At 63.2% G+C, this 43,041-nt stretch carries 36 protein-coding genes and 1 pseudogene; 11 read left to right on the top strand and 26 right to left on the bottom strand.

Features of this window, described 5'->3' with window-relative positions; all coding sequences use genetic code 11:
• Nucleotides 1–93: 93 nt before the first annotated feature.
• The 9 genes from sucD to sdhC all read right to left on the bottom strand — a co-directional run bounded on the left by sucD (nucleotide 94) and on the right by sdhC (nucleotide 11,427).
• A complete protein-coding gene (gene sucD, locus ACLCGK_RS30185; protein ID WP_004376004.1) occupies nucleotides 94–978 on the bottom strand; it encodes a succinate--CoA ligase subunit alpha in 885 nt (294 codons plus the stop codon).
• Entirely contained in the window at nucleotides 978–2,144 is a 1,167-nt protein-coding gene (gene sucC, locus ACLCGK_RS30180) for an ADP-forming succinate--CoA ligase subunit beta (protein ID WP_003254205.1), read from the bottom strand. The genes sucD and sucC overlap by 1 nt, the downstream gene beginning before the upstream one ends.
• Nucleotides 2,145–2,316: 172 nt before the next feature.
• On the bottom strand, nucleotides 2,317–3,753 hold the full coding sequence (gene lpdA, locus ACLCGK_RS30175) for a dihydrolipoyl dehydrogenase (RefSeq protein WP_013973439.1): 1,437 nt from the start codon (nucleotides 3,751–3,753) through the stop codon (nucleotides 2,317–2,319).
• 93 nt (nucleotides 3,754–3,846) lie between these two features.
• Nucleotides 3,847–5,067: a 2-oxoglutarate dehydrogenase complex dihydrolipoyllysine-residue succinyltransferase gene (gene odhB / locus ACLCGK_RS30170; RefSeq protein ID WP_013973440.1), complete on the bottom strand. Its 1,221-nt coding sequence runs from the start codon at nucleotides 5,065–5,067 to the stop codon at nucleotides 3,847–3,849.
• Between the two features lie 42 nt (nucleotides 5,068–5,109).
• A complete protein-coding gene (locus ACLCGK_RS30165) occupies nucleotides 5,110–7,941 on the bottom strand; it encodes a 2-oxoglutarate dehydrogenase E1 component (protein WP_013973441.1) in 2,832 nt (943 codons plus the stop codon).
• Nucleotides 7,942–8,186: 245 nt separating this feature from the next.
• Nucleotides 8,187–8,891, bottom strand: a complete 705-nt coding sequence (locus tag ACLCGK_RS30160) for a succinate dehydrogenase iron-sulfur subunit (protein WP_011534752.1) — start codon at nucleotides 8,889–8,891, stop codon at nucleotides 8,187–8,189.
• Nucleotides 8,892–8,902: 11 nt separating this feature from the next.
• Nucleotides 8,903–10,675: a succinate dehydrogenase flavoprotein subunit gene (gene sdhA / locus ACLCGK_RS30155; protein ID WP_013973442.1), complete on the bottom strand. Its 1,773-nt coding sequence runs from the start codon at nucleotides 10,673–10,675 to the stop codon at nucleotides 8,903–8,905.
• A gap of 3 nt (nucleotides 10,676–10,678) precedes the next feature.
• Nucleotides 10,679–11,047: a succinate dehydrogenase, hydrophobic membrane anchor protein gene (gene sdhD, locus ACLCGK_RS30150; protein ID WP_003254214.1), complete on the bottom strand. Its 369-nt coding sequence runs from the start codon at nucleotides 11,045–11,047 to the stop codon at nucleotides 10,679–10,681.
• Nucleotides 11,041–11,427 carry a succinate dehydrogenase, cytochrome b556 subunit gene (gene sdhC, locus ACLCGK_RS30145; protein ID WP_012315350.1) on the bottom strand — a complete coding sequence of 129 codons (387 nt, stop codon included), beginning with the start codon at nucleotides 11,425–11,427 and terminating at the stop codon, nucleotides 11,041–11,043. Before sdhC ends, sdhD begins: the two co-directional genes overlap by 7 nt.
• Before the next feature lie 352 nt (nucleotides 11,428–11,779).
• Here sdhC and gltA point away from each other — a divergent pair, with 352 nt between their 5' ends.
• Nucleotides 11,780–13,069, top strand: coding sequence for a citrate synthase (gene gltA, locus ACLCGK_RS30140; RefSeq protein ID WP_013973445.1), 1,290 nt, complete (start codon nucleotides 11,780–11,782; stop codon nucleotides 13,067–13,069).
• Nucleotides 13,070–13,183: 114 nt separating this feature from the next.
• Here gltA and ACLCGK_RS30135 read toward each other — a convergent pair whose 3' ends face one another.
• From ACLCGK_RS30135 to ACLCGK_RS30095, 9 genes are all read right to left on the bottom strand, one after another.
• Nucleotides 13,184–13,789, bottom strand: a complete 606-nt coding sequence (locus tag ACLCGK_RS30135; RefSeq protein ID WP_123085867.1) for an START domain-containing protein — start codon at nucleotides 13,787–13,789, stop codon at nucleotides 13,184–13,186.
• A gap of 33 nt (nucleotides 13,790–13,822) precedes the next feature.
• Entirely contained in the window at nucleotides 13,823–14,077 is a 255-nt protein-coding gene (locus tag ACLCGK_RS30130; RefSeq protein WP_025339973.1) for a YkgJ family cysteine cluster protein, read from the bottom strand.
• A gap of 130 nt (nucleotides 14,078–14,207) precedes the next feature.
• Nucleotides 14,208–14,681 (bottom strand): hypothetical protein, encoded by a 474-nt coding sequence (locus ACLCGK_RS30125; protein WP_410953500.1) that lies wholly within the window; start codon nucleotides 14,679–14,681, stop codon nucleotides 14,208–14,210.
• Nucleotides 14,682–14,744: 63 nt separating this feature from the next.
• Nucleotides 14,745–16,187: a PLP-dependent aminotransferase family protein gene (locus tag ACLCGK_RS30120; protein WP_013973449.1), complete on the bottom strand. Its 1,443-nt coding sequence runs from the start codon at nucleotides 16,185–16,187 to the stop codon at nucleotides 14,745–14,747.
• Nucleotides 16,188–16,476: 289 nt separating this feature from the next.
• Nucleotides 16,477–17,289, bottom strand: coding sequence for an OmpA family protein (locus ACLCGK_RS30115; protein ID WP_015271099.1), 813 nt, complete (start codon nucleotides 17,287–17,289; stop codon nucleotides 16,477–16,479).
• The gene (locus tag ACLCGK_RS30110) at nucleotides 17,286–17,639 is read right to left on the bottom strand and encodes a DUF4398 domain-containing protein (protein WP_023661849.1); all 354 of its coding nucleotides are present in this window, start codon (nucleotides 17,637–17,639) and stop codon (nucleotides 17,286–17,288) included. Before ACLCGK_RS30110 ends, ACLCGK_RS30115 begins: the two co-directional genes overlap by 4 nt.
• A 9-nt stretch (nucleotides 17,640–17,648) precedes the next feature.
• On the bottom strand, nucleotides 17,649–18,470 hold the full coding sequence (locus ACLCGK_RS30105; RefSeq protein ID WP_123085871.1) for a substrate-binding periplasmic protein: 822 nt from the start codon (nucleotides 18,468–18,470) through the stop codon (nucleotides 17,649–17,651).
• Between the two features lie 77 nt (nucleotides 18,471–18,547).
• Nucleotides 18,548–19,477, bottom strand: a complete 930-nt coding sequence (locus tag ACLCGK_RS30100; protein WP_013973453.1) for an electron transfer flavoprotein subunit alpha/FixB family protein — start codon at nucleotides 19,475–19,477, stop codon at nucleotides 18,548–18,550.
• On the bottom strand, nucleotides 19,478–20,227 hold the full coding sequence (locus ACLCGK_RS30095) for an electron transfer flavoprotein subunit beta/FixA family protein (RefSeq protein WP_025339979.1): 750 nt from the start codon (nucleotides 20,225–20,227) through the stop codon (nucleotides 19,478–19,480).
• Nucleotides 20,228–20,764: 537 nt separating this feature from the next.
• Between ACLCGK_RS30095 and ACLCGK_RS30090 the strand changes: the two genes are divergently transcribed.
• Nucleotides 20,765–22,447 carry an electron transfer flavoprotein-ubiquinone oxidoreductase gene (locus ACLCGK_RS30090; RefSeq protein WP_075045849.1) on the top strand — a complete coding sequence of 561 codons (1,683 nt, stop codon included), beginning with the start codon at nucleotides 20,765–20,767 and terminating at the stop codon, nucleotides 22,445–22,447.
• Between the two features lie 230 nt (nucleotides 22,448–22,677).
• Here ACLCGK_RS30090 and ACLCGK_RS30085 read toward each other — a convergent pair whose 3' ends face one another.
• The 3 genes from ACLCGK_RS30085 to ACLCGK_RS30075 all read right to left on the bottom strand — a co-directional run bounded on the left by ACLCGK_RS30085 (nucleotide 22,678) and on the right by ACLCGK_RS30075 (nucleotide 25,200).
• Entirely contained in the window at nucleotides 22,678–24,003 is a 1,326-nt protein-coding gene (locus ACLCGK_RS30085) for an MFS transporter (RefSeq protein ID WP_039615139.1), read from the bottom strand.
• A gap of 72 nt (nucleotides 24,004–24,075) precedes the next feature.
• Nucleotides 24,076–24,555, bottom strand: a complete 480-nt coding sequence (locus tag ACLCGK_RS30080) for a histidine kinase (protein WP_410953499.1) — start codon at nucleotides 24,553–24,555, stop codon at nucleotides 24,076–24,078.
• 168 nt (nucleotides 24,556–24,723) lie between these two features.
• Nucleotides 24,724–25,200 carry a sigma-70 family RNA polymerase sigma factor gene (locus ACLCGK_RS30075; RefSeq protein WP_169775065.1) on the bottom strand — a complete coding sequence of 159 codons (477 nt, stop codon included), beginning with the start codon at nucleotides 25,198–25,200 and terminating at the stop codon, nucleotides 24,724–24,726.
• A 234-nt stretch (nucleotides 25,201–25,434) separates the two neighbouring features.
• Between ACLCGK_RS30075 and ACLCGK_RS30070 the strand changes: the two genes are divergently transcribed.
• From ACLCGK_RS30070 to ACLCGK_RS30060, 3 genes are read left to right on the top strand one after another with little or no spacing between them, the layout of a single operon-like run.
• Nucleotides 25,435–26,607 (top strand): efflux RND transporter periplasmic adaptor subunit, encoded by a 1,173-nt coding sequence (locus ACLCGK_RS30070; protein ID WP_410953498.1) that lies wholly within the window; start codon nucleotides 25,435–25,437, stop codon nucleotides 26,605–26,607.
• Nucleotides 26,608–28,572: a MacB family efflux pump subunit gene (locus tag ACLCGK_RS30065; protein ID WP_410953497.1), complete on the top strand. Its 1,965-nt coding sequence runs from the start codon at nucleotides 26,608–26,610 to the stop codon at nucleotides 28,570–28,572.
• Between the two features lie 3 nt (nucleotides 28,573–28,575).
• Nucleotides 28,576–29,979, top strand: coding sequence for an efflux transporter outer membrane subunit (locus tag ACLCGK_RS30060; protein WP_410953496.1), 1,404 nt, complete (start codon nucleotides 28,576–28,578; stop codon nucleotides 29,977–29,979).
• Nucleotides 29,980–30,088: 109 nt separating this feature from the next.
• Here the strand turns inward: ACLCGK_RS30060 and ACLCGK_RS30055 are convergent, their stop codons facing one another.
• Nucleotides 30,089–31,699, bottom strand: a complete 1,611-nt coding sequence (locus tag ACLCGK_RS30055; RefSeq protein WP_410953495.1) for a PvdJ/PvdD/PvdP-like protein — start codon at nucleotides 31,697–31,699, stop codon at nucleotides 30,089–30,091.
• A gap of 312 nt (nucleotides 31,700–32,011) precedes the next feature.
• Here ACLCGK_RS30055 and pvdM point away from each other — a divergent pair, with 312 nt between their 5' ends.
• Nucleotides 32,012–33,358 carry a pyoverdine-tailoring dipeptidase-like protein PvdM gene (gene pvdM / locus ACLCGK_RS30050; protein ID WP_410953494.1) on the top strand — a complete coding sequence of 449 codons (1,347 nt, stop codon included), beginning with the start codon at nucleotides 32,012–32,014 and terminating at the stop codon, nucleotides 33,356–33,358.
• A 17-nt stretch (nucleotides 33,359–33,375) separates the two neighbouring features.
• Nucleotides 33,376–34,662: an aminotransferase class V-fold PLP-dependent enzyme gene (locus ACLCGK_RS30045; protein WP_410953493.1), complete on the top strand. Its 1,287-nt coding sequence runs from the start codon at nucleotides 33,376–33,378 to the stop codon at nucleotides 34,660–34,662.
• A gap of 133 nt (nucleotides 34,663–34,795) precedes the next feature.
• Here ACLCGK_RS30045 and ACLCGK_RS30040 read toward each other — a convergent pair whose 3' ends face one another.
• Entirely contained in the window at nucleotides 34,796–35,764 is a 969-nt protein-coding gene (locus ACLCGK_RS30040) for an alpha/beta hydrolase (RefSeq protein ID WP_410953492.1), read from the bottom strand.
• 142 nt (nucleotides 35,765–35,906) lie between these two features.
• Between ACLCGK_RS30040 and ACLCGK_RS30035 the strand changes: the two genes are divergently transcribed.
• Entirely contained in the window at nucleotides 35,907–37,028 is a 1,122-nt protein-coding gene (locus ACLCGK_RS30035) for a cupin-like domain-containing protein (protein ID WP_410953491.1), read from the top strand.
• Between the two features lie 142 nt (nucleotides 37,029–37,170).
• Here the strand turns inward: ACLCGK_RS30035 and ACLCGK_RS30030 are convergent, their stop codons facing one another.
• The 3 genes from ACLCGK_RS30030 to ACLCGK_RS30020 all read right to left on the bottom strand — a co-directional run bounded on the left by ACLCGK_RS30030 (nucleotide 37,171) and on the right by ACLCGK_RS30020 (nucleotide 40,783).
• Nucleotides 37,171–38,562, bottom strand: coding sequence for an aspartate aminotransferase family protein (locus ACLCGK_RS30030; protein ID WP_410953490.1), 1,392 nt, complete (start codon nucleotides 38,560–38,562; stop codon nucleotides 37,171–37,173).
• Between the two features lie 218 nt (nucleotides 38,563–38,780).
• Entirely contained in the window at nucleotides 38,781–40,103 is a 1,323-nt protein-coding gene (locus ACLCGK_RS30025; RefSeq protein ID WP_085691602.1) for an ATP-binding protein, read from the bottom strand.
• On the bottom strand, nucleotides 40,100–40,783 hold the full coding sequence (locus tag ACLCGK_RS30020) for a response regulator transcription factor (protein ID WP_013973469.1): 684 nt from the start codon (nucleotides 40,781–40,783) through the stop codon (nucleotides 40,100–40,102). The genes ACLCGK_RS30025 and ACLCGK_RS30020 overlap by 4 nt, the downstream gene beginning before the upstream one ends.
• 335 nt (nucleotides 40,784–41,118) lie before the next feature.
• On the opposite strand from ACLCGK_RS30020, the pseudogene ACLCGK_RS30015 reads away from it, so the two are divergent.
• From ACLCGK_RS30015 to ACLCGK_RS30005, 3 genes and pseudogenes are all read left to right on the top strand, one after another.
• Nucleotides 41,119–41,382, top strand: a pseudogene (locus ACLCGK_RS30015) (polymorphic toxin type 15 domain-containing protein); the annotation flags it as partial.
• 15 nt (nucleotides 41,383–41,397) lie between these two features.
• On the top strand, nucleotides 41,398–42,021 hold the full coding sequence (locus ACLCGK_RS30010; RefSeq protein ID WP_367245277.1) for a GAD-like domain-containing protein: 624 nt from the start codon (nucleotides 41,398–41,400) through the stop codon (nucleotides 42,019–42,021).
• Between the two features lie 349 nt (nucleotides 42,022–42,370).
• A partial coding sequence (locus tag ACLCGK_RS30005; protein ID WP_410952014.1) for a DUF6861 domain-containing protein occupies nucleotides 42,371–43,041 on the top strand: 671 nt, incomplete at its 3' end.

The following is a 43,041-nucleotide window of genomic DNA, read 5'->3' as shown; positions in this document are numbered from 1 at the left end:
CAACCCCGCGAAGAGGCCGGCACAGGAATTCCCCCCAGAAACGACAAAGGCCACCCGAAGGTGGCCTCTGTGCGCGTGGGGGGTGTAGCAGTATTACTTCTTGACTTCCCAGCCAGTCAGCTCGGCCAAGGCCTTGCCGATGTCAGCCAGGGAACGCACGGTCTTCACACCAGCGTCCTGCAGGGCCGCGAACTTCTCGTCCGCAGTGCCCTTGCCGCCGGAGATGATGGCGCCAGCGTGGCCCATGCGCTTGCCCGCAGGTGCGGTAACACCAGCGATGTAGGAAACGACAGGCTTGGTGACGTTGGCCTTGATGTAGGCCGCAGCTTCTTCTTCAGCCGAACCGCCGATCTCACCGATCATGACGATCGCTTCGGTCTTCGGGTCTTCCTGGAACAGCTTCAGGATATCGATGAAGTTGGAGCCCGGGATCGGGTCACCGCCGATGCCGACGCAGGTCGACTGGCCGAAGCCGGCGTCGGTGGTCTGCTTCACAGCTTCGTAGGTCAGGGTGCCGGAACGCGAAACGATACCGACCTTGCCTGGCAGGTGGATGTGGCCTGGCATGATGCCGATCTTGCACTCGCCCGGGGTGATGACACCTGGGCAGTTAGGGCCGATCAGGGTCACGCCCAGCTCGTCGCACTTGACCTTGGCATCCAGCATGTCCAGGGTAGGAATGCCTTCGGTGATGCACACGATCAGCTTGATGCCGCCGAAGGCAGCTTCCAGGATCGAGTCCTTGCAGAAAGGAGCCGGAACGTAGATGACCGAAGCGTCAGCGCCGGTAGCTTCCACAGCTTCTTTCACAGTGTTGAACACTGGCAGGCCCAGGTGGGTGGTGCCACCCTTGCCTGGGGTTACGCCGCCGACCATCTTGGTGCCATAGGCGATGGCCTGTTCGGAGTGGAAAGTACCCTGCGAGCCGGTGAAGCCCTGGCAGATGACTTTGGTGTCTTTATTGATCAGGACGCTCATTACTTGCCCTCCGCAGCTTTGACAACTTGTTGAGCAGCGTCGGTCAGGCTGGTTGCCGCAATGATGTTCAAACCGCTTTCTGCCAGTACTTTAGCGCCCAGTTCGGCGTTGTTGCCTTCAAGGCGAACGACGACCGGAACTTTCACGCCGACTTCTTTCACTGCACCGATGATGCCTTCGGCAATCATGTCGCAGCGAACGATGCCGCCGAAGATGTTGACCAGTACAGCCGCGACATTGCTGTCGGACAGAATGATCTTGAACGCTTCGGTAACGCGCTCTTTGGTAGCACCACCGCCAACGTCGAGGAAGTTGGCCGGCTTGCCGCCGTGCAGGTTGACGATGTCCATGGTACCCATGGCCAGGCCGGCACCGTTGACCATGCAGCCGATGTTGCCTTCGAGGGCAACGTAGTTCAGTTCGAACTTGGCAGCGTGGGCTTCACGGGCGTCGTCCTGCGACGGGTCGTGGAAGGTTTTCAGCTTCGGCTGACGGTACATGGCGTTGGCGTCGATGTTGATCTTGGCATCGAGGCAGTGCAGGTCGCCGTCGGCCTTGATCACCAGCGGGTTCACTTCCAGCAGGGCCAGGTCGTGATCCTTGAACAGCTTGGCCAGACCAACGAAGATCTTGGCGAACTGTTGAACTTGCTTGCCTTCCAGGCCCAGCTGGAATGCCAGCTCGCGACCCTGGAACGGCTGAGCGCCGACCAGCGGGTCGATGGTGGCCTTGAGGATCTTCTCAGGCGTTTCGTGAGCGACTTTCTCGATGTCCACGCCACCTTCGGTGGAAGCCATGAACACGATACGGCGGCTCGAGCGATCGACTACAGCGCCCAGGTACAGCTCTTTGGCGATGTCAGTGCAGGATTCGACCAGAATCTTGGAGACGGGTTGACCGTTGGCATCGGTCTGGTAGGTAACCAGATTCTTGCCCAACCACTGTGCAGCGAACGCCTTGGCGTCTTCTTTGCTGCGAACCAGCTTGACGCCGCCCGCCTTACCGCGACCACCCGCGTGAACCTGGGCTTTTACCACCCACTCGTTCCCGCCGATCTTGTCGCAGGCTTCTGCAGCTTGCTCAGGGGTATCGACAGCGAAACCCTTGGAAACTGGCAGGCCGTACTCAGCGAACAGCTGCTTACCCTGATACTCGTGAAGATTCATGCTTTTTACCGTCTTCGTTAGGTACTGCGCTTCGGCGCTGCGCCATCACTGGCGCCGCACCACCTGTGACCGTTGACCCCGGGTTTTCCCGTGTGATCCGGTCCGGCGGACTTTCCGCGGTGAGTCATGCACGCAAGACTCACGACGGGCAGCCCGCCGTGGTTTCTTATAATTAACGCTTCTTACGGTTGGCCACGTGAATGGCGCCGCCATTCACTGCCAGCGCTGCTTCATGCAACGCTTCGGACAGGGTCGGATGGCTGAAGACCATCATGCCCAGATCCTCGGCACTGGTGCCGAATTCCATTGCGATTGCGCCCTGCTGCACCAGTTCGGCAGCCGATGGGCCAATCACGTGCACACCCAGGACGCGGTCGGTCTTGGCATCGGCGATGACCTTGACGAAACCACCGGTGTCGTTGGCAGCCATCGCACGGCCGCTGGCCGCGAACGGGAAGGTGCCCACGTTAACCTCAACGCCCTCGGCCTTCAAGGCCTGTTCGGTCTTGCCGACCCACGCGATTTCCGGGTGGGTGTAGATGACCGACGGAATCAGGTCGTAGTTCATCTGGGCCTTGTGGCCCTTGATGCGCTCGACCACCATGATGCCCTCTTCCGAGGCCTTGTGGGCCAGCATCATGCCGCGCACCACGTCACCGATGGCGTACACGCCAGGCACGCTGGTAGCGCAGTAGTCGTCGACGAAGATGTAGCCACGCTCATCGATGGTCACACCGCTGTCGGCAGCCAGCAGGTCGGTGGTCACCGGGCGACGGCCGACCGCGACGATCAGCTTGTCGAAGGTGATCTTCTGCTCGCCGTTGGCGTCGGTGTAGGTCACTTCGACTTCGTTGCCGTTGACTTTCGAGCCGGTGACGCGCGCACCCAGCTTGATGTCCAGGCCTTGCTTGGTCAGGGTCTTCTGGGCTTCTTTCGACACGGCGGTGTCGGCAGCCATCAGGAAGGTGTCCAGGGCTTCCAGGACGGTGACTTCAGCACCCAGGCGAGCCCATACCGAGCCCAGCTCCAGGCCGATCACGCCAGCACCGATAACGCCCAGGCGCTTCGGCACGGCCTGGAATTCCAGGGCGCCGGTGGAGTCGACGATGACGTTCTGGTCGACCGGAGCCGGTGGAATGTCGATCGGGCGCGAGCCGGAAGCCAGGATCACGTTCTCGGCTTCGATGACTTCGGTGGTGCCGTCAGCCTTGGTGACTTCGACTTTCTTGCCGGCCAGCAGCTTGCCGTGGCCCTGGATCGAAGTAACGCCGTTGGCCTTGAACAGGGTGGCAACGCCACCGGTCAGGTTCTTGACGATGCCAGCCTTGCGGCCAACCATCGCGGCGACGTCCATCTTCACTTCACCAGTGGAGATACCGTGGACGTTGAAGCTCTCTTTGGCTTCCTTGTACTTCCAGGAGCTGTCCAGCAGCGCCTTGGAAGGAATGCAACCTACGTTCAGGCAGGTGCCGCCCAGGGCCAGCTTGCCCTCGGCGTCGGTGTACTTCTCGATACAGGCAGTCTTCAGACCAAGTTGTGCGGCCTTGATGGCAGCAACATAGCCGCCAGGACCTGCACCAATCACCACTACGTCGAATTTCTGGGTCATAAAAGATTCCTTATCAGCTACAAGCTACAAGCCGCGGACCGCGCGGCATGGCTTCCTGCGAAGCCAGGGCCGGCACGGTACGCAGCCAGAGGGTTAGATGTCCAGCAGCAGGCGAGACGGATCTTCCAGCAGGTTCTTGATGGTGACCAGGAAGGTTACCGCTTCCTTGCCGTCGATCAGGCGGTGATCGTACGACAGCGCCAGGTACATCATCGGGCGAATCACAACCTGACCATTGATGGCCATCGGGCGCTGGATGATGTTGTGCATGCCGAGAATGGCAGCCTGCGGCGGGTTGACGATCGGGGTCGACATCATCGAACCGAAGGTACCACCGTTGGTGATGGTGAAGGTGCCGCCAGTCATCTCTTCGATGGCCAGCTTGCCATCACGAGCCTTCTTGCCGAAGGTGGCGATGCCGTTCTCGATTTCCGCCAGGCTCATCGACTCGGCGTTACGCAGTACCGGTACCACCAGGCCACGGTCGCTGGACACGGCTACGCCGACGTCGGCGTAGCCGTGGTAGACGATGTCGTTGCCATCGATCGAGGCGTTGACAGCCGGGAAGCGCTTCAGGGCTTCGGTGGCAGCCTTGACGAAGAACGACATGAAGCCCAGGCGCACGCCGTTGTGGGTCTTCTCGAACAGGTCCTTGTACTTCGAACGCAGGGCCATGACTTCGGTCATGTCGACTTCGTTGAAGGTGGTCAGCATGGCCATGCTCGACTGGGCTTCGACCAGACGCTCGGCGATCTTGGCGCGCAGGCGGGTCATTGGCACGCGCTTCTCGGTGCGGTCGCCAGCGGCAACGACAACCGGGGCAGCAGCGGCAGCGGCGGCAGGCTTGGCAGCTGCAGCAGGCGCCGACTTCTTGTTGGCGACGGCAGCGACGACGTCTTCCTTGGTGATGCGACCACCTTTGCCGGTGCCGGCAACGGCAGCCAGGTCGATGCCGTTCTCTTCAGCCAGCTTGCGCGCGGCCGGGGCGGCAACCGGGTCTTCTTCGCCAGCGTCGGCAGCAGCGGCAGCCGGGGCAGCAGCGGCCGGGGCGGCAGCTGGTGCAGCGGCGGCAGCACCGCCTTCAACGATCGAACCCAGTACTTCGTCGGACAGGACGGTGTCGCCCTCGCCCTTGACGATGGCGCCCAGCACGCCGTCGGCGGTGGCCAGTACTTCCAGGACGACCTTGTCGGTCTCGATGTCGACGATCAGCTCGTCACGCTTGACGGCATCGCCCGGCTGCTTGTGCCAGGTGGCAACGGTGCCATCGGCAACCGATTCCGGGAAGGTTGGGGCTTTGATCTCGATAGCCATTATCTGTGTTTCCTTAAATTCGGTTTCAGGTGCGCGAAGGCATTAAACAGTGAAGGCGTCTTGCAGCAGTTTTTCCTGCTGTTCGGCGTGCTTCGATGCGTAACCACAGGCTGGCGCGGCGGAAGCGTCGCGGCCGGCGTATTCCAGGACCAGTGCCTTGTTGTGGCGGCCCAGGATACGGCGCATGTGGTGCTGGCTGCTGTACCAGGCGCCCTGGTTCATCGGCTCTTCCTGACACCAGACCGCATGCTTGAGGTTGGTGTAAGGCGCCAGGATTTCGACCAGGTCGTCCTCAGGGAACGGATACAGCTGCTCGATACGCACGATGGCGATGTCTTCGCGGCCTTCGGCACGGCGTTTTTCCAGCAGGTCGTAGTAAACCTTGCCGCCGCACAGGACAAGGCGTTCGACCTTGGCCGGATCGAGGCTGTCGATTTCCGGGATCACGGTCTGGAACGAGCCTTCTGCCAGGTCTTCCAGGGTCGAGATGGCCAGCTTGTGGCGCAGCAGCGACTTCGGCGTCAGCACGATCAGCGGCTTGCGCAGCGGACGGATGACCTGGCGACGCAGCAGGTGGTAGATCTGGGCCGGGGTGGTCGGTACGCAGACCTGGATGTTGTGCTCGGCGCACAGCTGCAGGTAACGCTCCAGGCGCGCGGAGGAGTGCTCCGGGCCCTGCCCTTCATAACCGTGTGGCAGCAGCATGGTCAGACCGCACAGACGGCCCCACTTGTGCTCGCCGCTGGTGATGAACTGGTCGATCACCACTTGCGCACCGTTGGCGAAGTCACCGAACTGGGCTTCCCAGATCACCAGCGCGTTCGGCGTGGTGGTCGAGTAGCCGTATTCGAAGGCCAGTACCGCTTCTTCCGACAGGAAGGAGTCGTACAGTTCGAACTGAGGCTGGCCCGGGAACAGGTTCTTCAGCGGTACGTAGGTGCTGGCGTCCTTCTGGTTGTGCAGCACCGCGTGACGGTGCGAGAAGGTGCCACGGCCGATGTCCTGGCCGGTCATGCGGATCGGGTGACCTTCGAACTGCAGGGTGGCGTAGGCCATGGTCTCTGCATAACCCCAGTTGATCGGCAAGCCACCGGCCTGCATCTTCTGGCGGTCTTCGTAGATCTTGGCGACCTGGCGCTGGACGACGAAACCTTCCGGGATCTCCAGCAGCTTGGCCGACAGTTCCTGCAGGGTCTTGAGGTCGAAGCGGGTATCGTGACGCGCGGTCCAGGCATGGCCCAGATACGGACGCCAGTCGACGAACAGCTCGCGGTTCGGCTCCTTGACCAGGCTCTTCACCACGTGCAGGCCGTTGTCCAGCGCGTTGCGGTACTCGTCGATCTTGGCCTGGGCGCGTTCGGCATCGATGCGGCCGGCCTGGATCAGTGCCTCAGCGTACAGTTCACGCGTGGTGCGCTGCTTGCTGATCTGCTGGTACATCAAAGGCTGGGTGCCGTTCGGCTCGTCGGCCTCGTTGTGGCCGCGGCGGCGGTAGCAGACCAGGTCGATGACCACGTCACGCTTGAACTGCATGCGGTAGTCGATGGCCAGCTGGGTCACGAACAGCACGGCTTCCGGGTCGTCGCCGTTCACGTGCAGGATCGGCGCCTGGATCATCTTGGCAACGTCGGTGGCGTACTCGGTGGAGCGCGCGTCCAGCGGGTTGCTGATGGTGAAACCAACCTGGTTGTTGATCACGATGTGCACGGTGCCGCCGGTCTTGAAACCGCGGGTCTGCGACATCTGGAAGGTTTCCATGACCACGCCCTGGCCGGCGAATGCTGCGTCGCCGTGGATCGAGATCGGCAGTACCTTGTCGCCAACGGTGTCGTTGCGGCGGTCCTGACGGGCGCGCACCGAACCCTCGACCACTGGCGAGACGATTTCCAGGTGGGACGGGTTGAACGCCATGGCCAGGTGCACTTCGCCACCCGGGGTCATCACGTTCGAGGAGAAGCCCTGGTGATACTTGACGTCACCGGAGCCCAGCTCGTTCATCTTCTTGCCTTCGAACTCGTCGAACAGCTCGCGCGGGTTCTTGCCGAAGGTGTTGACCAGAACGTTCAGGCGGCCACGGTGGGCCATGCCGATCACGACTTCCTTGGTGCCGTAGGAACCGGAGCGCTGGATCATCTCGTCCAGCATCGGGATCAGGCTTTCGCCGCCCTCGAGGCCGAAACGCTTGGTGCCCGGGTACTTGGTGCCCAGATATTTCTCAAGGCCTTCACCGGCGGTCACGCGCTCGAGCAGGTGGGCCTGCACGTCAGCGGAAAACTCCGGACGGCCGCGCACGCTTTCCAGACGCTGCTGGAACCAGCTGCGCTGCTCGGAATCGACGATATGGGTGAACTCGGCGCCAATGGTGCGACAATATGTCTTCTGGAGCGCCTCGAAGATCTCGCGTAGGCTCGCCTCCTCTTTGCCGATGAACAGGTCGCCGGCACGGAAGGTCGTATCAAGATCGGCATTGGTCAAGCCGTAGTGATTGATCGACAGGTCTACGGGCGCAGGACGCTGCCACAACCCCAACGGGTCGAGCTTGGCAGCCTGATGGCCGCGCATACGATAGGCCTGGATCAGTCGCAGAACTTCAACCTGCTTCTTCTCGTGTTCACTGCTCACGCTCCCGGCGGATACCGGTTGGGCGCGGCGCTGGTTCTTTGCCAGCAGTACGAAATGGTCGCGGATTGTCGAGTGCGATACATCGGTAGCGGTGCTGCCGTCGGCGGGCAACTTCTGGAAGTAGGTGCGCCACTCTTCTGGCACAGCGTTAGGGTCGTGCAGGTAGAGCTCATAAAGCTCTTCCACATATGCAGCGTTACCACCTGAAAGGTGGGCGCTTTCCCACATGCGCTGCATCACGCTTTCTTGCATGCTTGGTCACCCTCGGTTAGGGGACTGATCGGCGAGAGCCACAGCAAACCTGGAAAAGTCCGAATACAGCGACTGAACCACGCCACTTGGATCCTGCTGATTTTCCGGGTACCAGCCCGGAAGCCCCTGCTGGTCTCATATCTTCATAGGTAATGAACGCAGGCTTTGTGGGCCCTTGTTCGGGTTTTACCTCAGTGCGGGCTCACCACCCGCACCTCGGCTTACTGCAGGTACAACTCTTTGTATCAGGTGCCGCTTTGCAGCAGCATGTTACGTACGTGGCCGATTGCCTTGGTCGGGTTCAGACCTTTCGGGCAAACGTTGACGCAGTTCATGATCCCGCGGCAGCGGAATACGCTGAACGGGTCATCCAGGGACGCCAGGCGCTCCTGGGTCTTGGTGTCACGGCTGTCGGCCAGGAAGCGATAGGCCTGCAGCAGTGCGGCGGGGCCCAGGAACTTGTCCGGGTTCCACCAGAACGACGGGCAGGAGGTCGAGCAGCAAGCGCACAGGATGCACTCGTACAGGCCGTCCAGCTTGTCGCGGTCTTCCGGCGACTGCAGGCGCTCGATGGCCGGTGCCGGGGTGTCGTTCTGCAGGAACGGCTTCACCTTCTCGTACTGCTTGTAGAAGATGCTCATGTCGACGACCAGGTCACGAATGACCGGCAGGCCCGGCAGCGGACGCAGAATCAGCTTGTTGCCCTTCACCACCGCCGACAACGGGGTGATGCAGGCCAGGCCGTTCTTGCCGTTGATGTTCATGCCATCGGAACCGCAAACGCCTTCACGGCACGAGCGACGATAGGAGAAACCTTCGTCCTGTTCCTTGATCAGTGCCAGCACGTCCAGAACCATCAGATCCTTGCCGCCGGTATCGACCTGGAAGGTCTGCATTTTCGGCGCCGAATCGGTGTCCGGGTTGTAACGATAAACTTCGACTTGCAACATAGCGGCCACCCTTAGTAAGTCCGGACTTTTGGTTCGAAGGCTGGAACAGTCTTCGGCGCAAAGTTGACGCCACGCTTGGCGACGCGCTTCTCACCCGGGTAGTACAGGGTGTGGCACAGCCAGTTTTCGTCGTCACGGTCTTCGTAGTCTTCACGGGCGTGAGCGCCGCGGGACTCTTTACGGGCTTCTGCCGCGATGGCGGTAGCTTCGGCGACTTCCAGCAGGTTCTGCAGCTCCAGCGCTTCGATACGCGCGGTGTTGAAGGCCTGGGACTTGTCGTTGATCTTGACGTTGGCGATACGGTCACGCAGACCGGCCAGCTGCTCGATACCCTTCTGCATGTATTCGCCAGTACGGAATACACCGAAGTAGTTCTGCATGCAGCTCTGCAGCTCGCGCTTCAGGCTGGCAACGTCTTCACCGGTGGTGCGCTCGTTCAGCTTGTTCAGGCGGTTCAGGGCAACATCGACGTCGGTGTCGCTGGCGTCGCGGTATTCCACGCCTTCGGTCAGCGCCTTCTCCAGGTGCAGGCCGGCAGCACGGCCGAACACCACCAGGTCGAGCAGCGAGTTGCCGCCCAGGCGGTTGGCACCGTGAACAGATACGCACGCCACTTCACCTACGGCGAACAGGCCCGGGATGATGTGGTCGTTGCCTTCGGCGTCCATGGTAATGGCCTGGCCATGAATGTTGGTGGCAACGCCGCCCATCATGTAGTGGCAGGTCGGGATGACCGGTACCGGCGCGACCACAGGGTCGACGTGGGCGAAGGTCTTGGACAGCTCGCAGATACCTGGCAGGCGGCTGTGCAGCACTTCCTCGCCCAGGTGGTCCAGCTTCAGCAGTACGTGGTCCTTGTTCGGGCCCACGCCGTTGCCGGCGATGATTTCCTTGACCATGGAACGGGCGACCACGTCGCGACCGGCCAGGTCTTTCGCGTTCGGCGCGTAACGCTCCATGAAGCGCTCGCCGTGGGCGTTGATCAGGTAGCCACCCTCACCGCGGCAACCTTCGGTGACCAGTACACCGGCGCCGGCGATGCCGGTCGGGTGGAACTGCCACATTTCGATGTCCTGCACCGGCACGCCGGCACGCAGGGCCATGCCCACGCCGTCACCGGTGTTGATCAGGGCGTTGGTGGTGGAGGCGTAGATACGGCCGGCACCGCCAGTTGCCAGCACGGTGGCCTTGGACTTGATGTACAGGGTCTCGCCGGTTTCGATGCAGATCGCGATCACGCCAACGAATGCGCCGTCCTGGTTCTTCACCAAGTCAACTGCGTAGTACTCGTTGAGGAAGGTGGTGCCGGCTTTCAGGTTGCCCTGGTACAGGGTGTGCAGCAGCGCGTGACCGGTACGGTCGGAAGCGGCGCAGGTACGGGCAGCCTGGCCACCCTTGCCGAAGTCCTTGGACTGGCCACCGAACGGACGCTGGTAGATGCGACCGGTTTCGGTACGCGAGAACGGCAGGCCCATGTGGTCCAGCTCGAAGACCGCAGCCGGGCCTTCCTGACACATGTATTCGATAGCGTCCTGGTCACCGATGTAGTCGGAGCCCTTGACGGTATCGTACATGTGCCAGCGCCAGTCGTCGTTCGGGTCGGCCGAAGCGATGGCGCAGGTGATGCCGCCCTGGGCAGATACAGTGTGCGAACGGGTCGGGAAGACCTTGGTGACTACGGCAGTCTTGTGGCCGCCTTGAGCCAGCTGCAGCGCAGCGCGCATGCCGGCGCCGCCGCCACCGATGATGATGGCGTCGAAGGAAATGGTTGGAATGCTAGCCATGGATCAGATACCCCAGAGAATCTGCACACCCCAGACGAAGTAAGCGAACATCGCAACGCCGCATACCGCCTGGAACAGGAAACGAATCGCAGTTGCCGACTTGCCGAACGACATAGGCGTCAGGTAGTCGGTCGCAATGGTCCACATGCCGACCCAGGCGTGAGCGCCCAGGGCAACGAGGGCCAGCAGACTGAAGATCCGCATCGCGTTGTTGGAGAACAGACCATGCCACTGGGTGTAGTCGATGCCTGGGTGGGCGACCACGTAGCCGATCAGGAAGAGGAAGTAAGCCGCGAGAACGACCGCAGAAACGCGCTGCGCCATCCAGTCATAGAGACCCGAACGCGACAGGTTCGTGACATTGGTTACCATACCCAAACTCCCACCAGAACGATCAGCACCACGGAGATGACGATCACGATTTTCGAGCCCAGCTTGCCGCCTTCAAGCGTCTCACCGATGCCCATGTCCATGATCAGGTGACGAACACCTGCCACGAGGTGATAAAGCAGGGCGGACAGCAGGCCCCAGGTCACGAATTTGGCCAGCGGGCTGGTCAGACACGCCTTCACCTCACCAAAGCCTTCCTCGGAACCCAGCGACTTGCCCAGTGCATAAAGCATGATGGCAAGGCCGAGGAACAGGATGACGCCGGAGATACGATGCAGGATGGACGTGTACGCAGTGACGGGGAGCTTGATGGTCCTTAGGTCTAGGTTTACAGGTCGTTGGCTTTTCACGGCTTTTTTCACACTGAAGAGCCCCTAGCGAATCAGGGCAAAGTTGTTGGTAAGTGTACTGGTCAGGTACCCACCACCCAGGGAACGGCGACCCCCAGCAGTTCGGGCTTGCAAGCCCCTGGCGGTCGGGTTGCGAGTATAGACAGTTAGGCTGCTTATGACAACGTGACGGGGTAGCCCAAATAGCGCATTGCCTTTAGCGCACAAAAGGCGTAAATAGGCGAGAATTTCGCGAAAAATCAGGCCTCAATGCCTGTTTCAACAAGCCTTTAGGCAAATTGACATCTGAATTTATCCCTCTATAGTGGTGCGGGCCCTGCGTGGGGGGTCTGTCTGATGATTTCAAGCATTAATAGGAGGCCACATGGCTGACAAAAAAGCGCAGTTGGTCATCGAGGGCGCTGCCCCCGTCGAGCTGCCCATTTTAACCGGCACCGTTGGTCCTGATGTAATCGACGTCCGCGGGTTGGGGGCCACTGGTCACTTCACCTTCGACCCTGGTTTCATGGCGACTGCCTCGTGCGAGTCGAAGATCACCTACATTGACGGCGACAAAGGTATCCTGCTGCACCGCGGCTACCCGATCGAACAGCTCGCTGAAAAATCCGACTACCTCGAAACCTGCTACCTGCTGCTCAACGGCGAACTGCCGAATGCCGAGCAGAAGGCCCAGTTCGTCAGCACCGTGAAGAACCACACCATGGTTCACGAGCAGCTGAAGTCCTTCTTCAATGGCTTCCGCCGCGACGCCCACCCGATGGCGGTGATGTGCGGCGTGGTTGGCGCCCTGTCGGCGTTCTATCACGACTCCCTGGACATCAATAACCCGCAACACCGCGAAATTTCCGCGGTGCGCCTGGTCGCCAAGATGCCGACCCTGGCCGCGATGGTTTACAAGTACTCCATGGGCCAGCCGATGATGTACCCGCGCAACGACCTGTCGTACGCGGAAAACTTCCTGCACATGATGTTCAACACCCCGTGCGAGATCAAACCGATCAGCCCGGTGCTGGCCAAGGCGATGGACCGGATCTTCATCCTCCACGCCGACCACGAGCAGAACGCCTCCACCTCCACCGTTCGTCTGGCCGGTTCGTCGGGTGCCAACCCGTTCGCCTGCATCGCCGCCGGTATCGCCGCACTGTGGGGCCCGGCCCACGGCGGTGCGAACGAAGCGGTACTGACCATGCTCGATGAAATCGGCGATGTCTCGAACATCGACAAGTTCATCGCCAAGGCCAAGGACAAGAACGACCCGTTCAAGCTCATGGGCTTCGGTCACCGCGTGTACAAAAACCGCGACCCGCGCGCCACCGTGATGAAGCAGACCTGCGACGAAGTCCTGCGCGAGCTGGGCATCAAGAACGATCCGCAGCTGGAACTGGCCATGCGCCTGGAAGAGATCGCCCTGACCGATCCGTACTTCATCGAGCGCTCGCTGTACCCGAACGTCGACTTCTACTCGGGGATCATCCTCAAGGCAATCGGCATTCCGACCAGCATGTTCACCGTGATCTTCGCCCTGGCACGTACCGTGGGCTGGATCTCGCACTGGAAAGAAATGCTCTCCAGCCCGTACAAAATCGGCCGCCCGCGCCAGCTGTACACCGGCGAGCAGAAGCGCGACATCGTTGCGCTGCAGGACCGCAAGTAAGCTTCCATAGCCGAACGCAAAAAGGCTGCCCTCGGGCAGCCTTTTTTATTCATCCTGCGCTGGTCTCTTCGCGGGCTTGCCCGCGAAGAGACCGGGACAGGCAACCCAAAAGCCTCAGTTTTTCTCAGCCCGCTCCCGCAACCCTTTCAGGGTATTGAACGGCGCATCCACCACGAACTTGTTGGCCACCATCGCCGGCACGCTGCCACCCGGCTCGGTGTGCACCTGATAGGTCACTTCCGTGCTGTCGCCCTTGGGCACCAGCTTCCAGAAGCCTTCGACCTTCGCCACCCGCACAAAGCCCTTCTCTTCCGGGATATAGGTCGGCTCTTCCTTCAGGTTGCGCACCAGGCTGCCATCAGCCTCCTTCACAGTAGTCACATGCAACACCGAGTCCCGCGGCGTCACCGGCCATGGCGTATTGAACTGGGTGTAGGTCCAGCTCTGGTCACCTTCGTGCTTGAGCAGCTTCTGCGACTTGCATTCGTGAATCCATGCACAAGCCCCGACCACGTCCTCCTGCAACGCCTGCACTTTGGCCAGCGGCGCCTTGATCACCGTGACACCTTGATAGGCCTTGTACTTCGAACCGGCCACTTCGCTAAGGGAAACCTTGATCCCCTCCTCGTCCTTGGCCACCTGCCAGTTTTCGGCCCAGGCCGCAGGCGACAGCAGAACACCCATGCCACACAGCAGAGCAATACGCTTGAACGATCTCATCATGTTTATCCTTGTTTTCGAAGATCCAGCCTGTCACGCCGCCGTCATTTGCTCCCACCAGCCGAGAATCCTTATGGCCTCATCGCGATCACTGCCACACACCTCGACATCCGCCTTGAAACCACCACACACCGCAGGCCGTTCGGGCTTGCCGAACAGGTCGCAGAGGTTGTCGACAGTCAGGTGCAGGCAGCGCTCGCCAGCCGGCTTGCCATTGGGCATGCGCGGCATCGCGGAGGTGATGGACGGGGCGATGCAGCAGGCACCACAGCCCTCACGGCAGTTCATGGCTATTCACCAAAATAAGGACTCCCTGGAACAAAACGGGACGAACGTCCCTGGATAGTAACCGCTCAAACAGGCGTTTGAAATTGCTGGCACGATGAAATCTGCCATGACCCGGCAGTCAGTTCGCCAGCTACTGGCGGTACTCGAAATCGATGGCCGCCCCTTCCACTTCCCGACGGCTGTCATTGCGTAGCTGCAGCTGCATTTCATTGCTGATCAACCGGCCATTGAGCTGGAACGGGCTGTCGCTGGTCTCCGGCTTTTCAGTGAACATGGGGGGCAGTAGAGGTTTGCGACGCTGTATCGGCGACAGGCTGCCCACATTTGGCTCAAGGTTATCGACCATCTCGGCCGGCAGGCTGAGGTCGAGCTTTGCCTTGGGTAGCGGCTTGGCAACCTCCTTGCTCACCTGCTTGCGCGCCGGCCTGGCCTTGCTGTTACCGGCTTTTTTTGCTGGTTGCGTGTGCGCTGGCCTGGCTCCGGCCTTCTGCACCGGCTTGGCCGCCTGCGCCTGGCCTGCCGGCTGCGCAGCCTGGGCAACACCAGCCAGGCTGCAGAGCGGTACAAGGCACAAGATCAGGGCAAAACGGCGCAGAGCATTCATGGCAAATGGACAGACTGGCAGGAAAAGTGCGTATGCTCCCTGTTCCACAGGCGCGTGGCAAGCCTATAAAAATGCCGCCGCTGGCTCCCGACACAATTGCTGGGCCAGCAAACCGAGGGTGATCACCGCGCGCTCGGCTTCCTTGTTCCAAGGTATGCCGCAATTAAGGCGGATGCAGTGGTTGAATTGCTCGGTGTTACTGAAGATTAGCCCCGGCGCAATACTGATGCCCTGCTCCAGCGCACGCACATGCAGCTCCTGGGTGTTGACCCGCCCCGGCAGGCTCACCCACAGGATGAAACCGCCCGTCGGCCGGGTCATCTGGGTACCCTCGGGGAAGTGTTGCTGCACCGCCAGCTGGTAGGCACTGAGGTTCTTGCGGTACTCCTGGCGGATGTAACGCAGGTGCCGGTCGTAGCCGCCATTCTCCAGGTAGGCCGCCACACCCATCTGCGTCACGCTGCAGGCCGAGTGGGTGGTGAAGGTTTGCAGGCGCTGGATCTCGTCCTGATAGCGCCCGGCGATCATCCAGCCAACGCGCACGCCGGGGGACAGGGTCTTGGAAAAACTCGAGCAATAGATCACCCTGTCCAGCCGGTCGAATGCCTTGAGCGCCTTAGTCTTGCCCTGCTCGAACATCAGCTCGCCATAGATGTCATCCTCGACGATCTGGATATCGAAGTCCGACGCCAGGCGCAGCAACTGTTTCTGCCGCTCTTCCGGCACAGTGCCACCCAGCGGATTGCTGAGGCGCGCGGTCAGGACCAGGGCCTTGATCGACCACTGGTTGGCCGCCAGTTGCAGCGCCTCGAGGCTGATGCCGGTGGACGGGTCGCTGGGGATCTCGATCACCTTCAGGCCCAGCAGGTCGGCCAGTTGCAGCAGACCGTAATAGGTGGGCGATTCGGCCGCGATCAGGTCGCCTGGACGAGTCAGCACGCGCAGCGACATCTGCAGCGCATCGACACAGCCATGGGTCACGATCACTTCACGCGGGTCGACCAGTACACCGGCATCACGCATGCGAATGGCGATCTGCCGGCGCAGCGGCTCGAAGCCGGGGCTGAACATGTAGCTGAAGGCACGCGGGCTGTGGAAGCGCGTCACCTTGGCAATCTGCTGGTGCAATGCACGGACCGGCAGGTAGTCGACATGCGGCACAGCGGCGCCGAACGGGAACACGCCATCACGGCGAGCCTCGGTCAGTACCTGCTGGATGATACTGGCGCGGGTGACCAGGCCGGGGCGCTCCACGCGGGCGATGTCCGGGGTCTGCGCGGTCAGGGCCGGGGTCTGGTGCACGTAGTAGCCGGACTGCGGCCGCGCACGAATCAGCCCCTGGTCCTCGAGATTGGCATAGGCCTGCAGCACCGTGGCATGGCTGACATTGAGCTGGGCGCTCATCTTGCGCACGGAGGGCACCCGCTCGCCTGGCTGGTAGACACCACGACGGATGTCATCGGCCAGTTGCTGGGCGATACGCTGGTACAACAGCAGGTTGGTCATGGCTGGCTCTCGACGCGCGGACGGGCTCGTTGTTCTTGTGTCTGACGGTAGAGGATACCGTAACAGTTGCAAAGTGTACTGGGACAGATCGCAGGATAGTCAACAATACAGTTGCGTGACAGCCATGGAAACGATCAAGCCCGGGTAGCCCGACGAAAAGCGGGGCCGCTTCGCAGCCCATCGCCGGCAAGCCAGCTCCCACCTTGATGCATTGACCTCAAGCCCTGTTCATCACCTGTGGGAGCTGGCTTGCCTGCGATGGGCCGCAAAGCGGCCCCTTTCACATGATTCAGCGTGCTGGCGCCAGCTTGCCTTTGTCATCGGAGAACACGATCTCCACCCGACGGTTCTGCGCCCTGCCCCGCTCCGAGGCATTGGCCTCGATCGGGTACTGGTCGCCATACCCCTCGACCTGCAGGCGCTTCTCGTCGATGCCCAGGTCTACCAGCATGTCGGCCACGGCCTGCGCCCGGTCACGCGACAGCTTCAGGTTGTCCTCGGCCGGGCCGGTGCTGTCGGTATAGCCCTCGATCCGAACCACCCGGCGCGGGTTGAGCTGGAGGAACTGCACCAGCTTGAGCACGGTACGGCTGGCCGAGTTCTTCAGGTCGGCACGACCGGTGTCGAACAGCACGTCCCCCAGGGTCATCACCAGACCACGGTCGGCCTGCTCCGAGGCCAGCGCGGCGATCTGCGACTCGACCCACTTGCCCTGCTGCTGAACACTGGCCAGCTTGGCCTCGCGCAGGGCCAGCTGCAGGCGCTGGCGCTCCAGGTCGAGCTTGGCCTGGCGCTCCTGGTTCAACGCCAGCTTGGCATGCTCGCTGGCAATTTCGCTGTAGCGCTGGCTCAGGTAGGCGTAATGGCGCACGTCGGCACCGGTGCCGATGTAGCTGGACAGGCGCTCGGCACGGGCCAGCGACTCGCCTGCGCGAATCACGTCGCGCGGCGCGCTGCGCAGCACATTGGAATCATCCTTGACCTTCTGGAAAGCTGCAGTGGCATCATCCAGCGCTGCGCTGCTGCGCTGGCTGGCGCAACCTTGCAAACCTGCCGCCAGCGCCAGCACTGCCAGCGCGGCCAATGGCATGCGACGGATCATGGCTGCACCTCCAACTGTTTGCGCAGGCGCTGGACCCGCGACTGCAGCAGTTGCAGCTGCTCTTCGCTCTTCTGGTTCAGTACCTGGGCCTCGGCCAGGCGCGCATCCAGCTCGGCCTGCTCGGCACGCATGCGCGCATCGCGGTAGTCTTCGGTGAGCATGTTGGCCTTGGCCCGGGCCAGCTTGTCTTCAGCCAGCTTCAGCGCATCGACCTGCTCGGTGGCACCGACGGCCCTGGCCTGCTCCAGTGCCTGTTCGGAAATGCGCATCTGCTCGTTAGGGGCCGGATCGTTGGCGCAGCCAGCCAGGCCGAGCACGGCCAGGGCAAGGATTAGTGGTTGGGTTCTCACGCAATCTTCCTAGTGTTTGGGGGCGTCCGACGGCACCTGCAGCTGCGCTTTCCAGCGCTCGACATTACGTTGCAGCACGGCCTCGGATGCTCCGGAGATCGGCAATTCTGTCAGTTTTTTCGCCAATTGCCCACGCAGCCAGCTGTCATTGCAGGCCGAATTGTGCGACAGCGCCAGGTACAGGCCCGGCCGATCCACCGGCAGGCCGCGGGCGATCAGGTCATTGCTCATGCCCAGGCTCTGGGCCATGGCCATGCCCGAATAGCGGCCAGCGAGCACATAATCCACCTGGCCGAGCACCAGCTTCTGGAATGCCTGGGTCAGGTTCTGTGCCGGCACCAGCTTCAGCTGGGCCTTGGCGAAAGCGGTAAAGGCCGGGGTAAGCCGCGCGCGCTCGGACAAACTGCCTTGGTACTGGGCCAGGTCAGCCGGGCCCTCGAAGGCCAGTGTGGCATCGTGGCGCGTCCACACCAGGTATTCGTTGAGCTGCAGGGGTGGATGGATGTAGTCCAGCGCGGTCAGTTGCTCCACCTGCATGGGGGTGTCGAGCAGCAGGTCCATCCGCCCGCTACGTACTTCTTCCAGCGCCTGGTCACGACGGCCGGCGCTCAGCACCTCAACTTTCACACCCAGCTCGCCAGCCACCTGGCGCAGCAGGTCGACGTTGGCGCCGATCAGGTGTTTCGGGTCGTTGGGGTCCTGCCATGAATAGGGCGGTGAATCAGGGCTGCCGGTTGCCACCAGGCGTTCACACTTGCCCGCCGCCATGGCCAGCGGCGAAACCAGCACCGCCATGCATGCCAGCACCCCGCCTGCTTTACGCAGCACCATTGCTCACTCCTTGTACAGACCAAAAAAAACCCGGCCCCTGTACAAGGGCCGGGTTCTTTATAAGTGAAGCAGGCGGATCAGACCAGCTTTTCCAGCTCCGGAACCGCTTCGAACAGGTCAGCGACCAGGCCGTAGTCGGCTACCTGGAAGATCGGCGCTTCTTCGTCCTTGTTGATCGCCACGATCACCTTGGAATCCTTCATACCGGCCAGGTGCTGGATCGCGCCGGAGATACCGACGGCGATGTACAGCTGTGGCGCGACGATCTTGCCGGTCTGACCGACCTGCATGTCGTTCGGCACGAAGCCGGCGTCGACTGCGGCGCGCGAAGCACCGACGGCAGCGCCGAGCTTGTCGGCCAGGCTGTACAGGTGTTTGAAGTTGTCACCGTTGCCCATGCCACGGCCGCCGGAAACGACGATCTTGGCAGCGGTCAGCTCTGGGCGGTCGGACTTGGCCAGCTCTTCGCCAACGAAGGCCGAGATGCCAGCGTTGTGCGCAGCGCCAACGGCTTCGATGGCAGCCGAACCACCTTCGGCGGCCACGGCGTCGAAGCCGGTGGTACGCACGGTGATGACCTTGATGGCAGCGCTCGATTGCACGGTGGCAATGGCGTTACCAGCATAGATCGGGCGCTTGAAGGTGTCGGCGGACTCGACCGAGATGATCTCGGAGATCTGGTCCACGTCCAGCAGCGCGGCAACGCGCGGCAGGATGTTCTTGCCGTTGGTGGTGGCCGGCGCCAGCACGTGGCTGTAACCCTTGGCCAGCTCGACGATCAGCGGCGCAACGTTTTCTGGCAGGACGTGGGCGTAGGCAGCGTTATCTGCAACCAGCACCTTGGCCACGCCAGCGATCTTGGCTGCGGACTCGGCAACGCCGCCCACGTTCTGGCCAGCGACCAGCACGTGCACATCACCACCGATCTTGGCGGCAGCAGCAACAGTGTTCAGGGTGGCCGGGGCTACGGCACCGTTCTCGTATTCAGCGACAACCAGGATAGTCATTTAGATTACCTTCGCTTCGTTCTTCAGCTTCTCGACCAGTTCGGCCACCGATTTGACCTTGATGCCAGCGCTGCGGGCAGCCGGGGCTTCAACCTTCAGGGTCTTGTTGGTGGAGGCGAGGGAAACGCCCAGCGCGTCTGGAGTAACAGTCTCCAGCGGCTTCTTCTTGGCCTTCATGATGTTCGGCAGCGACGCGTAGCGCGGTTCGTTCAGGCGCAGGTCGGTAGTGACGATGGCTGGCAGGTTCAGTGCAACGGTCTGCAGGCCGCCGTCGATTTCACGGGTGACGTTCAGCTTGTCGCCAGCCACTTCGACCTTGGAGGCGAAGGTGCCCTGGGCGAAGCCGGTCAGCGCAGCCAGCATCTGGCCGGTCTGGTTGTTGTCACTGTCGATGGCCTGCTTGCCGAGGATGACCAGCTGCGGCTGCTCTTTGTCGACAACGGCTTTCAGCGCCTTGGCCACGGCCAGGGAATTCAGTTCGTCAGCGGCTTCGACCAGGATGGCACGGTCGGCACCCAGTGCCAGGGCAGTACGCAGTTGCTCCTGGGCAGTGGTCGGGCCGACGGAAACGACGACGATCTCGGACGCGACGCCCTTTTCCTTCAGGCGTACGGCTTCTTCCACGGCGATTTCGCAGAAGGGGTTCATGGACATCTTGACGTTAGCAAGGTCGACGCCGGAGTTGTCCGCCTTGACGCGAACCTTGACGTTGTAGTCGACCACTCGTTTGACAGCTACAAGAACCTTCATGGATTCCTCGTTACTCTCCGGTGAATAGATAGTCGCCAGGGGCAGAGCCCTGCGATGCGCGTGGGTACAAGGGCACCTCTAAAAACGTACCGGGAGGCGGTAACTTCACAGTGACCGAACAGTCTTGTCCGGACTCTTGCGACAAATACTCACGGGTCATTTCCTGTCGTGGCGTGTAAACTCCACTACAAACCGGCCAAAGGCCGCAAAACCCTGCTCCACACCTGGTCTTTAGAGGTGTACCTGCGCCCGGCTGCAAGCCTACGGCGAACGTAAAACCGCTCGTATCTTGACCGTAACACCCAATCCGGTCAATACGGCAAATCGGTCACCCTCCAGCCGCGTTCCTGTGATTTTACTGGCCTGCGGCAAATTCAAACAAACGTTTGTATTGGACCCGCCAAGTGGTGTAGATATAATGCGCGGCCAAGACAAAACGGTGTAGTCCGTCATTTGCCCAGCTACAGTTCCGCCGTTGCGTAGAACCGCTGCGAATGCCCCGCGCACCCATAAGACAAAGCAACAGCACGAGCCTTGATGAGTAGGAGAGAACCAGTGGAACGCGAATACATGGAATTCGACGTGGTCATCGTCGGCGCCGGCCCGGCGGGCCTGTCCGCCGCCTGCCGCCTGAAGCAGAAGGCCGCCGAAGCCGGTAGCGAAATCAGCGTCTGCGTGGTGGAAAAAGGCTCTGAAGTCGGCGCCCACATCCTCTCCGGCGCGGTGTTCGAACCCCGTGCCCTGAACGAGCTGTTCCCCGACTGGAAAGAGCTCGGCGCGCCGCTGAACACCGAAGTGAAGCGTGACGACATCTACGTGCTCAAGGATGCAGGCAGTTCGACCAAGGTGCCTGACCTGTTCGTGCCCAAGACCATGCACAACCAGGGTAACTACATCATCTCCCTGGGCAACCTGTGCCGCTGGCTGGCCCAGCAGGCCGAGAACCTGGGCGTGGAAGTCTACCCGGGCTTCGCCGCCCAGGAAGCGCTGTTCGATGAAAACGGAGTGGTGCGCGGCATTGTCACCGGCGACATGGGTGTGGACCGTGAAGGCAACCCGAAAGACGGCATGTACACCCCTGGCATGGAGCTGCGTGGCAAGTACACCCTGTTCGCCGAAGGTTGCCGTGGCCACATCGGCAAGCAGCTGATCAAGCGCTTCAACCTGGATAGCGAAGCCGACGTCCAGCACTACGGCATCGGCCTGAAGGAAATCTGGGAAATCGACCCGGCCAAGCACGAGCAGGGCCTGGTGGTGCACACCGCTGGCTGGCCGCTGGACGTCATGGCCAAGGACAACACTGGTGGTTCGTTCCTCTATCACCTGGAAAACAACCAGGTGGTGGTCGGCCTGATCGTCGACCTGTCCTACGCCAACCCGTACCTGTCGCCGTTCGACGAGTTCCAGCGTCTCAAGCACCACCCGGTGATGGCGCAATACCTCGAAGGCGGCAAGCGCATCAGCTACGGTGCCCGTGCCATCTGCAAGGGCGGCTTCAACTCGCTGCCGAAAATGGTCTTCAACGGCGGCGCGCTGATCGGCTGCGACCTGGGCACCCTGAACTTCGCCAAGATCAAGGGCAGCCACACCGCAATGAAGTCCGGCATGCTCGCCGCCGAAGCGGTGGCTGATGCACTGATCGCCGGCAGCGAAGGCGGTGACCAGCTCAACGGTTACGTCAGCGCCTTCAAGGCCAGCTGGCTGTACGAGGAGCTGTTCGCCAGCCGCAACTTCGGCCCGGCCATGCACAAGTTCGGCCCGCTGCTGGGCGCGGCATTCAACTATGTGGACCAGAACTGGTTCGGCGGCAAGCTGCCGTTCACCCTGCACGACACCAAGCCGGACTACGCCTGCCTGAAGCTGGCGGCCGAGTCGCAGAAGATCGATTACCCGAAACCGGACGGCAAGCTCAGCTTCGACAAGCTCAGCTCGGTATTCCTCTCCAGCACCAACCACGAAGAGGAACAGCCCTGCCACCTGAAGCTGACCGACCCGAACGTGCCGATCGCCAGCAACCTGCCGCTGTACGACGAGCCGGCCCAGCGCTACTGCCCGGCAGGCGTGTACGAGGTTGTCACCCAGGAAGACGGCAGCAAGCGCTTCCAGATCAACGCGCAGAACTGCGTGCACTGCAAGACCTGCGACATCAAGGACCCGGCCCAGAACATCACCTGGGTCACCCCTGAAGGCGCTGGCGGGCCGAACTACCCGAACATGTAAGGCCCCTGCCCTGCACTAACAAAAAGCCCCCGGTTCTCACGAGCCGGGGGCTTTTTGTTTTACCTGTACCGACCTCATCGCCGGCAAGCCAGCTCCCACCTCGACCGCATCGACCTCGAGCCATGCGCTATCCCTGTGGGAGCAACTGTCTTGCTCAAATTCTAAAAGTTGGCGCGATCCCCTGTGGGAGCTGGCTTGCCGGCGATGAGGCCAGAACAGACAACAGAAAACTATTTTTCACCACACATTACCGGCATCGGCTCCGCGGCAAACGCCAATGGCTCCCGACGCCCGAAATACAAGGCCGTCAGCAACCCCACCGTACCCATGACCAGACAAAAGCCGACACACACCCACGGGCTCCACGGCATCAGCGCAATCAGCGCCAGCGGCGTGGTGCTGGCCCAAAGCGCGTAGGCCACGTTATAGGTGAAGGAGATGCCCGACACGCGGATCTCGGCCGGGAACAACCCGACCATCACTGACGGCACCACGCCCACCACGCCGCAGGACAGGCCCGCCAGCGCATAGGCCAGCCAGGTCACGCCCCACTGTCCCACCAGACTGGCATACAACGCGCCGATGCCCACCGGCAGCAACAGGCTGTAGAACATCAGTGCGCGCCAGGCGCCTGCACGGTCGACCAGCAGCCCGGCCAGCACGCAGCCGATGTTGAGGAAGACGATGCCCACGCTGCTAAGGGCAAAGGTGTGCCCGGCACTCATGCCGAAGCGCTGCTGCATCACTGTCGGAGTAATCACCACCAGCACCACCACGGCGGAAGTCAGCACGCAGGTCAGCAGCGCCGCCGGGATCAATGCCCGGCGGTGTTCGCCCAGCACCCGCCGCAGCGGGAAGCTCACCGGCTGCTCCTGGCGCGCACGCAGGGCGAGGAACACCGGTGTTTCGCTGAGCCAACGACGCAACCACACGCCGATCACGCCGAATACCCCGCCGAGCAGGAACGGGTAGCGCCAGGCATAGTCGAGGATTTCTTGCGGGGTGAACACTTGCGCCAGCAAGGTCGCGGTCAATGCCCCCAGCAGATAGCCAAAGGTCAAGCCGGCCTGCAGGAAGCCCAGGGCATAACCGCGCCGCCCGGCTGGCGCGTGCTCGGCGACGAAGGTCCAGGCACTCGGCACCTCGCCGCCCACCGCCGCGCCCTGCAAGATACGCAGTGCCAGCAGGATCAGCGGTGCAGCGTAGCCGATGTCGGCGTAGGTCGGCATCACCCCGATCAACAGGCACGGCAGGGCCATCATCAGGATGCTCAGGCTGAAGACCCGCTTGCGTCCCAGGTGGTCGGCGAAGTGCGCCATAAGGATGCCGCCCAGCGGCCGCGCCAGGTAGCCGGTGACAAAGATTCCGAAGCTTTGCAGCAGGCGCAGCCACTCGGGCATCTCGGGCGGGAAGAACAACTGGCTTAGGGTCAGCGCAAAGAATACGAAGATGATGAAATCGTAGATCTCCAGCGCGCCGCCCAACGCCGCCAGGCCCAGGGTCCGGTGGTCGCCGCGGCTGAACCGTGGCGGGCGAGCGGTATCGATGGCAGTCATGGCAGGGTCCGCAAATCGGCAAAGGGCAAGAGGATAGCAAATAGCTGCCCCCTTGCCCCGCCCGCTGCGGCTTTAGCGGTTGAACATGGTATTGACGAAATTGGCCTTCGGCCGTGGCCGCGCCGTGGCAGCCGGCATGGCGCCCGGCAGCGGTAGCCTGCCGACCTGCAGCGGCGAATCGATGATCGCCATGAATGCCTCCAGTGCCTCGTTGTCGGGCACCTGGGGCAAGCTCATGCTGACGGCCTGGCGCTCGGCCTGCGGCACCAACGGCACTTGCAACTGGTTGGAGTGATAAAGCAGGGCATGCTGGATCTGCGTGCTGACGCGACAGAAGCGCGCCAGATCGACCCCGACATGACTGGCCAGCTCGATATTGCCCAATAGCAGGTGGAAAGGCTGCAAGGCACTCAGCACCAGGCGCTGCAGCTCCTCGAAGCTTTCCACTGGCGCTATCCGGTAGTAGCCCAGGCCGTTGAGCAGCCGCTCCAGTTGCAGGCGCTGGCAGGGGTGTGCATCGGCGATGAGGATGCGCAGGGTCTTGTTGGCCATGGTGGGACCTGGGCAGTTGGGTAACGGTTAGGCTCCATGACCATACTGCGCCAGTAACGGCTGCTGCCTAGGCTACGCCTGGCAGGGGTCTTCTTTGATAGAAGTCGGGAAAGCCGTGGAAATCAAGTGATCGACTGACGGAATTTTCATCTGCCTTCAACCCGGCGATCAGGATTCCCACTCGCGCATGCGCACACGACAGTGCTTCATGGCGTTGACGATGTGCTTTTCCACCAGGCTGCGGGAAATACCCAGGTGCTCGGCAATCTGCTGGTGTGACAAGCCTTCGAGCTTGCGCAGCAGGAAGCAGTCGCGGCAGACCTTGCTCAGCTCATCCAGGGCACGCTGCATAAGCGCCAGGCGCTGGTCGAGCTGCATGTCATGGGTCGGCGCCGGGGTGTGCCAGCGCTCGTCGTTGTCCAGCACCTCCAGTGGCTCGGCCTGGCGCACCTGGTGCCGGCGGTGGCGGTCGACAACCAGGTTGAGCGCGGTGCGGTAGAGGAAAGCACGCGGGTGCTCGATGCGCTCGGCGTCGGTGCGCTCCAGCACTCGCAGGTAGGCATCATGCGCCACGTCTTCGGCGGCCTGACGACTGCCCAGGCGCGAAGAAAGGAAACCCACCAGTTCGCGATAGTAATGTTCCACGACGTTACCTGAGATCGTCCTGCCAGCCTATGCCAGAAAGCCCTTTCAGGCAGCAACGCGGGACCGAGTGATGTCAACGTGCGATCTTACAAATTATAATTATTCTCAGCAACAAGGGTATGTCATGGGCTATCTAGCGCCTGTCGCCATACACCTGTCAGCCCCTACTCAATATTCGCTAAATCCCCTCCTGCCGCTTTCGTCTATCTGGCACCCACTCGCCTGGATGTCTGCATGAGACCTTTAACCAACACCCGTCGCCGGCTCCTGCTCAGCGGCCTGGGCCTGCTCGGCCTGAGCAGCCTGCTGGCCTGGAAGGCCCTGCCCTACGGCGCACAGCCGCTCAGCACGGTTGCCGTGACCCGCGCCGACATCGAAAGCAGCGTTACCGCACTGGGCACCCTGCAACCAAGGCGCTACGTGGACGTCGGTGCCCAGGCATCGGGGCAGATCCACACCCTGCATGTGGAGGTCGGCGACACGGTGCGCAAAGGCCAGCTGCTGGTCGAGATCGACCCTTCGACCCAGCAGGCCCGGCTGGATGCCGGCCGCTACTTGATCGACAACCTCAAGGCCCAGCTGGCCGAACAACGCGCTCAGTTCCAACTGGCCCGGCAGCAGCTCAAACGCCAACGGGAGCTGGCCGCCGCTGGCGCCACCCGTGACGAGGACGTGCAAACGGCCGCCGCACAGCTGAAGGTCACCCAGGCGCGCATCGACATGTTCCAAGCGCAGATCCGCCAGGCCCAGGCCAGCCTGCGCAGCGACGAGGCCGAGCTGGGCTACACGCGCATCTACGCGCCGATGGACGGCACGGTAGTGGCGGTGGACGCCCGTGAGGGGCAAACCCTCAATGCCCAACAACAAACCCCGTTGATCCTGCGCATCGCCAAGCTCTCGCCGATGACAGTGTGGGCCCAGGTGTCGGAGGCCGACATCGGCAAGGTCACCCCGGGCATGACCGCCTACTTCACCACCCTGGCCGGCGGCAAGCGCCGCTGGACGAGCACCGTGCGGCAAGTGCTGCCGATCCCTCCCAAGCCACTGGAGCAGGCCAGCCAGGGCGGCGGCAGCCCGGCCAGCGTCAGCAATGGCAGTGCCGGCAGCCAGGTGGTGCAGTACAGCGTGCTGCTGGATGTCGACAACCCGGACGGCGCCCTGATGGCCGAGATGACCACGCAGGTGTTCTTTGTCGCCGGCAAAGCCAGCCAGGTGCTGACCGTACCACTGGCCGCGCTGGACGACGGCGATGGCCTGCGCCTGGCGCATGTGCTGACCCGCGACGGCAAAGTGGAACAGCGCCAGGTACGCACCGGCCTCAGCGACCGCCTGCGCGTGCAGGTGCTGGACGGCCTGAACGAAGGCGAACGCCTGGTGATAGGCGCCCCTGGCGTCAGCGGAGGTTGAATGAGCACACCCCTGATCGAGCTGGTCGACATCCGTAAATCCTACGGCGGCATCGAAACGCCCAAGGTCGATATCCTTCATGGCATCAGCTTGCGCATCCATCCCGGCGAGTTCGTCGCCATCGTCGGCGCCTCTGGCTCCGGCAAATCGACCTTGATGAATATCCTCGGCTGCCTCGACCGCCCCACTTCTGGCAGCTACCGCTTCGCCGGCAAGGATGTGGCCGAACTGGGCAGCGACGAACTGGCCTGGCTGCGCCGCGAGGCATTCGGCTTCGTGTTCCAGGGCTACCACCTGATCCCCTCGGGCTCGGCCCAGGAAAACGTCGAAATGCCGGCCATCTATGCCGGCATCGCGGCCAACGAACGCCACGCTCGTGCCAGCGCCCTGCTCGGCCGCCTGGGCCTGGCCAACCGCACTGGCAACCGCCCGCACCAGTTGTCTGGCGGCCAGCAACAACGGGTGTCGATTGCCCGGGCGTTGATGAACGGTGGCCATATCATCCTCGCCGACGAACCCACCGGCGCCCTCGACAGCCACAGCGGCACCGAAGTGATGGCGTTGCTCGACGAGCTGGCCAGCCAGGGCCACGTGATCATCCTGATCACCCATGACCGCAACGTGGCGGCGCGGGCGCAGCGCGTGATCGAAATTCGCGACGGCCTGATCATCAGCGATTCGGCCGCCGAAAAGCCCATGGTCGAAAACAGTCGCGGGCTACAGGCCGACCAGCTGCGCCAGCGCCTGGACCATGGCGCAACCTTGCACGGGGCATGGAAAGGTGAATTGTTCGAAGCCCAGCAGGCGGCCTGGCGGGTGATGTGGGTCAACCGCTTCCGCACCGCCCTGACCCTGCTGGGGATCGTCATCGGCGTGGCCTCGGTGGTGGTGATGCTGGCAGTGGGCGAAGGCAGCAAGCGCCAGGTCATGGCGCAGATGGCAGCCTTCGGCTCGAACATCCTCTACCTGAACGGCAAGCCGGCGAGCCTGGGCGAGCAGGCCGGCACCATCACCCTCGACGATGTCGCTGCCATCGGCCAACTGCCGCAGGTCAAGCACGTGATGCCGGTGATCGGCGAAAAGATGATGGTGCGCCACGGCAACAACAGCCAGCGGTTCTATGTGGGTGGCAACAACACCGGGTTCCCCGAAATTTTCAACTGGCCGGCGGTGCAAGGCAGCTTCTACAGCGATGCCGATGAAGCCAACGCTGCCGCGGTGGCGGTGATCGGCCAGAAAGTGCGGGAAAAGATGCTCGACCCTGGGCGCGACCCGCTGGGGCAGTACCTGTTGATCGGCAATGTGCCGTTCCAGGTGGTCGGTATCCTGGCCGGCAAGGGCGCCAGCTCTGGCGACCAGGACAGCGACGGGCGCATCGTGGTGCCCTACTCCGCCGCAGCCATCCGCCTGTTCGGCCAGCGTGACCCGGACTACATCGCCGTTGCCGCCCTGGACTCCACGCGTGTCAACGAAGCCGAAGCGGCCATCGACAAGCTGCTGCGCCAGCGCCACAACGGCCGCCAGGACTTCGAGCTGACCAATGACGCGGCGCTGATCCAGGCCGAGGCGCGCACGCAGAACAGCCTGTCGCTGATGCTGGGGGCGATCGCCGCGATCTCGCTGCTGGTGGGTGGCATCGGCGTGATGAACATCATGTTGATGACCGTGCGCGAGCGCACCCGTGAAATCGGTATCCGCATGGCCACCGGCGCGCGCCAGCGCGACATCCTGCGGCAATTCCTCAGCGAGGCGGTGATGCTGTCGATGGTCGGCGGCCTGGCCGGCATCGTCCTGGCCCTGGCCATAGGTGGCGGCCTGATGCTGGCCGAAGTGGCGGTGGCCTTTGCCCTGCCTGCCATGCTCGGCGCCTTCGCCTGTGCTGTCGTCACCGGCATCGTGTTCGGCTTCATGCCAGCGCGCAAGGCCGCTCGCCTCGACCCGGTCAAAGCCCTTACCAGCGAATAACCCATGACTCTGCCTAGCCGCATCAGCCTGTTGCCCCTGTGCGTATGCCTCGCCGCCTGCAGCACGCCGCAAACACCCGCCAGCGGTATTGCCGCGCCATCTGCCTGGCAAGGCGAGGCCGCATCACCCTCGGCCCAACTGCCAACGACGCAGTGGTGGCAAGCCTTCGCCAGCCGCGAACTCGACCGCCTGGTGCAGCACGCCCTGCACAATGCCCACGACCTGGCTGCTGCCACGGCACGGGTACGCCAGGCCCAGGCCCGCGCAGTCATCGCCGGCGCGCCGCTGCTACCGGAGCTGAAGCTGGGCCTGGATGGTAGCCGCCAACGCCTGCTGCACGGTGACGGCTACGACCAGCTGGATGTCAGCCGCAGCGAACCCACCAGCACCTCGTTCGACATGCAGCTCAGCGCCAGCTACGAAATCGACTTCTGGGGTGGCCTGCGAGCGACCCGTGACAGCGCCCTGCGCAGCCTGGATGCCAGCCGCTTCGACCGCCAGACCGTGGAGCTGACCCTGGTCAGCGCGGTGGCCGACAGTTACCTGCAGGGCCTGGCTTTGCAGGAACAGTTGCGCATTGCCCGCCTCAACCTGCGCAATGCCAAGGACGTGCTGGGCCTGGTCGAGGCACGCCAGCGCAGCGGTTCCGCCACGCGCCTGGAACTGGCCCAGCAGCGCAGTCTGGTGGCCGCGCAGCAACGTCAGTTGCCGTTACTGGAACAGAAGTGGCAAGACAGCCGGGTCACCCTGGCAACCCTGCTCGGCGACCCGGTGCAGTCGCTGCCCACCAGCCAGGACGCGATCAACACCCTGCAATGGCCCGCCATTGGCAGCGGCGTGCCCAGCGAGCTGCTCACCCGCCGCCCGGACATTGCCGCAGCAGAAGCTCGGCTCGCCGCCGCCAGCGCCAATGTGCAGGTCGCCCGCGCCGCCATGCTGCCCAAGCTCACCCTCGGGGCCAACCTGGGGGCTGGCGCCAATACCTTTGCCCATTTGTTCGACAGCTCCTACTACACCCTCACCAGCGGCCTGGTCGCGCCGGTCTTCAACAACGGCCGCCTGCGCGCCGCCCGTGAACTGGCGGAGGCTGAACAGGCAGAGTTGCTGGAGACCTACCGCAGCAGCATCCTGGCCGGTTTTGCCGATGTCGAAAAGGCGCTCAATGCGATCCAGGGCGTGGACCGCCAGCGGCAGTGGCAGGATGAAGAAGTGGCGCAGGCGCGGCTGGCATTCGACCTGGCGCAGCAGCGTTATGGCGCGGGAGCGGAGACGCTGTTGAGCGTGCTGGAGACCCAGCGCACATTGTATGCGGCGCAGGACCAGCAGGCCCAACTGCGCCTGGCCCGGTTGCAGGGTAGCGTGGCGTTGTACAAGGCATTGGGGGGTGGCTGGGTGGTCAGCCAGTAGGGTCACCTGTACCGGCCTATCGCCAGCAAGCCAGCTCCCACCGGGGTCAAGACATGCGCTGTACCTGTGGGAGCCGGCTTGCCGGCGATAGGGCCGGTACAGGCAGCGACTAATTCCGCACCTTCAGGTTGCGCGCATACCACGGCCGCTGCGGTACCTTGGGCCGCAGCTTGTCGAGCAGGTCGTCATCGCTGTAGATGATGCGCAACGCCAGCTTCATGGTCTCCGGGTCCATCTCTACACTGCGCCCGGGCCGCAAACCCGGCACCGTCGAGCAGCCATGGGTATCCGGCCCCAGCCACGGGTCGGCCACCTCCACCCAGCGCCCTGGCGCAAACCATGGCACACCATTGACTTCCAGGCGCCGTACCTCGCCCGGGTGCAGCCGCTCATGGGCGTGGAACCAGTCCTCGATGCGGTCGTCGATCCAGCCATGAAAGTGCCAGAACACCGGGTTCACATGGGATGAAAACGGGTCACCGAGAAAATCGTTCTGTTCTGCGAACCAGCGTTCGGCAAAATCATCCGGCGTGCGCGCCGTCGGCACCGGCATGCCGTTGGAGGGGTCGCGCGGCACCGATGCCCAGCGCATGTGCAGCCAGTCGTGCAGGCCCAGCTCCACTTCCGAACCGAACTGGCCCAGGGTCAAGGTGCTCAGGTACTCCGGGTCGGTGTAGCGTGACTCCCAGACCTGGAAGTTGCCATGGAAGGTATCCGGCGTCTTGATGTCGCGCACCCACTGGGTGTATTCCGCATCACCGCTGGCCAGCCAGGTGGGCGGCAGGGCATTGCCGTCATGGTTGTCGAAGTAGCGGGCGAATCCGGCCCGGTCGCGCTCCAGTTCCGGCTGCGGCAACGGGAAGCGCGTCCATGACGGCAAGTCCTGCAAGGCACGGGCCCTGCCAAGCATGTGCCGGTGCATGAATAAAAAGTCTTCTCCCGAGCCGTTGCGGTCCTTGTGCCGGCCCCGCGCGTCACGCTCACGATCACGTGGTCCGGGCTGCCAGCCCAGGCCACGCAGGGCGCCCTGCTTGTCCTTGCCCAGCTTGTGCCATTTGTCCCGCGACGAGTGCCACAGCTGGTGGAACAGGCGATGCTCCGGGGTGGTCAGCCAGGCCAACAACTGCGGGTTCAGCGGGGTACGCTCGCGCGCCTCGGGGAAGGTGCGCTTCAAGGCCAGGAACTGGTTGTCCTCCACAGGCAAAGTCAGCGCGCGGTCCAGGCGTGCAATGCGCCCGTTGAGGGTGGCCGGCCCGGCGTTGCCGAACCGGCCCCAGACCTCGTCGAGCACGATATGGCATTCATAGCGGGCCTGGGCCGAAAACAGGCGCCAGCGCAGGGTGCCCGGTTTGTCCGCCAGTAGGTCGCCTATCACGCGGTAGCGCGGCTCATCCTGCCCACGCAGGCGCTCGGGAGTATCCAGGTAGCCGCGCAGGGCGCGTCCGCTGGTTGCCACATCCAGGAACAGCTCCAGTTCACTCGTGGGTAGGCCGTCCAGCCCCGCATCCTTGCCCAGCAGCGTCCAGCGCCAGATGCCGCGCAGGGTATCGCCCAACTGCTGCAGGCGGGTATCGGCCAACTCGACGACGGCCTCGCCAGGGGTTTCCGGGAATTCCTCGGCGGCACGCTGGCGCTGCACATACAGCGCCCCCAGCGCACCGGGCACCACCACACCCGTCAGTGCCACACCGGCGATGAAACCGCGTCGGGAAATCGTCATTGCATACCTGTGCATTCATTGCGGCCATGGAGCACGGCCCGTCCAAGGCTAGAACGTTGCACGGCAGGCGAAATTTAGCGGCGCTCCGGCTGCATTCGGGTCGGCGGCAAACCCCAATCGCCGGCAAGCCAGCTCCCACAGGGATTGCACATGGCTTGAGGCCAATGCGCTCGAGGTGGGAGCTGGCTTGCCGGCGATTGGGCCGCATGGTGGCCCCCGACAGGCGCTAAATTTCTCGGCTGCGAGCTCGTTCACTGCAGGTAGCGGCGGCCTCTGTGCCCATCCCTCGACGGTGAACCTACTGAGACCAAGATGACGACTCCACGCTGGAAGAAAGCCCTGTTTATCAGCCTGACCGCGGCGGCTGCCGCTGGCGCCGGGTTTGCCGCCTGGCACTACTTCGCCACACCCGCCGGCTATTCCAGGGAGGTGACCCGCCAGGCCAACGACCTGCAGGAACGCATCATCTCGTTCGACAGCCATGTCACCCTGCCGCTGACCTTCGGCACCGAAGGCAGTGAGGCCGACAAGGATGGCGATGGCCGCTTCGACCTGGCCAAGGCCGCACGCGGGCGTTTGTCCGGCGCGGCCTTGACCATCTTCGCCTGGCCCGAGTCCTGGACCGGAGACGGCGGCCCGCACCGCCCGACCCCAGGCTTCGTCGAAGCCGCCCGCCACACCCAGGAGGTGCGCTACAACGCCATCACCGCCATGGTCCGCGACTTCCCGCAGCAGGTGGGTATTGCCTATACCCCGCAAGACATGCGGCGCCTGCACGGCGAAGGCAAGTTCGCGGTGTTCCTCAGCATGCTCAACGCCTATGCGCTGGGCGATGACATCGACCAGCTCGACCGCTGGGCCGCGCGCGGCGTGCGCATGTTCGGCTTCAGCTATGTGGGCAACAACAGCTGGGCCGACTCATCGCGTCCGCTGCCGTTCTTCAATGACACCGCCGATGCCCTGGACGGCCTGTCGCCGGTCGGCAAGCGCGCCGTGCAGCGGCTGAACGACCTGGGTGTGATCATCGATGTGTCGCAAATGTCCAGCAAGGCGCTGGCCCAGGCCGTTGCCCTCAGCCGCGCGCCGGTGGTGGCCTCGCACTCGGTGCCACGGGCGATGGTCGACATCAGGCGCAACCTCTCCGACAAGGAGCTGCAGCTGATCAAGGACAGCGGCGGCGTGGTCCAGCTGGTGGCCTTCTCCACCTACCTCAAGCCCTTGAGCAGCAAGACCCAGGACAAACTCAACGCCCTGCGCGCCCGCTACGACCTGCCGCCACTGGCCAACCTCGACTACGCACTGATGCCCGGTGACCCGGTGATCGCCGGCTGGCCCGAGCAGAAGGTCGGCCAGTACGCCAACGCGCTGTACGGCATTCTCGAGGAGGAACCGCCGGCCACGCTCAAGGACTATGGCGACGCCATCGACTACACCGTGCGCAAGGTCGGCATCGACCATGTCGGCCTGAGTTCGGACTTCAACGAAGGCGGCGGCATCGACGGTTGGCAGAACGCCAGTGAAGCACGCAACGTCACCGCCGAACTGATCAGCCGCGGCTACTCCGAAGCAGATATCGCCAAGCTCTGGGGCGGCAACTTCCTGCGGGTGTGGGAGCAGGTGCAGCGCGCCGCGCAACCTGTCGCCACCTCATCCCCCTGACCCTTGCGAGCCATTTGATGAACGATCGTCGCACCTTTCTCAAGCAGGCCGGCCTGCTTGCGGCCGCCCTGCCCCTCACAGGCCCACTGCTGCCTGCCGCCCAAGCGGCGGCTGCGCAGCCTGCAACCGCCAGCGACTGGGCCGGGTTTCGCAACCTGTTCGAGCTGGACCCGGCGTACGCGCACTTTGCCAACTTCCTGATCACCTCGCACCCACGGCCCGTGCGCGAAGCCATCGAGGCGCTGCGCGCCCGCTTCGACCACCACCCGGCCCGCATGGTCGACTGGGACAGCCAATCGGAGTGGAAGCACGAGGCCGCCGTGCGTGAATGGGCAGCCCGCTACCTCGAAGTGACGCCCCGGCAAATTGCCCTGACCGGCAGCACCACCGAAGGCCTGGGGCTGATCTATGGCGGGCTGAAGATTGCACCGGGGCAGGAAATTCTCACCACCGTGCACGAGCATTCGGCCGCCCGCCATACCATGGGCTTTCGCACCACGCGCGATGGCACACCGGTGCACCGGTTGCGCCTGTTCGACGACCCCGCCAAGGTCAACAGCGACCAGGTACTGGCCACCATCGCGGCGGCCATCGGGCCGAAAACACGGGTACTGGGCATGACCTGGGTGCACTCGGGCAGTGGCGTGAAACTGCCCGTGGGCGAGATCGGCGCGCTGGTGCGCGAGGTCAATCGCCAGCGTGACGAGCAGGACCAGATCATCTACGTGATCGACGGTGTGCATGGCTTCGGCGTCGAAGACATGCGTTTTGCCGATCTCAACTGCGACTACTTCATCGCCGGCACGCACAAGTGGATGTTCGGGCCGCGGGGTACCGGGATCATCTGCGCGGCGTCCACCGAACTGAAGCAGCTGAACCCGACCATTGCCACGTTTTCCGAGAACGAGGATTTTGCCACAGTGATGACGCCCGGGGGTTACCACGCTTTCGAGCACCGCTGGGCATTGGGCAAGGCGTTCGAGCTGCACCTGCAATTGGGCAAGGCGGCGGTGCAGGCGCGGATTCATGGGCTTAATGGCTATCTCAGGCAGCGGCTTGAGGCGCTGCCGGGGGTCGAGCTGGTGACACCGCGCAGCACGCAGTATTCGGCGGGGTTCACCTTCTTCCGGGTCACGGGGCAGGATGCTGACGAGGTGGCCCGGTATCTCAACAGCCAGCGCATCGTGGTCGATGCGGTGTCCCGGGATGTCGGGCCGGTGGTGCGGACGGCGCCTGGGCTGTTGAATACCGAGGCGGAGATCGAGCGATTGGTGGATATTCTGAAGCGCTACCTGCGCGCTTGATGGTTGCCAGTACCGGCCCTATCGCCGGCAAGCCGGCTCCCACAGGCACTGCAAATGGCTTGAAGTCGGTGCGGTCGGGGTGGGAGCTGGCTTGCCGGCGAAAGGGGCGCAACGCGCCCCCGGCGAGCTCAAGTCAGGATTGGCCACCGACCCACTTCAACCACTCCCCGACATCCCGGTAAATCCCCTCCACCTGCCCCACGATCCCCGACATGCGCAAGAAGTCATGGGTCAACCCCTCCACCCGGGCAAAGGTCACCGCCGTCCCACCCGCCACCAGCCAGTCACGATAGGCCACGCCCTCATCATGCAACGGGTCATACTCGGCCACGAACAGGCAAGCCGGCGCCAATGGCTCGCGCAGCGTCGACAGCAACGGCGATACCCGCCAGTCAAGGCGCTGCTCGCGCTGCGGCGCATAGTGCTGGTAGAACCACTCCAGGGTAGGCGTCTCCAGCAGGTAACCCTCGGCATGCTCGCGATGGGACTCACGCCAGCAGGAGATATCGGTCACCGGGTAGAACAGCAACTGTGCTAGCGGCTTGAACGCCAGCGCCTCGGGCTGCTCCACTGCCGTAATGGCCAGCACCGCCGCCAGGCTGGCGCCCACGCTGTCCCCTGCCAGCACCACCCGGCGGTTGTCCAGGCCCAGCGAGGCCGCCTGCTCAGCGAGCCAGTTGGCGGCGTCCAGTACATCGTGCAGGGCCTTCGGGAACTGCTGCTCCGGCGCCAGCCGGTAGTCCGCCGCCAGCACCGCGAACTCGCCCAGGGCCGCCAGGCGACGGCACACCGAGTCATGCGAATCGAGGCTGCCGACCACGTAGCCGCCGCCATGCAGGTACAGGATCACTGGCTGCAAGGCAGCTCCAGCATTGCCCTGGCGGTACAGGCGAGCAGCCAGGCGGGTACCGTCGCGCGCGGTAATCTGCAGCTCGCTGGCCGTGACGTTGCCGGGCGGGCTCGGGTCGAGTACCTGCGAGCTGCCTTCGAACTCGGCACGGGCCTGGGCCACGTCCATCGCGTGCATGGGCAGGCTCCTGCCCGTCAGCCGGCCAAATTCGACCAGTTCCAGAAATGCCGCCAGATCAGGGTGCAGTGCCATGTGGGTTCCTTGGGTGAACAATGTGACTCGAGCCTCCCTACGGGACGTAGCAGCACACCGAAAAATTACCCGCCCACACGGCTAAATCGTTGGTGCAGGCACTCGTTATCCCTGCACAACGAAAGACCGCCAGAGGCATACCGTGGACCTTCAGAGCATCCTCAGCAAACTGTTCGCCAACGCCCATGCCGTGGGCATCGAAGGCGTTTTCCAGTTCGTCTTCGGCCAGGACCGGGCCTTCTGGTCGGAGGTGCGCGACAGCAGCCGCACCGGTGCCGGCCGGCACAGCGCCCCGGACGTTACCATCGAAGTGGCCGAGCGTGACTTCATCGGCATCATGGGCGGCACCGCCAACGTCGAAGAACTGTTCGCCAGCGCCCGCCTGAAGATCAGCGGCAACATGGGTTTGGCCACCCTGCTGCCGCAGATCATCAGCAACGCCCGGCGCGGCGCGCCGGCGACCAAGGTGTCGATGAACCAACGCTACCCGACACCGGCACGCCTCAGCGAACGGGTGTCGGCCGCGCAACCGGTGCAGCGCGAGGTGGCACGCATTGCCCGCGCCGACATGCCGCTGGCGCGCTTCCAGGGCGAATACCTGGCGCACGGCACGCCGGTGGTCATCAGCGATGCCCTGCAGGACTGGCCGCTGTTCACCATGGGCCGCGAAGCTTCGCTGGAGCATTTCGCCGAACTGCAGGGCATCACCCGGCACGGCGACTACGTGAAGAAGACCTTCTCCACCGACCGCGACTTCCGTTCCACTTCCATGGCCGACTTCATCGCCTCGCTGGACACCCCTGCCAAACCCGGCGAAACCCCGGCCTACATGGGCAACAACATCGTGCCGGAAAAGCTGCTGACGCTGATTCGCTACCCGCAGTACTTCGCCCGCGAGAAGTTCATTGCGCCGCGCATCTGGATCGGCCCCAAGGGCACACTGACGCCATTGCACCGCGACGACACCGACAACCTGTTCGCACAGGTATGGGGGCAGAAGTCGTTCATCCTTGCCGCGCCGCACTATCGCCCGGCCCTGGGTACCTGGTCGACCAGCCCCAAGGGCGGCCTGGACGGCTGCGACTTCAACCCCGACGCCCCGGACTACCAGCGCTTCCCGGCGGCGCGCGAGGTGCCGTTCCTGCGCGTGGTGCTGCAGGCCGGTGACCTGTTGTTCCTGCCCGAAGGGTGGTTCCACCAGGTGGAGTCTGTGACCACCTCGCTGTCGGTGAACTTCTGGGTGAATTCCGGGCGCGGCTGGTAGCCGGGATTGCCAGGGGGCGCTTTGCCCCCCTATCGCCGGCAAGCCGGCTCCCACAGGTACAGCGCAAGCCTTTCGGTCGGCGCAGTCCCTGTGGGAGCCGGCTTGCCGGCGATAGGGCCGCGCAGCGGCCCCAGGCAATCGATCAGACCGCCGCGATCAACGCCTCGGCAAAGCGCTGCGCGACCTCATCGATCTGCTCGCCACTGATGATCAACGGCGGCAGGAAGCGCACCACCGCCCCATGCCGCCCACCGAGCTCCAGGATCAGCCCGCGCTTGAGGCACTCGCGCTGCACCTTCGCCGCCAACTCACGGTTGGCCGCCGGATGCCCAAGCGCATCCCGCTGGCCTTGCGGATCCACCAGTTCCACCCCAAGCATCAGCCCACGCCCGCGAATATCACCCAACTGCGGATAGTCCCGCTGCAACTGCTGCAGGTGCTGGCGCAGGCGCTGGCCCATGGCCTCGGCATGCTCTGCCAGGCGATGCTCGACCAGGTAATCGATCACTGCCGAGCCCGCCGCCATGGCCATCTGGTTACCACGGAAAGTGCCGGCGTGGGCGCCCGGCTTCCAGGTGTCCAGCCAGTCGCGGTACACCACCACCGCCAGCGGCAGGCTGCCGCCAATGGCCTTGGACAAGGTGACCACATCCGGGATGATGCCGGCATGCTCGAAGGCGAACATGCGCCCGGTACGGGCGAAACCGCTCTGGATCTCATCGACGATCAACGCCACGCCGGCCTGCTCGGTGATACGGCGTACACCCTTGAGCCACTCGATATCGGCCGGAATCACCCCGCCCTCGCCCTGCACCACCTCGAGGATCACCGCCGCTGGCAGCGGCACGCCGCTTTCCGGGTCGAGCAGCAGGGTTTCCAGGTAATGCAGGTTGGCCCTGACCCCGGCTTCGCCGCCCAAGCCGAACGGGCAACGGTAGTCGTAGGGGTACGGCATGAACTGCACACCGTTGCCGAGCAAGGCACCCAGCGGCTGCTTCGGCCCATGGCTGCCCATCAGGCTCAGCGCCCCCTGGCTCATGCCATGGTAGGCGCCCTGGAAGGCCAGCACGGTGCTGCGGCCGGTGGCAGTGCGCACCAGCTTCAGCGATGCTTCCACCGCATCGGTACCGGTCGGGCCGCAGAACTGGACCTTGGCTTCACGGCGTAACGCCTCGGGCAGCACGCCGAACAGGTCCTGGACGAAGCGGTCCTTGACCGGCGTGGTCAGGTCCAGGGTGTGCAGTGGCAGTTCATCGGCCAGTACCCGCTGGATCGCCTCGACCACCACCGGGTGGTTGTGGCCCAGCGCCAGAGTGCCGGCGCCGGCCAGGCAGTCGATGAACTGGCGGCCTTCGACATCCTCCACATGGATGCCACGGGCGCGCTTGAGTGCCAGGGGGATGCGCCGCGGGTAGCTGCGGGCGTTGGACTCCTGTTGTTGCTGGCGTTGCAGCAAGGGTGAATCGGTGAACTCGTACAAGGCACGCGGCGCGCTGGCCGGCGGGACCTGGGCAAGGCAGGAAGCGGTGGACATGGGTGAATCCTCGCAAGCAAGCGAAAGTGCGGGTGTTCGTCGCTTGGAAAACGCTTGAGTGCGGGGAGGATTTAGCGGTTGTTACTGTATTTTACTCTGCCTGTGCCGGCCCTTTCGCGGGCTTGCCCGCTCCCACAGGGATCGCATGCATCTCAGACCCTGTGCAGTACCTGTGGGAGCGGGCAAGCCCGCGAAAGGGCCGGCACAGACAGTGAAGATCAGCTGGCCGAGCGCGCCGGCACTTGCAACAACACCCGCAACCCATCACTGCGGCTGTCGAACTTCAGGCTACCGGCACAACGCTGCACGATCGCCTGCACGATCGCCAGCCCCAGCCCGCATCCACCACTCTGCCCGTTACGCCAGAAGCGCTCGGTCAGGTGCTCCAGGTCCGCCTCGGCAATCCCCGGCCCATGGTCGCGCACCATGAAGCCCACCTGGCCGTCAGCCATCTGCACCTCGAGCTCCACCGCCTCGTCGCCGCCATGGCGCAAGGCGTTGTCCAGCAGGTTGCGCAGCGCCGCCACCGCCAACGGCGCAGGCATGCCCAGGTAGATCTGCGTAGCGGCTTCAGGCAAACGCAGCACGATGCGCCGGTTGTCACCGCCGCCGGCATCCTGCACCGCTTGCCGGGCCACCTGCTCGGCGCTGCACTGCACGCCATCCTCGAACGACAGGCTGCCCTCCACCCGCGCCAGCATCAACAACTGCTCCAGCGTGCGGTGCATGCGGTCGGCGCCCTGCTCGGCATGTTCCAGCGCCTGCTCGCGCACGGCGCCATCGGTCATCCGCGCCACCTGCAGGTGGGTCTTGATCGCCGTCAGCGGGCTGCGCAGTTCATGCGCGGCATCGTCGGTCAGGCGCCGCTCACGCTCGATGGTCTGGGCAATGCGCAGGAACAGCTGGTTCTGGGTTTCCAGCAACGGTTGCAGTTCGCTGGGCATGCCCGCCACCTGCAGCGGCTCGACGCTGTCCGCGCGCCGGCGGCGCAGGGCATCGCGCATGCGGTTGAGCGGCTCCAGGCCCTTGCCCAGGCCGATCCACAACAACCCCAGGCTGCCAAGCAGGGCCATCAGCACCGGCGCCGAGGCTGCCAGCAGGATCGACTGGTTCAGCGCCTCGCGCTCCATGTGCCGGTCGGCGGTGGTGATACGCACATCGCCATGGTTGTAGGTGAAGGTGCGCCACAGCGCGTCGTCGATGGTCTGGTCACGGAAACCGCTGCGTTCATCGTCCATGACGCCATCGTGCTTGTGGTTGCTGGCGAGAATCTCGCCACGCAGCGAGCTGACCTGGCAGGCCATGCCGTCCGGCACGCTGAACTGGTCGGCGGAAAAGTGCGCCTCCCCACCCTTGGCGGTCAGGGGCTGCGGCAGCTGGTCGATCAGCCCGGCGACCATGCGCGCCGAAGCCACCAGGCGCTGGTCGAGGGAGAACATCATCTGCTGGCGCAGGTCGCGCAGCATCCACGCGGCGGCCAGCGCCCAGATGATCACGAAGGCGCTGCCCAGGATCAGGCTCAGGCGTACCCGCAAGCTCATGATGCCGCCTCCTCCGGCGCTTGCGCCGGGCCCAGCCGGTAGCCCAGGCCGCGCACGGTCTCGACGATGCCGTTGCCCAGCTTGCGCCGCAGATGGTGGATATGCACGTTCAGGGCATTGCTCTCGACTTCGTCGCTGAAGCCGTACACGCAGTCTTTGAGCTGCTCGCTGGACAGCACCCGCCCGGGGTTCTGCAGCAGCGCCTGGAGCAATGCCTGTTCACGCCGGGACAGGTCGACCGGCTGGCCGGCCAGGGTTGCCTCGCAGCTGCTCGGGTCGTAGCGCAGCGGGCCGTGTTCGATCACATTCACCGCCCGCCCGGCCACCCGCCGCAGCAGGGTGTGCAGGCGAGCAGCCAGCTCGCGCAGGTCGAACGGCTTGAGCAGGTAATCGTCGGCGCCGGCCTGCAGGCCATCGACCCGGTCGGTGACCGCATCACGGGCAGTGAGCACCAGCACTGGCAGCGTCTCGCCTTTCTCGCGCAGGCGGCGCAACAGCTTCAGGCCGTCTTCGTCGGGCAGGCCAAGGTCGAGAATCATCACGTCGAACTGCGCGGCCTGCAGCATTGCCCGTGCATCGGCGGCGTTGCCCACACGGTCCACGGTCAGGCCCTGGGCGGTAAGGCCGGCGCAGATGCCGGCGGCGATCAGGTCGTCGTCCTCGCAGAGCAGAACGTGCATGGTGGGGCTCCCGGAATGGTGTAGCTGGCATTGCACCTTGGGCGGATTAAGGGGGGATTATGGACCTTTTGTGGGGGATTAGGGATGTGTGGCGCCTGCGGCAACGAGCGCCGCGCAATTGCCACATGCTCCCGGGAGCGACAAACATTTGAAGCCCCACCCAAGGCACACCCCGACAGCCTAACTCCGCCGAACACGCCGGAAACGAAGTCGCATTTTCCTACAACTGGCTCAGAAACTTCCGATCCGAATCCATGATGGGATTTCCCCCTGCACACGCTGTCAGGGAGACACCTCATGTACCTGGATTACCTCGTGCCCTCCTGGCACGAGATCGAGTCACGTGTCATCCAGTCGAGGCACAAAAAGTAGCCATAGAAAAAACCAAAAATCACATGCTGGTAACAGCCGCACTGCACAACCCAGACCTTGTAGCAGGAGGCAGAGACGCGATATCAGACTTTGGAGATCGCCAAGTCAACTCAATAATTGGCCCACAATGGAAAACAAAGATACCGAACTTAAAAAAGGCCGCCGAAACAGTGCCGCCGAACCTTAGAAACTCAACACGCATGAATGTAAAATTACATAAATGCTAAAACAAGGAAATTCAAGTGGATAAAATTTTTGCCAGATTCATTGAAAATTTCGGCCCACCAATCGACCGCCGGGAAGTACCCCCATCAACAATCGATCGATATAGAGACAAGCTTCCTCCCAAGCTTCTGGAATACTGGTCCGAACATGGATGGTCGGGCTATGGCGAAGGTATATTCTGGCTGGTCAACCCACAAGAATATGACGCCGTGGTTTCCTACTGGATTGCAGGCACGACACTTGGCTCGCACGACAACTATCACTTGATTGCACGGAGCGCGTTCGGCGACCTGTACCTATGGGGCGAAAAATCCGGCTTTTCATTAAAAATCACGAGCATTAGCTCTCGATACGTCTTTCATAAGACCGACTTTACAAAAGAACAATTCAACACCGAACTTCAAGGCTTTATCCTATCAAGAAAGGTCGACTCAAATGATTTCAACGACCTTTTCAATCCCGCCAAAGAAAAGCTTGGCAGACTTAAACATGACGAGATGTACGGCTTTTTCCCCGCACTCTTGCTGGGTGGCTCTGACTCCCTGCAGCACCTTCAAAAGGTCAGCGCCATTGAGCACTTGGTCTTTCTCGCGCAACTGACAGACCTGCAACCTTACCCCTTCTCCAAGCAACCAGATTGATGCTGCAGCCATTCACTTATCTTTTCTCAATGAACAATGCAGTAGCACTATCACGGACCAAGCGCCGTCAGGCGCTTGGCACCTGTACATGATGGGCACGGTCAAGGCTTTAGTGGCCGCTCTGTGGCTTGTTGCTTTCGGCGGCAAGCACCGAGGCGAATCCATGTCGCGACTATTCAGTCATCACCCTACCCCATTGACGCCGGCCCACCTCTTCGCCGCCATGTTCACCTGAACTTCGCCGAACCTACCGGAAACGAAGTCGCATTTTCCTACAACCGGCTCAGAAACTTCCGAACCGAATCCATGGTGAGATTTTCCCCTGCACACGCTGTCAGGGAGACACCTCATGTACCTGGATTACCTCGTGCCCTCCTGGCACGAGATCGAGTCACGTGTCATCGCCATGGTGGGCTACCAAAGCGGTGGCCAGTTCCGCACCAGCCTCAATGAAGAAGTCGCCTCGCTGGGCCTCAACCTGCGCCGTATAGAAGCTGTCCGCACAGCCTTCTACCACGCCGAATGGCAGGCGGCGCACATGCTGCGCCAGCGCTTCGCCGACCTTGACATCAACAGCATCGTCGACGAACTGCTGATGGTCGTACGGCAGATGGCGATGATCGTCGCCGGCAGCACCATTACCGGTGGCCTGATTGGTGCGGGGGTTGGCGCATTCGCCGGCGGCGCCGGAACCATTCCGTTCGCCGGCGCGGGCGCGGCCATGGGCCTCAAGGTCAGTGGCTGGATCCTCGGCGCGCTGGGGCTGGCCTCCATCGCCGAGTTCTTCATCGAGGGCTTGCCGCGTATCGGCGAGTACTACGTCGACGGCATTCGCTTCGCCTGGGAAGGCACCTGCGGCAATGAAGGCACGGGCCCGTTCTGCCGGGACGACCCCTATGCGATATCCCGGGCCACGCATCAGATTGCCCAAGGCCATGTGGAAGTCGTGTTGCTGTTGTTGGGGGCGATCGTGTCGTACCTCACCCGCGGCCGCGGCGATGCCCGGGTGCTGGCCCAGGA

The sequence above is a fragment of the Pseudomonas sp. S1(2024) genome, from assembly GCF_046557535.1.
Note: the sequence above shows the minus strand (reverse complement) of the source record. Positions and strands in the feature narration are given on the sequence as shown.

Excerpts from the sequence above, each read along its gene's own strand:
- ACLCGK_RS30085 (WP_039615139.1), bottom strand. The coding sequence starts at position 24,003 with ATGACTGCCATCGATACCGCTCGCCCGCCACGGTTCAGCCGCGGCGAC.
- ACLCGK_RS30115 (WP_015271099.1), bottom strand. The coding sequence starts at position 17,289 with ATGATCCGTCGCATGCCATTGGCCGCGCTGGCAGTGCTGGCGCTGGCG.
- ACLCGK_RS30165 (WP_013973441.1), bottom strand. The coding sequence starts at position 7,941 with ATGCAAGAAAGCGTGATGCAGCGCATGTGGGAAAGCGCCCACCTTTCA.
- ACLCGK_RS30130 (WP_025339973.1), bottom strand. The coding sequence starts at position 14,077 with ATGAACTGCCGTGAGGGCTGTGGTGCCTGCTGCATCGCCCCGTCCATC.
- ACLCGK_RS30070 (WP_410953498.1), top strand. The coding sequence starts at position 25,435 with ATGAGACCTTTAACCAACACCCGTCGCCGGCTCCTGCTCAGCGGCCTG.
- gltA (WP_013973445.1), top strand. The coding sequence starts at position 11,780 with ATGGCTGACAAAAAAGCGCAGTTGGTCATCGAGGGCGCTGCCCCCGTC.
- ACLCGK_RS30030 (WP_410953490.1), bottom strand. The coding sequence starts at position 38,562 with ATGTCCACCGCTTCCTGCCTTGCCCAGGTCCCGCCGGCCAGCGCGCCG.
- ACLCGK_RS30040 (WP_410953492.1), bottom strand. The coding sequence starts at position 35,764 with ATGGCACTGCACCCTGATCTGGCGGCATTTCTGGAACTGGTCGAATTT.
- sdhA (WP_013973442.1), bottom strand. The coding sequence starts at position 10,675 with ATGGCTAGCATTCCAACCATTTCCTTCGACGCCATCATCATCGGTGGC.
- odhB (WP_013973440.1), bottom strand. The coding sequence starts at position 5,067 with ATGGCTATCGAGATCAAAGCCCCAACCTTCCCGGAATCGGTTGCCGAT.
- ACLCGK_RS30065 (WP_410953497.1), top strand. The coding sequence starts at position 26,608 with ATGAGCACACCCCTGATCGAGCTGGTCGACATCCGTAAATCCTACGGC.
- lpdA (WP_013973439.1), bottom strand. The coding sequence starts at position 3,753 with ATGACCCAGAAATTCGACGTAGTGGTGATTGGTGCAGGTCCTGGCGGC.
- ACLCGK_RS30020 (WP_013973469.1), bottom strand. The coding sequence starts at position 40,783 with ATGCACGTTCTGCTCTGCGAGGACGACGACCTGATCGCCGCCGGCATC.
- sucC (WP_003254205.1), bottom strand. The coding sequence starts at position 2,144 with ATGAATCTTCACGAGTATCAGGGTAAGCAGCTGTTCGCTGAGTACGGC.
- ACLCGK_RS30125 (WP_410953500.1), bottom strand. The coding sequence starts at position 14,681 with ATGAATGCTCTGCGCCGTTTTGCCCTGATCTTGTGCCTTGTACCGCTC.
- ACLCGK_RS30095 (WP_025339979.1), bottom strand. The coding sequence starts at position 20,227 with ATGAAGGTTCTTGTAGCTGTCAAACGAGTGGTCGACTACAACGTCAAG.
- ACLCGK_RS30100 (WP_013973453.1), bottom strand. The coding sequence starts at position 19,477 with ATGACTATCCTGGTTGTCGCTGAATACGAGAACGGTGCCGTAGCCCCG.
- pvdM (WP_410953494.1), top strand. The coding sequence starts at position 32,012 with ATGACGACTCCACGCTGGAAGAAAGCCCTGTTTATCAGCCTGACCGCG.
- ACLCGK_RS30135 (WP_123085867.1), bottom strand. The coding sequence starts at position 13,789 with ATGAGATCGTTCAAGCGTATTGCTCTGCTGTGTGGCATGGGTGTTCTG.
- ACLCGK_RS30025 (WP_085691602.1), bottom strand. The coding sequence starts at position 40,103 with ATGAGCTTGCGGGTACGCCTGAGCCTGATCCTGGGCAGCGCCTTCGTG.
- sucD (WP_004376004.1), bottom strand. The coding sequence starts at position 978 with ATGAGCGTCCTGATCAATAAAGACACCAAAGTCATCTGCCAGGGCTTC.
- ACLCGK_RS30160 (WP_011534752.1), bottom strand. The coding sequence starts at position 8,891 with ATGTTGCAAGTCGAAGTTTATCGTTACAACCCGGACACCGATTCGGCG.
- ACLCGK_RS30045 (WP_410953493.1), top strand. The coding sequence starts at position 33,376 with ATGAACGATCGTCGCACCTTTCTCAAGCAGGCCGGCCTGCTTGCGGCC.
- ACLCGK_RS30105 (WP_123085871.1), bottom strand. The coding sequence starts at position 18,470 with ATGGTGCTGCGTAAAGCAGGCGGGGTGCTGGCATGCATGGCGGTGCTG.
- ACLCGK_RS30090 (WP_075045849.1), top strand. The coding sequence starts at position 20,765 with ATGAGTAGGAGAGAACCAGTGGAACGCGAATACATGGAATTCGACGTG.
- ACLCGK_RS30055 (WP_410953495.1), bottom strand. The coding sequence starts at position 31,699 with ATGACGATTTCCCGACGCGGTTTCATCGCCGGTGTGGCACTGACGGGT.
- ACLCGK_RS30120 (WP_013973449.1), bottom strand. The coding sequence starts at position 16,187 with ATGACCAACCTGCTGTTGTACCAGCGTATCGCCCAGCAACTGGCCGAT.
- ACLCGK_RS30080 (WP_410953499.1), bottom strand. The coding sequence starts at position 24,555 with ATGGCCAACAAGACCCTGCGCATCCTCATCGCCGATGCACACCCCTGC.
- ACLCGK_RS30060 (WP_410953496.1), top strand. The coding sequence starts at position 28,576 with ATGACTCTGCCTAGCCGCATCAGCCTGTTGCCCCTGTGCGTATGCCTC.
- sdhD (WP_003254214.1), bottom strand. The coding sequence starts at position 11,047 with ATGGTAACCAATGTCACGAACCTGTCGCGTTCGGGTCTCTATGACTGG.